50 protein-coding genes (2 of these 50 running past the window's edge) are annotated in these 57,671 nt (G+C 49.3%); 18 read left to right on the forward strand and 32 right to left on the reverse strand.

Annotation, left to right across the window (positions count from 1 at the left end):
• A protein-coding gene (locus CWM47_RS00475; protein WP_170069393.1) for a putative Ig domain-containing protein crosses the window boundary here: on the reverse strand, window positions 1-2,970 show its 5' portion. It extends 1,023 nt beyond the left edge of the window; only the first 2,970 of its 3,993 coding nucleotides appear in the window; it begins with the start codon at window positions 2,968-2,970; its stop codon lies beyond the left edge, outside the window.
• A gap of 1,156 nt (window positions 2,971-4,126) precedes the next feature.
• Between CWM47_RS00475 and CWM47_RS00480 the strand changes: the two genes are divergently transcribed.
• Entirely contained in the window at window positions 4,127-4,756 is a 630-nt protein-coding gene (locus tag CWM47_RS00480) for a LytR/AlgR family response regulator transcription factor (RefSeq protein ID WP_170069394.1), read from the forward strand.
• Between the two features lie 13 nt (window positions 4,757-4,769).
• On the opposite strand, the gene CWM47_RS00485 is transcribed toward CWM47_RS00480, so the two are convergent.
• A complete protein-coding gene (locus CWM47_RS00485) occupies window positions 4,770-5,528 on the reverse strand; it encodes a succinate dehydrogenase/fumarate reductase iron-sulfur subunit (protein ID WP_100985854.1) in 759 nt (252 codons plus the stop codon).
• Window positions 5,529-5,974: 446 nt separating this feature from the next.
• Here CWM47_RS00485 and CWM47_RS00490 point away from each other — a divergent pair, with 446 nt between their 5' ends.
• Together CWM47_RS00490 and CWM47_RS00495 are read left to right on the forward strand one after the other, a co-directional pair.
• Window positions 5,975-7,129, forward strand: coding sequence for a zinc-dependent alcohol dehydrogenase (locus CWM47_RS00490; protein ID WP_100985855.1), 1,155 nt, complete (start codon window positions 5,975-5,977; stop codon window positions 7,127-7,129).
• Window positions 7,130-7,140: 11 nt separating this feature from the next.
• Window positions 7,141-7,653 carry a hypothetical protein gene (locus tag CWM47_RS00495; RefSeq protein WP_100985856.1) on the forward strand — a complete coding sequence of 171 codons (513 nt, stop codon included), beginning with the start codon at window positions 7,141-7,143 and terminating at the stop codon, window positions 7,651-7,653.
• A gap of 127 nt (window positions 7,654-7,780) precedes the next feature.
• Here the strand turns inward: CWM47_RS00495 and CWM47_RS00500 are convergent, their stop codons facing one another.
• Window positions 7,781-8,506 (reverse strand): DUF72 domain-containing protein, encoded by a 726-nt coding sequence (locus tag CWM47_RS00500; protein WP_100985857.1) that lies wholly within the window; start codon window positions 8,504-8,506, stop codon window positions 7,781-7,783.
• A gap of 138 nt (window positions 8,507-8,644) precedes the next feature.
• Between CWM47_RS00500 and CWM47_RS00505 the strand changes: the two genes are divergently transcribed.
• Window positions 8,645-9,133: a response regulator gene (locus CWM47_RS00505; RefSeq protein WP_100985858.1), complete on the forward strand. Its 489-nt coding sequence runs from the start codon at window positions 8,645-8,647 to the stop codon at window positions 9,131-9,133.
• 8 nt (window positions 9,134-9,141) lie between these two features.
• Here CWM47_RS00505 and CWM47_RS00510 read toward each other — a convergent pair whose 3' ends face one another.
• From CWM47_RS00510 to CWM47_RS00520, 3 genes are all read right to left on the reverse strand, one after another.
• Window positions 9,142-9,924: a LytTR family transcriptional regulator DNA-binding domain-containing protein gene (locus tag CWM47_RS00510; RefSeq protein WP_100985859.1), complete on the reverse strand. Its 783-nt coding sequence runs from the start codon at window positions 9,922-9,924 to the stop codon at window positions 9,142-9,144.
• Between the two features lie 63 nt (window positions 9,925-9,987).
• Complete coding sequence (locus CWM47_RS00515; RefSeq protein ID WP_100985860.1) at window positions 9,988-10,401, reverse strand: response regulator; 414 nt, start codon at window positions 10,399-10,401, stop codon at window positions 9,988-9,990.
• A 62-nt stretch (window positions 10,402-10,463) separates the two neighbouring features.
• Complete coding sequence (locus CWM47_RS00520) at window positions 10,464-11,777, reverse strand: sensor histidine kinase (protein WP_100985861.1); 1,314 nt, start codon at window positions 11,775-11,777, stop codon at window positions 10,464-10,466.
• 312 nt (window positions 11,778-12,089) lie between these two features.
• Between CWM47_RS00520 and CWM47_RS00525 the strand changes: the two genes are divergently transcribed.
• Together CWM47_RS00525 and CWM47_RS00530 are read left to right on the forward strand one after the other, a co-directional pair.
• Window positions 12,090-12,695 (forward strand): hypothetical protein, encoded by a 606-nt coding sequence (locus CWM47_RS00525; RefSeq protein WP_100985862.1) that lies wholly within the window; start codon window positions 12,090-12,092, stop codon window positions 12,693-12,695.
• Window positions 12,696-12,736: 41 nt separating this feature from the next.
• Window positions 12,737-15,013, forward strand: a complete 2,277-nt coding sequence (locus tag CWM47_RS00530) for a hypothetical protein (RefSeq protein WP_100985863.1) — start codon at window positions 12,737-12,739, stop codon at window positions 15,011-15,013.
• Between the two features lie 128 nt (window positions 15,014-15,141).
• Here the strand turns inward: CWM47_RS00530 and CWM47_RS00535 are convergent, their stop codons facing one another.
• Complete coding sequence (locus tag CWM47_RS00535) at window positions 15,142-15,771, reverse strand: DUF4142 domain-containing protein (protein ID WP_100985864.1); 630 nt, start codon at window positions 15,769-15,771, stop codon at window positions 15,142-15,144.
• A 33-nt stretch (window positions 15,772-15,804) separates the two neighbouring features.
• Window positions 15,805-16,329: a ferritin-like domain-containing protein gene (locus CWM47_RS00540; RefSeq protein WP_240625656.1), complete on the reverse strand. Its 525-nt coding sequence runs from the start codon at window positions 16,327-16,329 to the stop codon at window positions 15,805-15,807.
• Window positions 16,330-16,564: 235 nt separating this feature from the next.
• Here CWM47_RS00540 and CWM47_RS00545 point away from each other — a divergent pair, with 235 nt between their 5' ends.
• Together CWM47_RS00545 and CWM47_RS00550 are read left to right on the forward strand one after the other, a co-directional pair.
• Window positions 16,565-17,296, forward strand: coding sequence for a hypothetical protein (locus tag CWM47_RS00545; RefSeq protein WP_100985865.1), 732 nt, complete (start codon window positions 16,565-16,567; stop codon window positions 17,294-17,296).
• Between the two features lie 77 nt (window positions 17,297-17,373).
• A complete protein-coding gene (locus CWM47_RS00550; RefSeq protein ID WP_100985866.1) occupies window positions 17,374-17,970 on the forward strand; it encodes a cysteine hydrolase family protein in 597 nt (198 codons plus the stop codon).
• Between the two features lie 101 nt (window positions 17,971-18,071).
• On the opposite strand, the gene CWM47_RS00555 is transcribed toward CWM47_RS00550, so the two are convergent.
• From CWM47_RS00555 to CWM47_RS00575, 5 genes are all read right to left on the reverse strand, one after another.
• Window positions 18,072-18,980, reverse strand: coding sequence for a manganese catalase family protein (locus tag CWM47_RS00555; RefSeq protein WP_100993672.1), 909 nt, complete (start codon window positions 18,978-18,980; stop codon window positions 18,072-18,074).
• 220 nt (window positions 18,981-19,200) lie between these two features.
• Window positions 19,201-19,449, reverse strand: coding sequence for a hypothetical protein (locus CWM47_RS00560; RefSeq protein WP_240625657.1), 249 nt, complete (start codon window positions 19,447-19,449; stop codon window positions 19,201-19,203).
• Window positions 19,450-19,469: 20 nt separating this feature from the next.
• Window positions 19,470-20,231, reverse strand: a complete 762-nt coding sequence (locus CWM47_RS00565) for a cupin domain-containing protein (protein ID WP_100985867.1) — start codon at window positions 20,229-20,231, stop codon at window positions 19,470-19,472.
• A 98-nt stretch (window positions 20,232-20,329) separates the two neighbouring features.
• Complete coding sequence (locus CWM47_RS00570; RefSeq protein WP_100985868.1) at window positions 20,330-24,100, reverse strand: sensor histidine kinase; 3,771 nt, start codon at window positions 24,098-24,100, stop codon at window positions 20,330-20,332.
• Between the two features lie 187 nt (window positions 24,101-24,287).
• On the reverse strand, window positions 24,288-26,555 hold the full coding sequence (locus CWM47_RS00575) for a CHASE3 domain-containing protein (protein ID WP_100985869.1): 2,268 nt from the start codon (window positions 26,553-26,555) through the stop codon (window positions 24,288-24,290).
• A gap of 362 nt (window positions 26,556-26,917) precedes the next feature.
• Between CWM47_RS00575 and CWM47_RS00585 the strand changes: the two genes are divergently transcribed.
• From CWM47_RS00585 to CWM47_RS00605, 5 genes are all read left to right on the forward strand, one after another.
• Window positions 26,918-27,166 (forward strand): hypothetical protein, encoded by a 249-nt coding sequence (locus CWM47_RS00585; protein ID WP_100985871.1) that lies wholly within the window; start codon window positions 26,918-26,920, stop codon window positions 27,164-27,166.
• A gap of 76 nt (window positions 27,167-27,242) precedes the next feature.
• Entirely contained in the window at window positions 27,243-28,391 is a 1,149-nt protein-coding gene (pcaDC, locus tag CWM47_RS00590) for a bifunctional 3-oxoadipate enol-lactonase/4-carboxymuconolactone decarboxylase PcaDC (protein ID WP_100985872.1), read from the forward strand.
• Window positions 28,392-28,439: 48 nt separating this feature from the next.
• Complete coding sequence (locus tag CWM47_RS00595; protein ID WP_100985873.1) at window positions 28,440-29,666, forward strand: 4-hydroxybenzoate 3-monooxygenase; 1,227 nt, start codon at window positions 28,440-28,442, stop codon at window positions 29,664-29,666.
• A gap of 46 nt (window positions 29,667-29,712) precedes the next feature.
• On the forward strand, window positions 29,713-33,756 hold the full coding sequence (porU2, locus tag CWM47_RS00600) for a putative type IX secretion system sortase PorU2 (RefSeq protein ID WP_100985874.1): 4,044 nt from the start codon (window positions 29,713-29,715) through the stop codon (window positions 33,754-33,756).
• 262 nt (window positions 33,757-34,018) lie between these two features.
• Window positions 34,019-35,182, forward strand: a complete 1,164-nt coding sequence (locus CWM47_RS00605; protein ID WP_100985875.1) for a DmpA family aminopeptidase — start codon at window positions 34,019-34,021, stop codon at window positions 35,180-35,182.
• 145 nt (window positions 35,183-35,327) lie between these two features.
• On the opposite strand, the gene CWM47_RS00610 is transcribed toward CWM47_RS00605, so the two are convergent.
• Window positions 35,328-35,990: a thiamine diphosphokinase gene (locus tag CWM47_RS00610; protein WP_100985876.1), complete on the reverse strand. Its 663-nt coding sequence runs from the start codon at window positions 35,988-35,990 to the stop codon at window positions 35,328-35,330.
• A 73-nt stretch (window positions 35,991-36,063) separates the two neighbouring features.
• On the opposite strand from CWM47_RS00610, the gene CWM47_RS00615 reads away from it, so the two are divergent.
• Window positions 36,064-37,230 (forward strand): glycosyltransferase family 87 protein, encoded by a 1,167-nt coding sequence (locus CWM47_RS00615; protein WP_100985877.1) that lies wholly within the window; start codon window positions 36,064-36,066, stop codon window positions 37,228-37,230.
• A gap of 108 nt (window positions 37,231-37,338) precedes the next feature.
• Here the strand turns inward: CWM47_RS00615 and kdsB are convergent, their stop codons facing one another.
• The 12 genes from kdsB to moaC all read right to left on the reverse strand — a co-directional run bounded on the left by kdsB (window position 37,339) and on the right by moaC (window position 46,090).
• On the reverse strand, window positions 37,339-38,094 hold the full coding sequence (gene kdsB / locus CWM47_RS00620; protein ID WP_100985878.1) for a 3-deoxy-manno-octulosonate cytidylyltransferase: 756 nt from the start codon (window positions 38,092-38,094) through the stop codon (window positions 37,339-37,341).
• A gap of 71 nt (window positions 38,095-38,165) precedes the next feature.
• Window positions 38,166-38,861, reverse strand: coding sequence for a phosphatase (locus tag CWM47_RS00625; protein WP_100985879.1), 696 nt, complete (start codon window positions 38,859-38,861; stop codon window positions 38,166-38,168).
• A gap of 90 nt (window positions 38,862-38,951) precedes the next feature.
• A complete protein-coding gene (gene kdsA, locus CWM47_RS00630) occupies window positions 38,952-39,803 on the reverse strand; it encodes a 3-deoxy-8-phosphooctulonate synthase (RefSeq protein ID WP_100985880.1) in 852 nt (283 codons plus the stop codon).
• A gap of 137 nt (window positions 39,804-39,940) precedes the next feature.
• Window positions 39,941-41,038, reverse strand: coding sequence for an iron-containing alcohol dehydrogenase family protein (locus tag CWM47_RS00635; RefSeq protein ID WP_100985881.1), 1,098 nt, complete (start codon window positions 41,036-41,038; stop codon window positions 39,941-39,943).
• Complete coding sequence (locus CWM47_RS00640) at window positions 41,032-41,415, reverse strand: type II toxin-antitoxin system VapC family toxin (RefSeq protein ID WP_100985882.1); 384 nt, start codon at window positions 41,413-41,415, stop codon at window positions 41,032-41,034. The genes CWM47_RS00635 and CWM47_RS00640 overlap by 7 nt, the downstream gene beginning before the upstream one ends.
• Window positions 41,415-41,618 (reverse strand): type II toxin-antitoxin system VapB family antitoxin, encoded by a 204-nt coding sequence (vapB, locus tag CWM47_RS00645; RefSeq protein WP_100985883.1) that lies wholly within the window; start codon window positions 41,616-41,618, stop codon window positions 41,415-41,417. The genes CWM47_RS00640 and vapB overlap by 1 nt, the downstream gene beginning before the upstream one ends.
• A 19-nt stretch (window positions 41,619-41,637) precedes the next feature.
• Entirely contained in the window at window positions 41,638-42,843 is a 1,206-nt protein-coding gene (locus CWM47_RS00650) for a DegT/DnrJ/EryC1/StrS family aminotransferase (RefSeq protein WP_240625658.1), read from the reverse strand.
• 168 nt (window positions 42,844-43,011) lie between these two features.
• Complete coding sequence (locus tag CWM47_RS00655) at window positions 43,012-43,488, reverse strand: nucleoside deaminase (RefSeq protein WP_100985885.1); 477 nt, start codon at window positions 43,486-43,488, stop codon at window positions 43,012-43,014.
• A 23-nt stretch (window positions 43,489-43,511) separates the two neighbouring features.
• Complete coding sequence (locus tag CWM47_RS00660; protein WP_100993673.1) at window positions 43,512-44,306, reverse strand: hypothetical protein; 795 nt, start codon at window positions 44,304-44,306, stop codon at window positions 43,512-43,514.
• Window positions 44,307-44,400: 94 nt separating this feature from the next.
• Window positions 44,401-45,009, reverse strand: a complete 609-nt coding sequence (locus CWM47_RS00665) for a DUF6992 family protein (RefSeq protein ID WP_100985886.1) — start codon at window positions 45,007-45,009, stop codon at window positions 44,401-44,403.
• 42 nt (window positions 45,010-45,051) lie between these two features.
• The gene (locus CWM47_RS00670) at window positions 45,052-45,624 is read right to left on the reverse strand and encodes an NTP transferase domain-containing protein (RefSeq protein ID WP_100985887.1); all 573 of its coding nucleotides are present in this window, start codon (window positions 45,622-45,624) and stop codon (window positions 45,052-45,054) included.
• Window positions 45,617-46,090, reverse strand: coding sequence for a cyclic pyranopterin monophosphate synthase MoaC (gene moaC, locus CWM47_RS00675; RefSeq protein ID WP_100985888.1), 474 nt, complete (start codon window positions 46,088-46,090; stop codon window positions 45,617-45,619). Before moaC ends, CWM47_RS00670 begins: the two co-directional genes overlap by 8 nt.
• A gap of 85 nt (window positions 46,091-46,175) precedes the next feature.
• Between moaC and CWM47_RS00680 the strand changes: the two genes are divergently transcribed.
• The 3 genes from CWM47_RS00680 to CWM47_RS00690 all read left to right on the forward strand — a co-directional run bounded on the left by CWM47_RS00680 (window position 46,176) and on the right by CWM47_RS00690 (window position 49,200).
• Window positions 46,176-47,378 (forward strand): molybdopterin molybdotransferase MoeA, encoded by a 1,203-nt coding sequence (locus CWM47_RS00680; protein WP_100985889.1) that lies wholly within the window; start codon window positions 46,176-46,178, stop codon window positions 47,376-47,378.
• Window positions 47,379-47,497: 119 nt separating this feature from the next.
• Window positions 47,498-48,103, forward strand: coding sequence for a DUF4254 domain-containing protein (locus CWM47_RS00685; RefSeq protein WP_100985890.1), 606 nt, complete (start codon window positions 47,498-47,500; stop codon window positions 48,101-48,103).
• A 35-nt stretch (window positions 48,104-48,138) separates the two neighbouring features.
• On the forward strand, window positions 48,139-49,200 hold the full coding sequence (locus CWM47_RS00690) for a glycosyltransferase family 9 protein (RefSeq protein ID WP_100985891.1): 1,062 nt from the start codon (window positions 48,139-48,141) through the stop codon (window positions 49,198-49,200).
• A 46-nt stretch (window positions 49,201-49,246) separates the two neighbouring features.
• Here CWM47_RS00690 and CWM47_RS00695 read toward each other — a convergent pair whose 3' ends face one another.
• The 5 genes from CWM47_RS00695 to CWM47_RS00715 form a co-directional block, all read right to left on the reverse strand.
• On the reverse strand, window positions 49,247-50,245 hold the full coding sequence (locus CWM47_RS00695; RefSeq protein ID WP_100985892.1) for a glycosyltransferase family 9 protein: 999 nt from the start codon (window positions 50,243-50,245) through the stop codon (window positions 49,247-49,249).
• Between the two features lie 52 nt (window positions 50,246-50,297).
• On the reverse strand, window positions 50,298-51,323 hold the full coding sequence (locus CWM47_RS00700) for a DUF4249 domain-containing protein (RefSeq protein WP_240625659.1): 1,026 nt from the start codon (window positions 51,321-51,323) through the stop codon (window positions 50,298-50,300).
• A gap of 72 nt (window positions 51,324-51,395) precedes the next feature.
• Complete coding sequence (locus tag CWM47_RS00705) at window positions 51,396-52,463, reverse strand: DUF4249 domain-containing protein (protein WP_100985894.1); 1,068 nt, start codon at window positions 52,461-52,463, stop codon at window positions 51,396-51,398.
• A gap of 104 nt (window positions 52,464-52,567) precedes the next feature.
• The gene (locus CWM47_RS00710) at window positions 52,568-54,979 is read right to left on the reverse strand and encodes a TonB-dependent receptor (protein WP_100985895.1); all 2,412 of its coding nucleotides are present in this window, start codon (window positions 54,977-54,979) and stop codon (window positions 52,568-52,570) included.
• A 125-nt stretch (window positions 54,980-55,104) separates the two neighbouring features.
• Window positions 55,105-56,838, reverse strand: coding sequence for a helix-hairpin-helix domain-containing protein (locus CWM47_RS00715; RefSeq protein ID WP_100985896.1), 1,734 nt, complete (start codon window positions 56,836-56,838; stop codon window positions 55,105-55,107).
• A gap of 134 nt (window positions 56,839-56,972) precedes the next feature.
• On the opposite strand from CWM47_RS00715, the gene CWM47_RS00720 reads away from it, so the two are divergent.
• Window positions 56,973-57,275, forward strand: coding sequence for a 2TM domain-containing protein (locus CWM47_RS00720; protein ID WP_100985897.1), 303 nt, complete (start codon window positions 56,973-56,975; stop codon window positions 57,273-57,275).
• 100 nt (window positions 57,276-57,375) lie between these two features.
• On the opposite strand, the gene CWM47_RS00725 is transcribed toward CWM47_RS00720, so the two are convergent.
• Window positions 57,376-57,671, reverse strand: partial view of a thymidylate synthase gene (locus CWM47_RS00725; protein WP_100985898.1) — the final stretch only. The gene runs 496 nt beyond the window's last position; the window shows 296 of its 792 coding nt (coding positions 497-792); its start codon lies beyond the right edge, outside the window; the stop codon is at window positions 57,376-57,378.

A 57,671-nucleotide genomic window follows, 5' to 3' on the forward strand; every position in this document is an offset into this window, starting at 1 on the left:
CACTCCCGTTGTGGGATTTAGCGACAGTCCCTCAGGCAGTGTTCCGCCTGCGACGGAGAAGCTCAGGGGTGAGTTACCACCAGTGGTAATGATGGTATGGGCGTAAGGTGTGCCGACCTGTCCGTTGGGCAGGTTGCTGGTCACCAGACTCAGCGAGCAGACCGTACACGAAGCCGGGGCGCTGTAGGTCACCGAGGCTGAGCCACAAGCTGTAGCGCTGCTAATCACCGAAACTGTTTTGGTCAATCCATCTGAAAGTAGCCCAATCAAGGTGTAGGATACAGGTCCGTTGCCGGTCAGTGAAGCGGTGGTCGTTACTGAACCTACCGAAATGGTCAAGGACTGGTTGCCGGTAGTATTGGTTGCCGATATCGTTCCCGTTACTCTGTAGTTATTATTATTAGCGTTGCAAGTTCCGGGCGTAGCTGTCACCGTTAACAAACAAACGGGGGCACTGCTGGTGGTGATACTTAGAGCGGCCACATCGGAACACGATTTAGCGTCGGTCACCTTGATGGTGAAGCTGGCAGTGGTCGCACTCGTTGGTGTGCCTGAGATAACGCCACTCGTGGGGTTGAGGCTCAGACCCGCGGGCAACGTACCCGTCGAGACGGCATAGGTGTAGGGTGTAGTGCCGCCCGAGGTGACCAGCGTGCGGCTGTAGGCAGTGCCCACTTGCCCGTTGGGCAAGGTGCTCGTCACCAGATTCACCGTACACACCGTACAGCTAGCCGGTGCCGCGTAGGTAATGAAGTCCGTTCCGCAACCCGTCAGGCTGGCCACGACCGTGTGCGAGCCGCTGCCCGAGGTCAGCCCCGTTAGCGAGTAGGCCACCGAGGTAGCCCCCGCGGCAACGGCCACTGTAGTTGATTTGACTCCATCGGTGATGCTCAGCGTACCCGCCACGGCATTGGTGAAGCTCACCGTGCCGCTAATCGAGTACTGGTTGGTGGCCGAGTTACAACTGCCCGGCGTGACCACTACGTTGAGGGCGCAGGGAGCTACTGTACACGAAGCCGGGGCGGTATATACTGCATCGTCGCTGCCGCAACCAGGCAGCGACACGGTTACTGTATGTGAGCCGGTTCCTGACGTAAAGCCCGCCAGCGAGTAGGCAACCGAGGTAGCCGTAGCGGCTATAGCTACCGTTGTCGACCGGGTACCATCGGTGATTGTTGCCGTACCGGCTGATGCATTTGTTAGTGATATGGTACCCGAAATACTGTACTGATTCGTTGCTGGGTTGCAGGTGCCGGGCGTAACGGTTACCACTGGCTTTGCGCAGCAAACCTTTGTGGTAACCGTTACGCAATTACTGGTATCAGCGCAGCTACCACGCGGGGTACTACAGTTACCATCAACCGTAGTAACGACTCGATAATACTTCGTTTGTGTCAATACGGTTGGAGTATACGTACTGGCTGTAGCGTTAGCAATATTGGTAAACCCAGCCGTACAGGAGGCCGTACTTTTTTGCCATTGATACTTAATGGTATTACTTCCCGTTGCGGGAGTGACTGTCGTGAATGGGGTCGGAATGTCGGAACCAGCACAAACCGTTTGATTACCGCCAAGAACGGGAGCCGTCACATTGGCGAAATCGACGTTTACTGTAATCGTGAAATCACCGCAGGTACCTCCAACATTCTTGAGTGTAAACTTTCCGCAGCCAATCGCTACGTTCGTTACGGTGAAGCTAAGGTCACATTCGTTAAACGTGATGCCAGCGTTGCCGGTGCTGGCCGTCCAGGTACCTCCACAAATAGGTGCGTTACATGTACCAATGATGTTCTGTAGAAACACCTTATCGCCTACCTGCACGTTACACATAGTGGTATCAACGGTAAGGGCTGCCGCCGTTGGGCAGGCCTCGCTCGCAATTCGCAGCGTTTTGGGTGTTTGGCCAGGCTCATTGGGGGCTAGTGCGCCCGTATATACCATGTCTGAAGGCCTCACTTTTGCTACGCAGTCACCATCGGGCCCACCGGCAATCAGCAATCGATCCCAGGGCGCGTAATATACGATGCCCCGCGCTCCCTCGATACCGCCTGTTGGCGTGTCGTCTTTCTCCATGATGTAATCCACGAGGGTGAAGTTTTTGTTATACTTCAGAATCCACGTTTCCTTGTTGGTATCATCGGTTCGGTCTTGAACCACTATATACATGTTACCGGCTGGGTCATGCGTAATCCCCCACACCTCGTTCGTGTTGCTAATTCCCGAATCGCCAGTACCTGGTTTTAGGGATACGCCAACGCCGGTAATCAACTGGGCAGTATAAGCCGTATGTGCCGTAAAGCTGGCGTCGGTAGGTTTAAAGCGATAGATGTACGTATTCTTGTTATTATTCAACACGTTAAACCCTGCCGTTACGTAGAACGTACCGTCGGGATCGATCTCTAATCCCCAGTCTTTCATCGTTTCAGAACCGTATGAAAAATCACCGTTCAACACAATGTAGCCTTGTGCTGAGCCATCGCAAAGGGAGTAGCGGTTGATGCGGTTAGAGCCATTGTCATCAATGTAGAGATAGCCGTCTTTAGAAACGACATTAAATCCACCATCATTGATAAAGTTGGCGTTCACTACGGTGCCGTTGCACTTGATCTTGGCAATAGGCCCATCACCCGTCTGGCCAATGTACAGGTTGCCGTTCAAATCCTGCCCCAGACCGTGTGGCGTTTTCAGGACTCCACCCGCCGGGAACCAGGATTTGGTGCCCGACGAATAGATCTCAGTAGCCGAGATCCCAGGATTGAGCCTTAATTTGTGAACGTAGCCTATACCGTTACCATTATTATCCTTTGTAACGTCGTTCAGGTACAGGTAGTCGGTTACGGTACAGGTCTGAGCTTGCAGATTTCCAATTTGAAGAAGTATCAATAAGGAAAAAAAAGCAAGTGTCAGCTTACTGGCCCACAAACCAGGAAAAGATGCGCTAGTCCGATTGGAGCGGTTCACTAAGCTCATCAGTATAGTCAAAAATTTATTTTTCAAAGACAACGCCTTGTGGTCATCAACAAAAGATTCTGGCATAGTTTTTGGGAAAGTCAGGATAGAATGTATTTTTTTTCTCATTCGTCACACACATTTGAGTTAATATAGATTTTCTTGAAGCCCAACAAAGAGTCGGGATATATAACGATGCGGAACAATACCCGACCCTCGATGATCACGTATCAGGCTTTCCGTTGGTGGCCCCTGTAGATTTATGGAACGAATGCACTATGTAGAAGCTAATCCACCCCCGGTTAGCCAGCGGAGATTTGCAGTTCAACTTTGGTAGTTGTTGCTTAGTAGCCGATGTCGGAAGTATACACCAAGACCGCAGATCCAGCTAAATTTTTCACCCTGTGTTTGTAGGTAGTATATGCATGCATAATTTGTTCGTACCGAGTCAAAACCAGAGTAACAAATGTTATGCTAAAGCGAATCGGGCAATGAACTTTGACTACAAACGACGTTTTAAGGTATGTAAACAGCATTTCGTGTCTGCATACCTGGTCAGATTAGGCAGATTGTCTATAGTACCCCCGGTGCCGGAGTGAGTTGACAAAAAGTGAGCCATTAATTGCGAAGCCTGTAAATAAAAGTGAGTCCCGCACGCTTGGGCAGTGAAATTTATAGTGGCTTCATTAGCCGGAAACAGGCATTCTCTCTGTGGGCAGATCAATCTACAAAACAAGGTGACTTATGGGCTCCTTTGTCTTAACATCGAGGCATTCACGTTAAGTAATAACGCTCTTGTGCTGAAGGACAACTGCAATCGAGAATACATATTATAGAGAGCAAAGTCCTTTTATATGCTTGTCGTCCTTCTTGGTTATCACAGCCTACATCGGCAGATGTGCAACTGAAATTATTCTGAATGATGTGCACATCAAATTGTTCGTATCAGCAAATATTTATAGTCAATTAAACATGTATTGTATATATTAATATATACATTTAGGCTGTATATATGCTCTTGATTTGATACTATTGCGCAAGAGCAGGTCCAATACACCTCTAAGTGTACGAAATGGTTTCCTCACAATTGACATCGATTTTAACTATAGAAACTAATTTGGTTGACGCGGTTGATTTACAGAAGACCGTCCAGACCATGGGGTTCCCGTGTCCTCAATTGGCTCATAGTCTCGAGGTGGCGCAGGAAGTAATAGCTCGTCAAAACCCCGACATTATTATTTGCAATCTTTTCCTGGATGGTAAACCCAAAGGGTTGGATTTACTCCACCAGTTTCCGGACTACAGCAAGAAGTTTATTATTATAACCAGTTCTCTGGACAGTTCTTTTTATGAAACGACAAACAGCCTGGGCGTAGGAGGCCATCTGGTAAAGCCTTTTCATGCACTTACCCTCCGATCTACAATTGACCGCATACTAGCTACGGTGGAAAAAACGTCCTATCTGTTTGTTAGAGGGTTAAAAAACGCACAAATCCGGATTAACTTTAACGATATATTGTATCTCTACTCCGAACGCAATTATACATTTATTAAAACATCAGACAATCTACACACCATAAAGCGGTCGCTTATTAAGATGCAACAGGAGTTGGATACTCGTTTTATACGGGTCCACAACAGTTATATCATCAATGAAGACCACATCAAATCCATTGCCACCCAAATGGTCTTGATTGAAAAAGAAATCATACCCTTAGGTCGGGCTTACCGCAAAAATCTTATAGATAAACATAACTTAAAGCGATATTCTGCGAATCAACCCGGCAGGCGGGTAATTGACAAATAATTGTCTTTTCAAATCAGGACTCATTCCCGGGCGAAATAAGCTTCGCACCTAAATACTCCCGGTTTAATCTGGTAATGGCTTCCAGAGGAACAGAAGCCGGACATTCCACGGCGCAAGCGCCCGTAAACGAACAAGCGCCGAAACCCTCAGAATCCATCTGGGCCACCATGCGCTCGGCCCGTTCACGACGTTCAGACTGGCCCTGTGGCAAGAGGGCAAAGCGCGACACCTGAGCCCCCACAAATAGCATTGCCGAGGCATTTTTGCAGGCCGCTACGCAGGCTCCACAGGCAATACAGGCCGCAGCATCCATCGTTGATTCCTGGATTTGCCGGGGCACCAGAATCTCGTTGGCATCTGGCGCTGAACCCGTATTGACGGAGATATAACCGCCCGACTGCACGATTCGGTCGAAAGCAGATCGATCAACCGATAGGTCCTTGATGATCGGAAAAGCCCGCGATCGCCAGGGTTCAACAACAATCGTTTCGCCATCCCGAAAGCTCCGCATGTACAACTGGCAAACAGCGCCACCTGTCTGCGGCCCGTGTGCCCGCCCATTCACAAACATGGAGCAGGAGCCGCAGATACCTTCGCGGCAGTCGTGGTCAAAAATGATGGGCTCCTCGCCTTTTTGGGTCAATTCACCATTAAGTACGTCGAACATTTCCAGAAACGACATATCGGGGTCAATATTCGCCAGGGTGTATTCAACCAGTTTACCGGACGTACTGGCATTTTTCTGCCGCCAGACTTTCAGTTTTACGTTCATACCTTTTCTCCTTTGATAAGCCTGAAAACAATAGCCTTCACCTAGGGCTCATCTAGTCTTATAGAGCTTGTTTGTTGCCAGCCATAACTGACTACACTACCTGCCTGCCCAAAAATTTGCTTATTAAAAAAGACCTGAAATGAGGATATGGACCAGCAAAAAAAAAGCACGTCTACGTCCGGAACGCAGTCTAAATCAGAATGCTCGTTAAAATCGGCAGTCAATGGCCAGTTGATGATAAAACCGTAGCCTCACTTCCTTCCCCGGCAAATGGCTTCTTACTTCAGGCAACAGGTTTGTTTACTACCTGTATCAATCGCCTTTGTACATGGCACTTAACATATGAAGTGGAATGCCCTCATCTGTAGGTACCAGTTCTTCAAATTCAGTTTGGGGAACAACAAACGGAAAGACACGGTAAATTTTTAACTCAACGAGACGAGCCTATGCTAGCCATGAATTACCGAGGACCCCGACGGGTCCGCATCGATCATAAACCCATGCCAACAATCAAGCATCCCGAAGATGCTATTGTGCGGGTTACACGCTCCTGTATCTGTGGGTCAGATCTGCACTTGTATAACGGTAACGTACCCGATACCCGGGTGGGTATGACCTTCGGTCATGAGTTTATCGGGGTGGTCGAAGAAATTGGTCCAGACGTTCACAAGATAAAAGTGGGCGATCAGGTACTGGTTCCCTTTAACATCGCCTGCGGAAAGTGTATATTCTGCCAGCAGGGGTTATACGGCAATTGTCATGAGTCAAATTCACAAGCCTCGGCTGTTGGGGGCATCTTTGGTTATTCGCACACCGCCGGTGGGTATGATGGCGGTCAGGCCGAATTTGTCCGGGTGCCTTATGCCAATTTTGGACCTACGGTTATCCCGCCCGACATGGATCCCGATGATGCTGTTTTGCTAACCGACGTGGTGCCAACGGGCTACCAGGCGGCAGAAATGGGGGGTATTCAACCCGGCGACACGGTGGTGGTTTTCGGCGCGGGCCCGGTGGGCATTATGGCTGCCAGATGCGCCTGGTTATTTGGCGCTGGTCGTGTTATTGTCATCGATCATGTGGATTACCGGCTTGAATTTGTCCGGAACTACGCCCCCTGTGAAGCTTACAATTTTAAAGAAATGGACGATCCGGTGGTTTTTGTAAAGAAAATAACCGACTGGCTGGGCGCGGATGTTTGTATTGACGCTGTGGGAGCCGAAGCAGCAGGCAGTGCCCTGCAAACCATTACCGGACGAAAGTTATTACTACAGGCCGGTTCGGCAACGGCTCTTCACTGGGCGATCAACTCGGTTAAAAAAGGCGGAATCGTTTCCATCGTGGGCGTATACGGCCCCACCGACAACCTGGTTCCAATTGGTAATGTAGTTAATAAAGGTATCACCATTCGGGCAAATCAGGCGTCAGTAAAACGGTTACTGCCACGCCTGATCGATCACATACAAAGTGGTGTCCTTAATCCTAAAGCCATGATTACTCATCGGGTGCCGCTGGAAGAGGTAGCGGAAGCCTACAACATCTTTTCCAACAAGCTGGACAATTGTATTAAACCTGTTCTCATTCCGCCCTCGGCCACCTTTTAAACCCAACGTTTATGGAAACGATAGAAACATTAGCAAAAGACTATGCGCATATTCCGGGTTGGGGTATCGATGCTGATCTTAAAAACGATCCTACCTACCCGATTAAGCACCGCGCCGACGGGCCAGCCGACCAGCGGGGATACACTTGGGAGCGGCCACAACAACAACCTGTCGATATAGAAGTGCTCCACTCCATCGAACGGCCAAATTTGAGTGCGGTCTTTGGCACATCTACTCCACCTTCGGGGCTTAGTGGCCGTATCCGTCGGTTTGCCTTTCGATTCAGTGAATCGGAATACGGACACTGGTTGCCCCTACTGATTGCCGACCGGGTCAACGTTGTGGAAGGGATCATAGATGATTTTAAGCACAGCCGAGTGCCTAATATTTTTGCCGAGAAGGGCATGAAAGCAGATTGGAAATACAACCGGCAGGGGCTACTAAAGCAAGCCTTGATTGGCGTTGTGGTAACGACCGCCGTTGTCGCCCTTTTGTCCGGCAGGAAACGCTCAAAAGAAGCGTAAGCGAGGTTAGATCAATTTTCAGGTAACGAGATTATGTAGTAAATTGAATCAGCCTCAACAGGGATTTTCTTTAATAATCCCTGTTGAGGCTGATTCAATTTAGGAAACGGCTATCGGTTTCGCTTAATCAGAAGTGGTTTTTAAGTAGTTGTTTAAACGTCAGGGCATCTTGCTTCATACGACTATTATTGAAGAACACATACCCGGCATCCTCTTTAGGTAATAGCTCTGCCAGGTCAGCTAATTCATCGGTCTCATATTGATATCGCCACCCCTCTCGGCCGTGAAGCCGAAAGTAACACCGTTCCGGTGTCATTGTTGACTGAACAAATGGGTCCACAACATGCCACAGGTCAAGCTCTTCACACAAATCTTTCACAACCTGTTTATCCCACGAACCACGCGGCTCCCAGCAGCAATTGAACCCGTTGCGGTCAATTTGGCTAAAGAACTGAATCAGATTCGATATATGCTCAGGTGTCTGGGAAAAACTGGCGGGACATTGAAACAGGATCGTTTTGGCACCTAACGTCCGGGCACAGGCGAGGGTGACTTGCCAAGCTTCTTCGACAATCGACGTAGGCTTGAAGTAGCCCGCGTCTACCCGTTCCGATTCTGATAGCGTTCGCTTTAGCCGTTTGTAAGTCGGACTTTTTGCGGGATGGGTAATAAGCTGCCAGGCTTTCAGTACAAACTCAAAATCAGCCGGAACCTCTGATCGCCACTTTTCCAATGTAGCCAGCCTGGGCGGCTGATAAAAAGTAAGCTGGATTTCTACACTTGAAAATAGTTCAGCATATGCCGCTTTAGAGCCATTTAGTCCACACGTACCAATCTGTATGTAGCCGTTCATTGTAGCGTTTATTGATTTACTAGCCCTGTTGCTATCGTGCAGATCTAAGCCGCTTTCTCATGGATTTGTCTACTGATTCTCTAGCTTTTAGTTGCTGAGTATTGTAAATTTGACTGTCAACATGCCTAATCAACGTATATGAAAACTCAATCAGTTTCTAATCCAGCCCTGCGGGACAACTTCAGAAATGCCAGCCTGTTAGTTATTGAGGACAATCCTGATCATGGAAAACTAATTAAGGATTCGATCGCTCAGTGTTTACCCGAAGTGAAAATCGCGCTGGTCTCCTCCGAAGCAGAAGCCCTTTCCTTTTTGAACCAGTGCCTCACCGAAGAATGGAATTATCCAAAGCTAATTTTACTGGATCTGTACTTGCCAGAACCCCAGCATGGCTGGCACTTGCTGAATCAAATTAAAGCGATGCCAGCCGCGATGGGTAAAATTCCGGTCGTACTGCTGAGTCAATCAAACAATCAGGCTGATATTGCCGAAGCCTACCAGCGTGGTTGCTCCTCATATCTGGTTAAACCCCGACTGGCCGCCGACTGGCTTCGCTATTTTCAAAGCCTGCGTACCTACTGGTGGGAAACCGTTACCCTACCCAAGGTTGAGATTTCTCTGTTTTAGTCAACTGGCTAAGCGGCTAATTGAACAACCATCAACCAGTAATCCAGTAGCTGGTCGAGTGTTTGAACCAATAACGATGGGTCGTTCGGGACGACCACCACAGAATTGGCGTCGAGCAGATACGCCTGCATCATGTTTTCTCCCGGTGGTATCATATAAATTACCGGAATGGCCCGCAACCGGGTATGCGCCTTGAGTCGTTGCAGAGTCAAAATACTATCGGCCCGATCGAGTCGTGAATCAATCAGAATTAGTGCGGGCCAGTCGGCAGGAGAACTAAGCAGTAGCGCGGAGGCTAGTTCTGCTCCAGCACCGGTGGACTGCAACATATAAGGCACATCCAGTTTATGGAGGCATTGCCGGGTTAACAACAACATATCACCGCACATGATCACCTGTACCCGCAGCGGTGCAACAACTTCCTGCGCCAAATCAGGTGGACTGGCTACCGACGATTCCATAAAATCAACGGTGGCTTCAGTGGTTTGTAATAACTGAGCCACTGCTCTCCATCGCCGTCGGCTCACCGGCAGTTCGGTGCCATCCACCAACCGGACCAATCCGGCCATTTTGGGCCGGGGAGGCTGGTGAACACTGGCAACACAAGCCGGATTAATAAGAGCTGTTTTATGAATGCGGATAAACGTTGGTAGCCGTTCTTCAAAATAAACTAAGGGTTTAGCCAGTAAGCGTCGTTCGCCATTTCGAAATTTGAGCCAGGCATAGTTATCGGCCCCAATGAAATAGGCCAGTAAAGATGGCTGTTCGAGAAGTTGGTGAATGAGTAGCACGATCGTTTTGGTTTTACTTTAGATGAGCAGCAGATGAAAATTCCGGTCAGTTTTCCAGCTGCATCAAGGAACTATGCCGCTCCTTGTATCGACCCAGTAGGCACAGACCTGTTTGAATAGCTTCTTCATCGCATCGATATTCATGGGTTTTGCCAGACAGGAATTTGCTCCGGCCTGGTAACACGCCTGAATTTCGCCTTCTGCGGTTTCACTGGTTATCATCACCACCGGAATCGGTTTCCAGTCTTGTCTGGCCTTGAGTTGTTGTAAGGTCTGTTGCCCACTCATTTCCGGCATATGCAGATCGAGCAATAATAAAGATGGCCGTTCCGGATTCGTTTGCAGGCTATTCAGCAGTGTCTCACCGCTTGAAAACAATAAAACTGCATACTCAGGCAGGAATTCAACAAACACGTACTGAACCAGATGCAGGTAATCTGCTTCGTTATCGGTTACGTAAATTAATGGCTTATTCATGCAAACTTATCGGTTTTACCAGGTGCAAAACAGGTTGAATCCAGTAGGTAGAGTTTGATTTTTTAACCCGCTGCCTGTGCATGGTTATACAACATTGGCAACCGGATACGGAATAAGGTGCCCCTGCCGGTAATACTTTCGATCTCCAGATTAGCACTCAACAGTTCGCATAATCGCTTCACTATCTGCAACCCAATTCCTTCGCCCTGTTTTGTCTTATGGCTCAGCTCACTCAGTTGTTCAATCGGCGGAATGATTGGCACATTGGTCGGCAAAACACTTACCGGCTCTGCTGCATCGACAGATAATACACTGGTTGCTTCGACGGTTGGCTTGAGTTGATCACCGAAAACACCGGCTAATGTGGCGGGCAAACCCGGTCCTGAATCCTGAACACTCACGATCCAGCGGACTTCATTCTCCAGTGCCCACGAAATCGAAATGAATCCGTCCGATGTGTATTTCAAGGCGTTCAGCAGTAGATTCTGTATAATTCGCTGTAGTTTAACGGGATCGGTTTCAACAAGCAGGGAAGCTGGCCCTTCGGCCCGAAGTATTAGTTTTCGCTCGGCTGCAAGTGTCTGCCCACCCCGGATCATATCATGCAGGAAGGGCGCAACGTCTATCTGCTCGATCTGTAGTTTTTCTTCACCCGCTTCCAATCGGGAGAGGTCCATCAAATTCGTCAGCATCACCTCCACGTTGGCCAGATTACGGTTTAGCATATCCAGATACTGCACCCGCTGGTCTTCAGATAACCCCTCCAGCTTCAGCATATAAGCCGCTCCATTAATAATGCCCAATCCCCCTTGCAGGTCGTGGGCCGATGCACGCAGCATCGTACTCCGCTCCTGAGACAGGGTGGTCATTTTCTCCACAACCTGCTGAAGAGTAGCCGACCGCTGAACGGCTTCCAGCCGTTGCAGTTCATCATACTTAACAACGCTTCCCTCCATAGCTTCCTGCATGATGAGGGAAATCTGCTGGGTAACATTCAGTAAGAGTTGAGCATCTGTCTGAGGGAAAAGGCTCTGAAAACGCCTAAGCTCGCTGTACAGAATTTGGGTTAAGTGGGCAACTTCCCGCATGGTATCGATCAACGACAGCGATTTTTGCCAGCGATGCAGACCATGCGCCTGGGCTGTCAGCGCAGGATCAACCTGGGGGGCTTTTCCCAGCAGTCGTGCTTCCAGAATATCTAAAATCAGCGGAAGCAAATTATTAAATTCTTCACGGCTCAATGAAAAGGCTTTGGTTAATGTGGTATCCTCAAGGCAAGCCGTTCGCCAGTTGTTCAGGATGGTTTCCCGTTGCGCAAATAAATAGGCGACAATGGCCATTAAGGGTTGAGGGCTGTCAGAAGAAGAAGGTGCCATACTATAAATTGATGTATAAACGACCGATGGCGAAGAGGGCGAAAAACGCCCTGCCTTATAAACATCCTACAGGCCCTTAATCACCTTATTCTATCAACTGTTGTGAGGTAGTGGTTCCGGCCAGGCCAATTAGCATGGGCAAAGACCAACCTGTACCGTTCCCTTACTTCCGTTCTCTCAGTGGCGATACATCGTGTATGGGTGGGTTAAGATTACCTGAAGCATACTCCAGCAGTAATCAGATTATTAGCCGTAAAAACGAACTATTGATTACACGGAGTGATCAAGGCGCTTTTTAACACGTAAACGCATATGAAACTCAAAGCTGTTGTTGGGCAGATTCAACACGAAAGTAAACTCATACAGGGCGAGGCCAGCAGGGATATAATCTATGAAAGTCATCATACCTATCCCGACGAATCGGCGGCTGGGAAAGCCTTTACCAATTCGATAGCCAAGCTGCTCAATGTGAACAAATGGACGGATTTGTCCAGCCTTTCCGCCGATTTCGCGTTGTATGATCCAATTGGCAGGTCCAAACCCAATGGACCCGCCGAGATCGGGGATTTCATACAGATCAAATTACCCGGTCCGATGCCGGAAAACTGGGTTCGGGTCATTCATGGGCAGTCAAGAGATACACTAGCCGAGTTTACCGTTCAGCCCTGCCCGGACCCAATGGCCAATAAACCCGATCAGATCGAGCATTTTTTTGCGGAGCAGGCCCGCAGTACTTTCCGGGTCGAGGTATCCGGTTGTACAATCAGCGCGTATGAAATTGGCCGGCATGAATCCATCAATAATCAACAACCCCAGGCCGGTGAGCGTGGGGTTATCAACACGATCATCGCCGAAGCGGGTTGGCTTTTCTACCAGAAAATTCAGTGGAAACTCCTGACCGATTATCTGGTAGAATAGCCAAAGCTCATTTATCTACAGGCGATTTCACGTAACGACCTATGGAAACCAAATCGTACAACAGTCCGACTTACTGGCAATCTTTTACCAAAACAGACGAGACGTCCCAGTGGGTAGCGGGCCTTGATGAACAACTGAAACACGCCACGCATCGCACGAAGCTCCCCCTGCAACTCAAAAAAGGTCAGCTTACCGTTTGTCTGACAGATACGTCGTTCTGGCTCATTTACTCGTTCGATACAGCCGGTCATCTGGCAATCCGCACCTGCTTCGACCCCCAGTCGATCAAGGGCTATACAGTAGGCAAATCGACTAAGAACAAAGTAAACTATCAGGTTGAAGGAGCACTAGGTCAGTTTACCGTTACCATCGAACTCCCGGAGGGTGAGACTCCCCTACTTCGCTATACGACCACATTGGTAGCCGGGCAGCCATTCACCATTCAGGCATTTCCCCGGGATGTATATGTGTTGGATAAAGACTATAAGCCTACCACCACGCAGGGTATGGTATATGTTACCCAGAGTGGGCCAACCTCTGGCCTGGCTTATCTGTCTGTAACGAAACCACGGGAAGGCTCTCTACTCTATTTTCAAAATCTGACGGCTCTCAATGATTTCTGTCAGACGACCCAAACCGATCCGTCGGGTACAGTAAGTGTCAAATGGCCGGAGATAGGATTTGCCTTACCCACAACTGAAAAACCCCTACCCGCCGGAAAAGAAATTACGCTTTCAGACGCCTTTCTTTTTATTAGCGACCTAATTCCCGAAAGCGAATTTGACGCTGCGGATCAGTTTCTGAAGGCAATGGCCGGTATCTATCCCCTGTTGCCCAAGCCGGAGATTCAGTATTATCACTGGCCCAAAGCCGCCGAACAAACGATCGAAGCCCTGGCTGAATCGGCCAACTGCGGACGCATGATCCAGAAAAAATACTACCTCAATGCTTATGTGGACGCAGTAAAAAAACCACCCGAAAGCATGGTGCAACTGGCCATTCTGGTGCCGCTCTGGGAATACCAACGCTGGGCAGAGCAAGCGGTGCCACTGGTCGAGAGCCTGCAGCAGAACTTACCTTCGTTTTACAATGCGAAACAGCAAACATTCATGCGCTGGTTGCCCGCCGGGACGTTTGCCGAGGATAAGGAAAGCCGTAGCGAGGAACAGGACCCCCTTAAAATAGACTCCTGGTATCTGTTGCATACGCTGATGAATCTGGGCCGTCTGGCCGATCAGGGCAATATGCAGGCCAAAGATTTGCTGTTTAACTCACTGGAATTTGTCATAAAAGCAGCGCACCACTTTGCTTATGACTGGCCAGTATTCTATAATATACGAACGCTGGAGGTTGTCAAGGCTGAAACCGATAGCGGAAAAGGGGGTGAACTGGATGTGGCCGGGTTGTACACCCACGTGATGATTCAGGCCTATGAGTTTACGAAGGAGCAACGGTATCTGGACGAAGCCATAGTCTCCGCAGAACGGCTCCGGGGCAAAGGTTTCGAACTCCTGTACCAGAGTAATATCACGATTATGAGTGCGCTGACATTAGCCAAACTCTGGAAAATTACGGAAAACCGGTTGTACTTCGATCTCAGTCGGCTTGGGGTTGCCAATGTCATTGCCCGGCTGTGGATCTGGGATTGCCGGTTCGGTTTTGGCCAGCAGCGAAACACCTTTATGGGCGTTGCCCCCCTGCGCGATGCTCCCTATCTGGCCGCCTATGAAGAAGGTGAGATTGTAGCCACCATGATCAATTACATCAAGGAAGTAGGACGGGATGTTCCTGACTCGATCCGGATGTTCTTTTCAGAATACACAAAATATCTTCTGCACCGGGGCCGCTATTATTTCCCGTCGGAACTAGCCGCTGATTCTGTTTGCCAATCGCCCAAAGAAGGGCGCATTCTGGTAGACCTGCCCATTCCTCTTGAAGATATGCCAACGGGCTGGAAACAGGCTGGCGCCGTTGGACAGGAGGTTTACGGCGGGGCACTAGCGTATATCCTGGCCACCTACACGTATAAGCGGTTTGAAAACGTACCCGTGATCATTTACTGTAATTATCCCATTTATCAGTCGGAATACCAGCTTACAGGAAAAAACAGCGGTTATGTCATTTTGCGGCTGAGCGGTACGGCCGACTATACCTGCTGCATACGTCTTCTGGCGAAGGGTCGGCAACTACCCAGTGTGCAGCTTCTGGACGAAGATGATACCACCAGCGAACCATTGAACCCCATAGAAACGGATAAACACTATCAGGAATATAAGGTCAGGGGCAACCTCCGACTACGGGTGGAGTGGACGAACTAACAACTGGTTAACCAGCCTGACGGGAAGTTCACTCATGATCATGAGTAAAAAAAGTCGTTTTCCTATACCAATACGGGTGGTAACATGATATGTTACCACCCGTATTGGTATAGGAAAACGACTTAGGCTTACAGCTTGGCCATAATTTGCTTCGCTACGGTTAAATGGGTTTTTACCAGTGGGTGAGCAGCTCTGGCAACACCTTTCAAACTTGCGTCAGATGCTGTTGACTCCACTGTCGACATAACCGTATCAAGTTTTTCATGGCCTTTCACGCCACTTTCGCTTACATACAGTCTATCAAACTCCGCTCCTGACATCCCCTGCATTTTTGTTACCATTGCCTGGGTGTCCGTATCGGGGGCCGAGGGCAGCGTGATACCTTTTGCCGAAGCAATTTCTGTTAGTTTAGCCGACAACCCAGTTTGCTCATCAACTTCGGCCTGTGCCAGTTGGCGAACTTCCTCGTTAGTAGCTTTTTGCACAGCCACTTTACTCACTTCCAGCTGCATCATACCGCCCTTAGCTACCTGCATCATCAAGCGTTGATCGGCATCGGAAAGCTTGGCTGCACTTGCCGTAACGGCCCCTACAGCCGCTGCCCCTTTTTTGTTCTGACGATCGAATTCTGCTTTACTTTCTTTGCCCACCTTTGTAGCTGCACCAGCAGACATGTTGCCATTATTTTGCTGGGCCAGAGAAGCGCCCGATACCCAGATGGCCAGTAGGAAACCCAATGAAATTGACTGAATTTTCATAACGTATTGCGTTGTTGATTTGATAAAATTTTATTACTGCTGAACCGCTTTTTGATTGACCGAGCTCATAGCAATGTAGGTCAGTTTCTCATCGGCCGCTTTCTCTTCTTTCAAGGTAGTTTCCAGCAAATTGGCAACCTCCATCAGGCCCGTTTGCAGGGCCAGCGTTCGGGCCGTGCCGTAACTGGCAATTTCGTAATGCTCCATTTTCTGGGCAGCACCAATAATAGCGGCATCGGCCAGAGGACCGTCCTCCAGTTGATCCAGCAAGTCCTGTGCTTCGTCAATAAGCCCTTGCATAGCCAGACAAACTTCACCATCCGGGTCAATTCCTATCTGGCGGGCAATCTGTTCCAGGCGGGTTACCTGACTTTCTGATTCGCGTTGATGGACCTGCAAGGCCTGACGAAGTTGATCGCTCTGAACCCGCTGAACGAGTTGGGGCATCGCTTCCAGAGCCTGCTTTTCGGCCGAGTACATATCCTGAATCGTGTGCTCAAAAAATTCATCCATTGTTTCCATACGTCGATTGTCAAGCTCATTTGTTCGCATTGACATAGGAAGAACCTTGAATTTATAATTATAGCTTTCAATAAAACGCCTGATGTGAGGAAGTGGCCCTTTACTAAATGGGTCTACACACGGGACCGTTCCCTCACAGGAACGAAGCCTGCAATGTCCATTAAGAAAGGATAGATGTTGTCTCTCTAAAATTCTATCATCTGCTACAATTTCATGACGTACACATATACCCGACTTATAATGAAACGGGATAGAAAATCGATTCCCGGTAATGTTGATTAATCGCCAGTTGAAAACCCTTTTGTTTCTTGTTGGACTAGCCTGCTGGAGCCTCAGTGTCTCCGCCCAGCAAACCATTTTTAGTGTTCCCTCGTCCGACATAACACCAACTGGAAAGATACTGGCTCAACAGCAGGTTGACATCAGTAACGAAGAGTTACGTTCGTCGACTACAGTCGATTATGGACTGGGGCACGATTGGGAAATCGGATTTAATCTGTATAATCTGGATTACCTTCCGCAACAACGCACCTGGCAGCGGAACGATACTACCACCCAGATGCCCTATGCACCCTTGCTCCTTTTAAATGCGCAGAAAACAATTAAGCTAACCGAAAGCCTTCACCTGGGAATAGGCGGTCAAACCGGTTTAAATCTGTTCCCTACCGAGCACAGTTCATGGATGGGCTGGGGCTATGTGAATCTGGGAGGCAGCTTTTTCAATGAGCATTATCAGACAGTAATCGGTGCTTATGCGGGTAACCATCGCTATCTGGCCGATGGGGCAACGATGGGAATGCATCTGGGCATCGATGCGGGCATCTGGTATGAGAAACTGCACGTGCTGGGCGACTGGGCAACGGGCACGCATGAATATGGCCAGTTGGTGCTCGGCCTCGAAGTATATTTGCAGAAACATCTGCCGCTGGCCCTTGCGTGGCGCCGATCCAATAGCGATGGCAGCCAGGGGGTGGTTATTCAATTGACCTATACCCCAAAATAGTTTTTAGAAACCGCTCGATTGAACGCCAGTCTTCATGCTATACTGGGCTGGTGAATTCACGTTACCAGTACGTACCAATGGAAAAAGAGAGTTCTGATTTACATGGAAATGCGCCTGACACCTGCCCGGTCGCCGTCCTGATTATTGATATGATCAACGACCTGGAATTTCCCGAAGGTCCACAACTTCTTGAGCCAACTCTGAAGGCCGCCGACTGTATTGCCCATTTAAAGAGTCAGGCAAAACGCCTGCACATCCCGGTCATTTATGCTAATGATAATTTCGGGCACTGGCGTTCAGATATATCCTTTCTGGTTAAGCACTGTCTGCAAACGAACGTGCGGGGAAAATCGGTTATGCAGCTGCTGAAGCCCGACCACACAGATTATGTCGTTTTAAAACCCAAACATTCAGCTTTTTTCGAGACGACATTATCGCTCCTACTCACTTATTTAGGAACCAAACGCCTGATTCTGACAGGGCTTATCACAGACGTTTGTGTGCAGTTTACAGCTCAGGACGCCTACCTCCGGGACTTCCAGTTATCTATTCCATCAGACTGTGTAGTAGCCCCTTCTACGGAGCGAACCCAATCGAGTTTAGATTATATGCAGCGTATATTACAGGCTGACATAACGCCCACAACAGACCTCGATCTGCAACGCTTTTTGTAATCAAATCAGGTATACAAACGTCTTATAATGCAGTCTGTCGTAGCATAAAAAGCACCGTTGATGTGGTTTTTATGCTACGACAGACGCTACATTTTGCAAGCTTAATACTCGTATTTAATACCCATTTTTTTGGCCATATCGGCAAACACCTGAGGGTCAAAATCATCGGCGCCCGGCGCATTGAGCTGGGGTTCCTCTTCCAGATCAGGAACAGGATAGCCGGGAATGGCCCCCTCGATCACAACACACTCCTGACCGTCGTCGGGGTGCGGTCCGTTCCAGATCAGCCCCGCCTGCTTATAATCTTCCTGGCTGAAGGTATACAACTGCAAATGCAGTTTTTGATCCATAAACTTCCTCGCTTCGGGAAAAGCATTGTTGCTCAGGTCTGGTATCGGCAACAGCTTGGTGACTTCCACGCCCGTTAATTTTTCCAGGGCTTTGGCATAGGCCACAATATGAAGTCCGCCACGTACCAGCAGATAACCCACCATCGTGCGGGCCGTTGGGTCCGTCACCATTTCGTAGGCACGCATTTTGTTACCCCGAGCACCACACTCCAGGAAGAAATTATGGAGCAGATCAAGCTTCAGATTACCGCTGCTGAAGACATTCTGGCCGTTCCAGAAATTACCCATCGAATCAACGGGCAAAGACCCTTGCCCGCTGGCAATATAGTGATAGGTATTGCGGGCGTTGGCAGCATCGGCAAGTGGCCCCGAAACTGGGTCATGTCCCCGCTTTGTTACACCTGTCAGCAACAGATTGATAGCATAGGAAACCACCTCGATATGGCCATATTCTTCACCGGCGATACTGGCGATCACATCATAAAAGGGACGTATTTTCTTGCGGCCCCGAAAGTTGAACGATTGAAAGGTGTAGTTCATCAGCGTAGACATCTCGCCGAATTTGCCCCCTAGCAGTTCCTGAATGGCGGCTGCATCGTTGGCCGATGGGTTTTTGGGTATTGGCAACTCAATAGGAAGCCGGTCCATCTTTAAAATCATAACCTTGGGGTTTAGTTCGGAAACCTGAAACACTTGTTCAAGGGTCGAACCCCCGCCCACTTCCTATAGTTGAAAATGAGCCATCACCTGAAAGGAAACGGTCCTTTTCTACCTGATTTTTAAGTGATCACAAAAATTTACCTATCAATAAGGGGCCAGTCCACGTTGGCGAACCACGATCACGACCATACAAATCAGGAAAAAACCAATAGCTATGCCCTTAACAAGCCCGCCCGCTATCGTTCAGAGCCGGAGCCAGTAAGGCCCGGCCATTCCTGAACACCACAGCGCGTTCGAGCAGAATAACGGTTCCTAAGAATGATCCAAGCATCAGTGCCCCGTGCTGCCCGGCCGTTTCAAAGATGGAGGTGCCCCAACCCAACCGCACCAGACCCGTCAGGATAGCCAGCACCAGCGACAGCCTGGTGAAGGGCAACAGAATGGGAACAAACGGGGGTGATTTGAACATCAGTCTTAGTAGTGTGGTGACTAGAACTGAATAGACACATACGTACAGTTCTCCCGGACGCCAGGTTGAATACGGTGTGATACTTCCGATTCCACAAAGATGAGATCCCCCACCTGAGCTTCTGTCGACACACCCTCTATTTGCGCCTGAGCCGGATGGTCCAGGATTAGCATAATCTCAGCCGCCCGGTGGGTGTGAGGAGCACTCACCCCTGAAGCGGGGTCGACTGTCGTGACCTGAATTGCCATGCGGTTGCTCATCACGCTGGAACAGGTCACTGTCTGTTGGTTACGCCGGGGTTGGTCGGCAGTAGAGGCTGCCTCTTGCCAGTCGACCCAGAACGAATCACCCACCAGCCGGTATAAATCCAGGTCCGGCATCTCGTTGGAGGTGTATCGCATCTGGAAATAGGTGAGTGTCCGATCAGCCTTATTGACTACCTCAAAGTCATCGCCCGGCATAATCAGAACAACGTTGCCAGGCCCCAGTATTTTGCGTTTACCCCCAACGGTCAACGTTAGTTCACCTGTTTTAATGATCAATACAGCCTCTTCATCGAACTGCTGGGTGGGCTGTGCAGGCTGATTGGCCTGTATGGTTATGGCCTGAACAATTAAGTGGGAAAAATCCCGGGTAGCCCCTTCCAGTAGGGTTTGCTCCCCGTAACCCGTCTGGTTGGCAACCGATAATTGATTTATGGAATAGACGGCTGATTTGATAGTCTGTGAAAAAGCAGGAAAGGGAGCCAGAACGACTACCCAGAAAAGGAGGAAGAGTCTCATCGAAAAACCATCTATAGTCCTAAATTACGACTAAAATTAATCGTTTCCCGAAGCATTCCTGTCTTTTTGGAAAAGGTAGGCAAACGTTCAATAATCGACTATTGAATTAACGTATCCGGCACCAGGTTCGTGGCCACCGGTTCCGGGGAGCTAATGGGCAAGCTTACCGTGAAGGTGGTGCCCTTTCGTTCCTGACTCTCCACCTCCAGAACTCCACCATGACACTCCACAAACTGGCGAGCAATAACCAGACCCAGGCCCGTGCCCTGGATACCAGCCGTATTACTGGCCCTATAAAATGCCTGAAACAAAGAGGCCTGTTCACAAGCCGGGATGCCCATGCCCTGATCAATAACCTGTAAAACCAGACGGTCGGCCCGAAAGTCGATACGCAGAGTAGGTGATGCCGTAACCGAAAACTTAAAGGCGTTCGACAGCAGATTGGTTAACACATGGCCCATCAGTTTGGCATCCAGATCAATCCGTCGGGGTGTTCCCTCAACAAACAACTGAACGCTGCGTTGATCAGAACGGCCACTAAAGTGCATCTCAATCAGACTCTCACACAGGGCAACGATATCCTCCGACCTAGGTGCATAGGTCACTTTACCCGCTTCGATCTGACCGATGGTCAACACGTCGGTGAGCAGTGAACCAAACTGCTCGATCTGTTTTTCGATAACGCCCAGATGCTTTTGCATAGAGGCTTTAGCACTGGCAGCGGGCACATTCAGGTACAGTTTAATTAACTCAACGCTCGACTGAATGGTGGTCAGGGGGGTACGAAACTCATGGGAAGCCGTGGAGACAAACTGCGACTTGAGCTGGTTCAATTCCTGTTCGCGCAGCATCGTTTGCTGGAGAACGAACTCCCTCTCTTTCTGACTGGTCACGTCATTGGCAATGCCAATGTGGCGCACAACTTTCCCCTCTTCATCGCGAATAATAAAGGTGCGAGCTAACAGCCAGCGCAATGGTTCATTTTTATACTTCACCCTGTAGTATATCTGTCCTTCTGCACCGGCCTTATACTCCTCAAAAAAGGCAAAAACAGCGGGCTTATCTTCCGGTAAAACAAACTCTATAAACGAGTTAGATTCATCTTTTAATTGTTGAACCGTTTTATACCAGACCCGCTCGCAGGCCGGGTTTATATACATGAGACTGAAGGGATCGGCCGAATGAATCCAGAACACCTCATCCACGTTTTCGGCAATTTCCCGAAACCGTTGTTCACTCTCCTGAAGTTGTTGCTGTGCCGCCTGCTGCTCCACTTTAGCCTGGAGTAACTGCACATGAAGTGCCTGCTCTTTCAGTTCCTGTTTCTGCTGGCGAACTTCGATTGTTTGCACCCGAATCTGATTTTGTAACGCGACCTGCTTTGCCTGTATGCTCTTTACGCGCAACCGATACAGCGTGTATAAGCTACCCAGCAACAGCAGAACCACCAAACTCATGAACCAGCGTGTTTGCCAAAAAGGCGGGATAATATGCAGATTTACATACGTGCCGGTCTTATTCCAGACACCATCGTTATTTGAGGCTTTCACCCGGAATACATAATCGCCAGGGTCCAGATTAGTATAGGTCGCCGTTCGAGTGGTCCCCGCAGAAATCCAGCGCTGATCGAAACCTTCCAGTTTATACGCATATTGATTTTTCTCCGACACCGTGTAATTCAGGGCCGCAAACCCGAATGATAGAACCGATTGCCCATAGGAAAGCGTAATGTCGCGTGTGTCACTTATTGGCTTAGCCAGTACCGACTCTGCATCCTGCACGCGAACCGACTTATTGAACAACTGAAAGTCGGTGATGTAAACAGGCGGGATAAAGGGATTGTCTCGAAGTTTATCAGGATAAAAGCTGTTAAGTCCGCTTAGACCACTAAAAAACAGTTGCCCGTCGGGGCTTTTGTAACAGGCGGTTCGGTTATAGGAACTCTCCTGCAGGCCATCACTGGCATCAAAATTACGAATAGTATGTGTCTTAAGATCAAAGACGCTCAGGCCCTTATTGGTACTCAGCCACAGTCGCCCCCGATTATCTTCCAGAATACCCTTGATCACTTCGTTGGCCAGACCATTTTCCTGACGGTAAGCGGTAAACGTTTGCGTACGGGCGTTAAAGCGGTTCAGGCCCCCATTAGTACCGATCCACAGTTGGCCGGTAGTACTTTCAAACAGCCAGTTGATCTGGTTGTTGCTTAGACTTTTGGGGTTGTGACTATCCTGAACATAGTGGGTAAACGTGTTGTGAGCCGGGTGAAATACATTGATTCCCCCCCCGTCGGTACCTATCCAGATGTTGCCCGTTCGGTCTTCCCACAGGGTTGTGATCGTGTGGTAATTGAGATGACCTTCCTGCCCAGGCCGGGATGAGTACCTGGTCACAAGGCCCGTTTTTTTGTCGTAGCGAATCAATCCCGCTTCGAAAGTGCCAAGCCACATAACTCCATTCCGGGCCTCTAAAATGGCACTGATGCTCAACGGGCTAAAATTCCCCTTCGACTCAAAGGTTCCCTTTGCCCGGTTAAACAGCGTTAAGCCGCCTTTATAATTACCCGTCCAGATGCGCTTATCCCGATCTTCATAAATGGAAAGCACGAAATTTCGGCTCATCGAAGCCGCGAATCGGCTTGTATCCTGATAAGCTTTAAAAACAGACTGTCCTTTTTTGAGCACATTAATACCTCCCCCATCGGTACCCAGCCATAAATCGCCCTGATTATCTTGCAGAACGGCTAGTATATTATTATTAGTCAGCTTGTTAATATTGGTTCGGGTGCGCTGATACAGTTTAAATTTCAGTGGGGTCGCATCCAGTTTATTGACCCCACCCGAATAAGTGCCAACCCACATGGTACCGATAGGGTCGCGGTACATTGTATAGATGGAACCGTTATTGAGCCCACCATTCGTATCGACCTTGTAGGTGTAATAAGAAAAGCTGCCATCAGCGTGTAACAGATTGATACCTCCGTTCTGCGTGCCAATCCAGAGGGTGTGTTCATTGTCTTCGGCAAGGGACATTACATCGTTATGGCTCAATTGAGCAGGCCGCTCCGTTGATTGCTTGAAGTGCGTAAAAGACCCATTCACCCGGTCGAGCTGATTTAATCCCCCCCCCTCAGTGCCAATCCAGAACCTGCCCCGGGAATCCTCAAAGCAGGTAGTTACCCGATCATGACTAAGTGAGTGGGGATTGGCCGGATCGTGCCGGTAATGCGTGAATATATTGGTTGATGGGTCCAGCCGGTTTAAACCACCGCCATCGGTGCTTGCCCAGATAAAGCCGCTTCTGTCAATCATGACGGAGCTTACCATATTATTGCTTAAGCTGCCAGTCTTCCCTGCCTGGTGACTAAAATGGGTAAAGGTTTTTTGCCGGGGATCAAACCGATCCAGCCCCCCGCCAGCCGTACCCACCCAGAGGTAGCCTTCTGCATCCTGAACAACGGCCATTACCTTGTCGTGAGCCAGGCTATTTTGTTGTCCGGGATTGTGTTTGTAATTGGTAAATGTTTCTGTATTGGCATCAAACAAACTAAGTCCGCCATCATCAGTACCCACCCACAGTTGACCTTGCTTATCCTCAAACAGGGCATGAATGTAATTGTGGCTCAGACTGGATGATTTTCGGGGATCATTCCGGTAGAGGGTATAATTGTAGCCATCGTACTTATTAAGCCCATCCTGCGTGCCAAACCACATAAAGCCTTTGCGGTCCTGTAGTATGCAGGTGACGTTATTCTGAGAAAGGCCCTGGTTTGTGGTCAGGTAAGTAAACTGGCCCTGTTGCTGCTGAGCTCTTGTTGGTAGAGCAAGCCAGAAAGCAACACACAGGAAGCAAAGGAAACGAGATAACATTGTCGTTCTGTTGGGTATCGCGTACAGCGAAAGATGCTTTATTTTGTAAATTTAATAACATATTATATACATTAAACATATTTCATAAATTTAAAAGCATATATCATATAATAATAAGTGTATTTTATACTATCCAGCAGCACGACGATTTTTATGAATGCTGAGCTTCTCTATAATTTACTTCAAATTATGGGAGTAACTGCCTTTGCGAAGGAAGATTTACTATAACACTTGTTCCCAGATTCAATTCACTGCTCAGGCTGATTTTCCCACCCATTAGGTCAACGTAGCGACGAACTATATGTAACCCCAGCCCTGTACCCTCTATATTCGTCGCATTTGAGGCCCGAAAAAAACGTTCGAACATTCGTTGCTGATCGGCTACGGTCATGCCTATCCCCTGATCCTGAACCGTTATTGTCAATTCATTGTCACCATACTCGGCGCGTAGACTCACTACCGAACCCGGACCGGAATACTTGACCGCGTTTGAGAGCAGATTGATCATAATTTTTTGCAGGAGCGATGCATCAAGCCAGAGCAGATCCGGGCACGACAGGTCAGTCTGTATCGTTTGCTGCGGCTTGAGCGCATCCTGCATGTATGTAACGGTTTCACCTAGCAACTTAGACATATCTACGTGAACCAGGTTAACACTGATCTGCCCCTCCTCAAGTTTGCCCAGCGACAAAAACTCTTCCAGAATGGCATTCAGATGCTTGACGGCCACTCTGATGCGATGCGTATGTTTTTGACGTTTCTCCTGTTGTTCGGAGTGCGAATATTTCTCAATTAGTTCGGCTGAGGTTAGCACGGCGGTGAGTGGTGTTCGAAACTCATGCGAAGCCATCGCCACAAAACGGACTTTTAGTTCGCTCAGCTCGCGCTCAACGGCCAGGGCCTGAATCAGTTCATTTTTCGATTCTTCCAGTTTACCCAGTGTGATCATCAGTGCCTGCGTGCGGTCGACAACTTTCTTTTCCAATTCAGCATTGTAGCGGACGTTTTCTTCGGCCTGCCGTTGTTGCGTTACATCCATAGATGTCGACACGGTGCCATTGTCAAGGCGGGAAATAACCGAAAAAATCACCCGGCCATCGTCAAGTGTCGAGTCCATTCGGAAAGGTTCGCCCGTTTCAACTACGTTAGCCATCCAGCCAATTCGTTGATCACCAACACCTGCAAAATTCAGAGAGCGAACCGTTTGGTTCTGTAGATCAGGCACGTCTGCAGGTAACCAGCTCCTGACCTCGTCATTAGAATAAGTGTACTGGAAATCAATAATGCGTCCTGTTTCGTCGCGAATAGGCTCGTGGGTTGCCACACCAATATGCACCGACTCACTGATACGCACGAGCATATTTGTCTGTTGCAGACTTTCGGCTTCGGCTTGTTTACGGTCGGTAATATCTAAAAAAGAAATCAGGACATTCTGCTCCGGCAATGGAGACGACACTATTTCATACCAGGCATTCAGGCCATCGCCGATAAAGTACGTTTCGAACCGCTGAACCTCGCCGGTGCGAGCAGTTTGCAGGTAACTCGTCATCGTGTTCGTACCAGCCAGAGAGGGAAACTCAGTCAGAAGGGTTGTTCCCACTAATTTGTCGACTGGTCGGCCATTAATTTTCGACGCGGCCTGATTGGCTAGCTGGATTCGTAAATCCACGATTTGACTGTCCTGATCAACTATTGGTGCACAGCTCAACAAGCCATTCAGAGAGCCATTAAGAATACCTTCCAGATACGCTTGCTGGTGTCGCTGCTGGTTGAGCACCTCCGTCAATTGCTGTGTCACTTTTCGTACCTGCACTTCCCGCAGTCGACTCTGCCGGAGAATCAGGCCAAGCACCAGGGTTGTCACTAACATGAGCAGACCAACGGCAAGAAGTGTTAAAAGCCAGTTCTCGCCACGCTGAATGGACTCATTTAAACGGACAAGCCGGGTTTGCAGCAACTGTTGCTCCACCCTTACCAGTTGGGTTAGCTGTGCTCTAACTTTATCCATTACGGGCTTTCCCTGCTCCACTTCTTCCTGAGAAGCCAGGACTCCCTGCCCTTTTTTACGCTGGTCGATTTCCTGCTGGCTGATGGCCAGACGCTGCTCGATCAGCACCCCTACTGAGGCCAGTCGTCTCTGCTGAGCCAGGTTATCCTGAACTAGCCGCTGTAAATACCGGAGTTGGCCCGGCAACTGCTTTCGTGCCCGTTCATAAGGCTCAAGGGATTTTGGCTGTCTGCTTAGCAAATAACCCCGCGTACCGGTTTCGGCATCAACCGCTAGGGTTCTTAATACTTCCAGGCCCGTAATTACTTCACGGGTGTGCAAAACCCAGTCATTAGCCAGTTCCTGCCGCTCGTGGCTTTTCCAAAGCGTATAACTGATCAACGAAAAGCTGGTCAGCAGGAGCAGAAACGCCAGGAGTAGCAGGTTAGTCGCTTGCTTTAGATTCATGAGAAAGAAGCAAAAACTCAGTCTTCTAATAGATATACGTATAATAAATGGACGTACTTACAACAACCAGTGGGACTTTCCCCATTTCTCTGTCGGCTATATAGGCTGTAATATACAAATGCTCACGCTAAAACGGCAAGATCAAGACCAGCTTTGCATGCGGATAAATATAATGGTTGTGATCAGGCCAAATTTGCTGATAAAACTCTAAGTACTTTTTCTGCAATCAGCTAATTTTCAACAAAATATGAACATTTTTATTTTGTACTGGTTTCCCCTTTAACGATCAGTTCTCACTGAGTTTCTTCTCCGCCCCTGTCTACTAAGCTGTCGGTCCAGGCACTTTAAATACGACTACGCATATGATACAGTCTCACGAAGTGACAATTGAAAATTTTACAGTTCCCTACAAGGCCCGGAAAGATACCGAATGGACGGATGATCCAGCAAATCCAACGAATCATCTTACCGGATTCATTGGAAAAGGCGAAACCATTTGGTTGAATCCCGATCAGTCAGGCCTGGGTCCTGCCTGGCAACAAGCCCGTTTAGCTGACAAAACCCTGTGCTATATTCATTTTCATGATTTCAACCTTGTAAGCGCTCTTTAAAGGTTGTAGAACAGCGACCGTTTGAGACTGCACTGAAATCCGGAAAATAGGCTAGATTCGCCAAACCTATTAGCGCATGCCTACGATTGTTGCCAACTCAATCCCGATCAATTACCAGCTCGATGGAGACACCAGTAAGCCGGTTCTAGTACTTTCTCATTCGCTGGGTACGGACCTAAGCATGTGGGATGCCGTGTTGCCACTCCTGCTGCCACACGTTCAGGTACTCCGATACGATACGCGTGGACACGGTCAATCGTCGGTCACATCGGAACCCTACTCGATTGATTTACTTGGTGCCGATGTCATCGCGCTGCTCGACGCCCTACGCCTTCAGGAGGTTTGTTTCTGTGGTTTATCAATGGGTGGCCTCATTGGTCAATGGCTGGCGATTTACCACCCTGAACGAATCAAAAGCCTGATACTGAGCAATACAGCCGCAAAAATAGGAACCCTGGAGAATTGGAGCCAACGCATCGACGCTGTTCATCGCGATGGTCTGGCTCCACTTTGGCCGGGTGTAGAAGAGCGATGGTTTACAAAATCGTTTTCCGACAAAACCACTATCGACCAGGTGAAAACGGTCTTTACAAGTAGCTCTGCCGAAGGATACGCCAACGCCTGTGCGGCCGTTCGGGATGCCGATTTCAGGGAGCAGCTTTCCGAAATCGCCTTGCCAACACTCGTCATTGCGGGTACCTACGACCCGGCCACACCCCTGGCAGACGGGGCCTTTCTGGCCGATACTATTCCGGGTGCCTTACTGGTCGAATTACCCACCGCCCACCTGGCCAGCGTAGAAGCGCCGGAAGCGTTTGTATCCGCCGTTTTACGGTTGTTGACACAGCCCGAAGCTACTCGATACGAAGCGGGTATGGTTGTTCGTCGGGCTGTTCTGGGCAATGCGCATGTGGATCGGGCCGAAGCTGGCAAAACGAATTTTGATTCAGACTTTCAGCAATACATTACCGAATCGGCCTGGGGTTCGATCTGGACAAGACCCGGCTTAACTCAGCGCGAACGCAGCCTGATAACCATTGCGATATTGGCCGCCTTGGGCCACGAAGAGGAATTAGCCATGCACATCCGGGCTACCCGAAACACCGGCGCTACGCCTGACGACATCAAAGAAGTGCTGATGCATACGGCTGTCTATGCGGGTGTTCCAGCCGCCAATACCGCCATCCGAATTGCCAAGCAGGTTTTTTCAGCAGAAAATCCTTAAAAAAATCATACGCCAGCATTACACCCCACCTAAACTTAAAAACACACCATGAATCAGACGCATACGCAGGTAGGAATTATTGGCGCGGGTCCGGCGGGCCTGTTGCTTGCTCAACTGCTGCACTTGCAGGGCATTGACTCGGTTGTGCTGGAAAATCGCAGCCGGGAGCGCGTCGAAAGCAGACAGCGGGCTGGACTGCTGGAACAAACGACAGTCGATCTACTACGTCAGGCCGGAGCTTCGGCTCGGCTCGACCAGTTGGGTTTAGTGCACGAGGGAGTTTTGCTGAATTATAACGGCAAACGCCACCGGATAGCCCTGAAAGAGCTAACGGGCGGCTCCTGCGTCACTATTTATAGCCAAACCGAAATCGTCAAAGACCTCATCAACACCCGACTTGCGGCTGGGGGGATGCTTCTGTTTGAGGCTGAGGCCACAAAACTGGAAGGACTTGATACCGACCGGCCAACGATCCACTACACGCATGAAGGCGAATCGCATACACTGACCTGCGACTTTGTGGCAGGGTGCGATGGATTTCATGGCATTTCGCGTGCTTCGGTACCGCCGGAGTTGTTGACGATTTATGATAAAACCTATCCCTATTGCTGGTTGGGCATCATTGCCAGGGTTCCGCCCTCAACCCATGAGTTGATTTATGCTTACCATGAGAATGGATTCGCCCTGCACAGTATGCGCTCACCCGAGTTGAGCCGTTTATACGTGCAATGTGCCCTGACAGATACCCTCGAAGACTGGCCTGATGAACGCATTTGGAACGAACTGAAAATCCGATTGGGAACCCCCGGCTGGACGTTGCAGGAAGGGCCAATTTTGGAAAAGAGCATAACGCCCATGCGCAGTTTTGTTTCTGAACCCATGCAGTTCGATCGTCTGTATCTGGCGGGCGATGCCGCTCATATCGTGCCGCCAACAGGTGGGAAAGGCTTGAACATGGCTGTTTCAGACACGAAGAATCTATTTGAGGCACTCTGGTTGTGGTATAAGGAACAGAATACCCGTTTGCTGGAAGGCTATACGGCGGCCTGTTCGCGTCGGGTATGGCGGGTGCAGGATTTTTCGAACTACATGACCGAACTGTTGCACAAACAGCCGGATAAAGCAGCCTTCGACCAGCAACTCCAGAAGTCCAAATTTGATCTTCTCACCAACTCAGAAGCAGCATCGCGGGTTATTGCGGAGAACTACGTTGGTCTGGCATCCAAACGGGCCAGCGAAGCCGTGGAGTTTCCAATAATACCCCCTACTGTTTGATACTTACCAGCCCTATGGTGCGTCTAAGAGACACAATATTGTCCTTATGCGCCACGTCATTACCCGTCTGTCTGCTGTTTTTCTTAGTCTTGTTTCTTTGCCTGTCACAGGTCAATCGACCCGCGATAGTCTCGATCCAACGCGCTGGCTGGTTTATTCGCAGACCTATTATAAAATTCCGGTTGCGGAGGATGGCATTTATCGGGTTACCACGAATGAGTTACAAAAGGCAGGCGTTCCAACTAACCAGATTGACCCCACAACATTACAGCTATTTCACAGGGGCGTTGAACAGGCCATTTATGTAGAAGGCGAAACGGATACGCATTTCGACACAGGCGATTTTCTGGAATTTTACGGGCGAAAGAATGATGGTATTCCCGACTCCGCCCTCTATCGTCCGGCCAGCGCACAACCGCATGCCTATTATAGCCTCTTTACCGATACAACCGCCTATTTCCTCACATGGCGGCTCGATGGTAAACCCGGCAGACGAATGGTTGCCTACACCGATACGACAAGCGCGGGCCTGACGCCCGAACCTTATCATTTGGCCGAAGATCTGCGTGTATTTACTGAAAATTATCCCGGCTGGGCAACTGGCATACCCCCTAAAATTGAGTACAGTTACTACGAAGCGGGCGAAGGGTATACGGGCGTAGTCCAGCAAAAAGACAAACTCTATCACACGCTCTTTTCACTCGCAAATCCCATAAAAACAGGTCCAACTCCCCGGATAGACCTTTTAATCGTTGGCCGTAATTACACCAACCACCGGGTAGATTGCCTCATTGGGTCAACAATCAACACCCAGCGCGTACTCGATTCAGTTCGTTTTTCGACTTACAATAACGCGCATATTCAACAACTTGCGAGTTGGGCAGACGTTGGTCCCGATGGGAACCTGTTTGTCTCGACAGTATCCCGCACTGAAGATTTCAGCGTCGATACATATTCCGTATCGTATATACGACTTCGGTATCCGCAGGCATTTGTACTTAACGACCAATTCCCGACCGTATTCAGGCTTGAGCCAAATCGGGTCGGACGTTCCCTAATCGACGTTGCCAATGTGCCATCCGGCACTCGTTTCTGGGATATTTCGGAATCAGATTCTCCCCGGCTACTTAGTGCCATAATGCCCCAGACTGCTTCGGCCCGGCTGATTATCCGGGGCACAACGGTAGCCAAAACAATCTTCAGCACGAGTCAGCCTAAAACGGTGCCAGCCCTGTTGCCTGTGACCTTCACGAACTGGAGTGTTCGAAAACCAACCTACCTGCTCATAAGCCACGAAGCCCTGATGCAGCCAGTTGAGAACCAAATTACAGGTGCGAAAACAAACGCGGTACAAGACTATGCCGCCTACCGGGCATCCGCACAAGGGGGCGGTTTTGATACACTTACCGTCACGATGCAGCAATTAATCGACCAGTATAACTATGGCGAACGGAGTCCGCTGGCTATCCGTCGATTTGTGGCGAAAATGTACCGGCAGAGCAAGGGATCGCTTCAGTATTTACTGCTCATTGGCCGCGCCCGAAGCACCCCCGGCATTCGACGTGTCCCAAATCAGGCCAGTCTCGATATGGTGATGACGGCGGGTTATCCCGGCTCAGATATGCTGTTTACGGCCGATCTGGATGGAGACACTACCGATGTTCAGGCCATTCCGACGGGGCGCATCAATGCCGGAACGCCTTTGGACGTGCTCAACTACCTGAATAAAGTAACCGACTATGAGCGCCGAACCGATGACCTGTTTTGGCGAAAAAATCTGCTCCACCTAAGCGGAGGCCAAACACCGGGCGAACAGGATTTATTTCGTCGACTGGTCGATAGTTACCGCGATCAGGCCACCACGCAATCATTGGGCGCTCATGTGACGACGATCTCGAAAGAAACCAACAGTCCGGTTGAGCAACGAAGCGTGGTGAAACCCGTGAACGAAGGAGTAGGTTTGATCACTTTTTTCGGTCATTCGGGGTTGGACGTTACCGATCTGGACATTGGTTTCTGCTCTAACGACGCGCTTGGCTACCAAAATAAAGGCAAGTATCCGCTCCTGCTTGTTAACGGCTGCGCTATTGGCAACTTCTTCTTTGGCCGCCCAACCCTCGCCACCGACTGGGTGCTGACCCCAAATCGTGGAGCCATTGCCGCTATTGCCCAAAGCAACCTTGGTTACCCCGATGTGATGCACCGCTACACGACGGCCTTTTATTCCTTACTGGCCGATAGCATCCAACTCAACAAATCAATTGGACAACTCCAAGAGGAAACCATACGACGCGTGTTGGCTCAATCGACAGATGGGCGTGACCTGGCGAATTGCCAGCAAATGGTTTTACAGGGCGACCCGGCAATTCGACTATTTCCAAACAAAACACCCGATTATGGATTGACGACCAATGGCCTGACCATACAGGGTGCGGATCATCAGTCGCTAACGAATTTGAGTGATTCGGTATATGTCCGGGCTATCGTCCAGAATGCCGGTCAATACCGGTCAGGCTCTGTGCCCGTTCGAGTGCGACGATGGGTTAATGGGCGCGAATCAGGGGTTTTTAATGGGCTGATGCAGCATTCGGTCGCTTACCGGGACACCTTGATAGTGACGATTCCAAACGAGCGAAATGCCGAAGGGCAAAACCTTTTTGAGATAACAATTAATCCAACTGACTCTCCCTTTGCCCGTGCTGAGACTAACCACACAAACAATCAGGCAACTGTCGAGCTAACTATTTCGAGTACGAAACCCCTTCTGATTTATCCGGCTCCGAATAGCCAGATTAACACCCAAACTGTTCAACTAACGGCGCAATACGTTGCCGAAGGCCAACACCTTTTCGATCTGGAAATAGACACAACCGCCCGCTTTGACAGTCCATTCCATAGCTCGAAACGGCTCTCGGCAACCAGCCAAATTAGTTTTCCAATAACACTACCAAATCAACCCAATACGACCTATTACTGGCGTGTGCGTCTGGCTAGCCCAACACTAGGCGACTCAACCACATGGTCGATAAGCTCGTTTGTTTATGCACCGAATAGCCAGCCTACAGGCTTGCCCGAAGGACAGCTTTGGCTAAACGATCCCTTACCCACTGATATACAACAAGGTGATGTTGTTACTATACAAACCCGGTTTACCAGCCTTAGCCCCTACCCGTTCACGGATTCGCTGGTTGTTCGGCAAACAATTTATGCGGCTGGCCTATCGAGTCCACAACAAAAAATATGGTCTGTTAAAGCACCCTTTGGGGCCGATACACTGCACTTCACAACCGAAATCAATACCGAGAAATTTCCGGGCATCAACCGTGTTCTCCTAACGGTTAACCCACGCATTCAACCTGAATACTCATTTCTAAACAACACGCTCGACCTCCCGCTGGTGGTTCAACCCGACAAATTTGCTCCCATTCTTGATGTAGCCATTGACGGTGCCCGTATTGCCGACGGTTCCGTGGTATCAGCCCAACCCATTATCGATATTCTGGTTGCCGACGACAACCGCTCGCTCATCCGTCGCGATACCACGGGGCTGGCTTTATACCTACAACGCCCTGGCACGAATGTACCGTTCACTCACTTACCCTGGCACGGGTCGATCAGTCAGCCGACCAGCGCTGACAACGTGTTTCGAATCCGGTATTCATTTCCAGAATTAGCCGAAGGGATTTACCATTTGTTGGTTACCGCCCGCGATCTGGTGGGGAATGCTGCAGTACCGTACCAAATCAGCTTTCGGGTCTTGAACGACAGGAAGTTGACCGACTTGCGTGTGTACCCAAACCCTTTTCGAGACCAGACACGGTTCGCCTTTCACCTCACCGGCGATCAACCCCCGGTCGACGCATCACTAACGTTTACCAATCTCGGCGGGCAACCGGTTCGACATATCAACAAGCCTCCCCGAATTGGACTGAACGAGTGGTTATGGGATGGGCGCGACGATGCGGGCAATCAACTCCCGGCGGGCATCTATCTGTATAATTTATCGCTACATAGCGGAGATGGTCTTGACTGGTCAATACCTGACAGCCCAAACGGGAAATTAAGTGGTCGTATTCTTCTGAATCGCTAATGCGAACACAGCCCATTTTCGAGCAAACGTGAGTTGATCGTTGACGTACCGTACCGTTAGCTATTACCTTACTAATCAAACCTATAAATTAGCACAGGCATAACAAGGCTAAGTCTTTTGTATATTTATGCTTAGCCGTATTTCAAAAAGTCCATTTGTCAGCAACAAACAACTCCTTTGTGGACAATAAAACGAAGATATTAGCCATAACCAGCATTCATCGCTAACTCTTCGGGACAAGGTACAATTTCACTCCAGAAACATGAAAACCTCCATCCTTATCAGCTTGCTTTTACTGATTTATGCATCCATCAATGCACAAAAGCCGAGGGCCAGAGATATTGGTATTCCGTTTGACGGTAATACCGGAAAATTCAACGCTATAACAGATGTCCATGGAGTTACTGTAGGCTATAGTACTATCATTTCCGGACAGGGTAAAAACGTGTTGGGAAAAGGCCCCGTTCGCACCGGGGTTACGGCCATTCTGCCTCGTGGAAAAACGAACAACCCTGTTTACGCAAACTGGTATACATTGAACGGGAATGGCGAAATGACCGGTACAACCTGGATAACGGAATCCGGTTTTCTGGAAACACCCATCATGATTACCAATACAAACAGCGTTGGCGTTGTGCGGGATGCGGTGTTGAAATGGTTTGTTGAGAAACACTGGTATAAAGAGAATTTCTGGTACACCTACCCCGTTGTTGCCGAAACTTACGACGGTTTTTTAAATGATATTTACGGCTTTCACGTCAAAGAAAGCAATGCCTATGAAGCGCTGGAAAGTGCCAAAACGGGCGCGATTCAGGAGGGTAATGTTGGGGGTGGCACCGGCATGATGTGTCTGGGATTTAAAGGGGGCACCGGCACTTCATCAAGAATAGTCAAGATCAAAGATTCGACCTACACCGTGGGTGTATTGGTTCAATCGAACTTTGGGGCCAAGAAGAATCTGACCATTGCCGGGGTTCCGGTTGGCGTAGAACTAAAAGACACGTTGAACTACGAGTTAAAAGCTCCGCCCCTCCACTATAAACAGGCGGGCGACGGCTCAATTATCGTCGTTGTGGCAACAGATGCGCCTTTGCTACCACATCAGTTAAAACGGATAGCGGCAAGGGTTCCTATCGGCGTAGGGAAAGTTGGTGGTCGGGGAGAAAACGGCTCCGGCGATATTTTCATCGCGTTTTCTACGGCAAACTCATCGGCGTTTCAGCGAACAAACTTTGCCAAAGTTGACCAGCTACCCAATGACCTGATCAATCCGTTATTCGAAGCTACGGTTCAGGCGGTTGAAGAAGCAATCATCAACGCTATGGTAGCCGCCGAAACGATAGAGGGGATAAACGGAAACAAAGCCTATGCACTACCGCACAAGGCGGTTATGAATGTGTTGAAAAAGTACAACCGGGCAAAGTGAGTTTTTGCGTTTGCTGGCGCAGGTATTTACCCGTGCCTACTCATATAGCCAGCATTCGCTGGCATGCGTTTGCTGGATACCGATGCGTCAGTAAATACTGACTTCATAAACAGGCACGAGTTAATACTCGCGCCAGACTACTATCCTAATCCCAGCACTCCATAATCAGCAAATCACCCGTTTTGGCGTCAATGCGCACAAAACCGTCCTCGGCCGCTTCGTTACTACTACTGGTAAAGTAACCCAACGTCAGGGTCGCATCCTGAAGATTGTATTTTAGCCCTTCAGAACTAAAACCGGTTACAGTCCCAACGGGAATCAGCGAGATGGGTATTCCGGCTTCGTACCACTTCTCGAACCGGCCGACCAGCGGGAAGATTTTCGAGTGATCATCGAGCATGACAATCCGAATCTGGTCTTTGTATCGAACGATATTCGTCATATTCGTCAGGCTGTGATCGGCCCGCCGACCGGTGGCCCAAACAATATTGACGGCTGGATAACCTTGCTCAATGAGGTACTCGATGCCTTTGTCGAGATCGGTTTTGTCCTGGTCGGGCGTGTGAACAATCTCCAGTGGATATTGCTGTGCCCGAATGCTATCGAGGTCCAGGTTTCGGTCGAAGTCACCGAGCAGCACATCGACTTTGATTCCTAAATCGAGCACCCGCCAAATGGCACTATCGAGTACCACCACGGTAGGGCTCCACTCTAAAAGCTGTCCCAGCAGTTCGGCGTTACAGGCTTCACCGTTGGCAATAAGCAGAGCAGGTTCCTGTTTTTCACGGACAATATGATGTGATGACATAATAGGCCAAAGATAAATCGTCAAGTCGGATGATTCCTGATTAATTTTGTCTGATTAACGACTCGTCAACACATTGCAACGCGCGCTCCGTTTTCTAACCTTACCCCGTTTGCTGGGTTTATTTGTCTTTCTTTTCTGCCTGGTGGCCGTTCAGAATTATCTGCTTGGATTTGGTAATTACAACAACTACCTGATGTTTGCCAAGCCGTTCCATAACCTGCTCATCAACAAGAGTATCTACGGACTGCATCCTAACCTGTACGACGACAATTATAAATACAGCCCGACATTCGCCTGGCTGATGGGGCCGTTTTATTACATGCCGAATCTGCTGGGCATGATTCTCTGGAATCTCCTCAACACGGTCGTCCTGTTGGCCGGTGTCTGGTTTTATTTATCCGACGAGAAAGACCCTGCCAAACAACGGCGCGTAGCGTTGCTCATCATCATTCTGGAGGCCCTCATTACCGCCCAAAATCTGCAAAGTAACAACCTTATTGTAGGTGCTATGCTGCTGGGACTATATCACTTACGGAACGAACGAGTCTGGCAGGCGGCTTTCTTTTTTGTGCTTTGCCTGTTTATTAAATTCTATGGCGTAGCGGCTGCTGGATTTTTTCTATTCTACCCTAAAAAGCCACAGTTCATTCTAGCAATGGTTGTCTGGACAGCCCTGTTTGCGATGGCTCCACTCACCATGATCCCGCTCGACAACCTATTGGCGGAATATAAAGAATGGTTCAATGTAATTGTTGTCAGCAAGTTAGGCTTGCAGGTGTCGGTTATGGGTATTGCCCAGGCGTGGTTTGGCATGGCAAAAACAGACAGTAATTACCGAATCATTGAAGCCATTGGCGCAACGCTGTTTCTGCTGCCTTTTCTTCGGTTTGGCCTTTGGAAAGACAGGCTGTTTCAACGGCGAATGGTGGCCTATTTCCTGCTGTTCATGATTGTATTCAACAAAATGGCCGAATCACCGACTTACGTAATGGCTGTTACGGGCGTGGCACTGTGGTGGGTTACGCTGGAAAACCCCTCCCGACTTGACCAGATTTTATTAGGATTGGTGATTGTGTTCACCTCGCTGTCTCCTACCGACATTTTCCCGCAAGTAGTGCAGAAACAATTTTTCCAGCCCTACAACATCAAAGCCCTGCCGTGTTTGCTGGTTTGGGCGCGGGTGCAGTATCAAATCTGGACGCAACCGGGCTCTGTGAGTGAGGTTCAGACGTTTGCGTGACGCGAATTCTGGCGCGGGCATTCGCCCGTGCCTGTTAATTTAGCGAGTATATACTCGCATTTATGCAGAGGCACGGGCGAATGCCCGCGCCAGAACGCACCACTCCCGCTACAACCCGCTTTTCACTATCTTCTCAATATCTTCCGGGCTATCCACACTTTGCGTCTGAAATTCTGTAGCGACAAGTTTGATACGATACCCAGCCTCTATCCAACGCAGTTGCTCCAGCGATTCGGCCCGTTCGAGGGGGGAGGGGGGTAATTGAGTGAGTTTTTCGAGTACATCGACGCGGTAGGCGTATAAACCAACGTGGCGGTGATAAGCGTGTTGCTCATGCCAACGATCGGGTTCAACGCCCCACAAATACGGAACCGCCGACCGACTAAAATACAAGGCTTCGTTTTGCTCATTGATCACAATCTTGGCTTCTTTTGGATCATGTAGCATGGCCGCCGAATCGACCGTTGCCATCTGGGTAGCCAGTTCGACACTACCGTCCAGAATGGCCGCAAGTTCGTCAATCTGAGCTGGGTCGATAAAGGGTTCGTCTCCCTGAATATTCAGCACATAATCCATTGAATTTCCATCAATGATTCCGTCGGCAACTAGCCGATCATACGCTTCCCAGCAACGGTCGGTACCGCTGGGGTGATCAGAGCGCGTCATGACAGCTTCGAAGCCAATCCGACGAACGGCTTCAGCAATCCGTTCATCGTCGGTGGCAACAACCACTTTCGACAACGATGTTGCTTTGCTGGCCTGCTCCAACACCCGTTGAATCATGGACTTGCCACCGATGTCGGCCAGGGGTTTTCCGGGAAAACGTGTTGAGCCGTAGCGGGCAGGAATTATTCCGATAATCATGTATTGAGAAGTTATGTCACAGAGTTACACTGAGGTAACACAGAGATACTCAGAGGATTTCTGTGCTCTAGTTATTTGGGCTCTGGCCCGTTTGGCCCTACCGTCCAGTAACTCGGTTCGATAGCCTGGCGCTGTTGGTAATATTGGTCATAAATAGGTTTGTAGCGCAGTCGTTCGACCATAACGGTGTCGAACTGACCCAGTAAACCCAGCATCAGTTCGCAGCCTTCGCGCACGGCAAACTGTCCGCTTTGGCTGCCCGTCACATAGTCGACCAGGCCATTTTGCACCACGTAATTCGTGAAAAGCGGGTTGGCATTTCGACGGATCATAATGCGTACACCAACAATTTCTGCAACGGAAAGATCAAGCGCATCATCGAAGAAAAAGGCTACTTCCTTCGGTTCCAGATTATGCTTCTCCAGAAGGTGAGCCAGAACATCTACTTTATGTTTCGCCTGCGAATAACAGGCGTGGAAATGTTCACGTCCCACCAGTGTATCAGCTAACCCATTCGTTACGCCGGTAATGACTGCAGCAACGGGCAGTTGCCCGCCATGATGAAGCCAGAAGCCAAACCGAAGAAGATTTGTCCCCATCGAATCGACTTCGCTAAACGAACTACTCCCCGCTTCGGTTTTGACACCGTCGTTGAAAACGCCGTCCCAGTCGAACACAATGGCCCGAACAGCTTTGAGCTTTTCAGTCAGTACATCGGCAGGGGTAACAAATTGGCCGCCAAGGGCGGTGAAGGTCTTTTCGATCATTTTATTGTAATGAATAATGGTCAATGAATAATGTATAATAAATGCGGGCAGCTCCCATTATACATCATTCATTGACCATTATTCATTCATTTAAGCCAATTCCGGCAACGTATTGCGGTATTTTACCTCAACGGCATGAAGTTCGATTAGGGGTTTCATAAACTCTTCCAGGTAGCGAATATCCAGTTGGCTGGCGGCATCGCAAAGAGCCTCTGATGGGCAGGTATGGGTTTCAACAAACAACCCGTCGACACCGGCAGCCACACCGGCACGTGCCAACACAGGCAGGTACTCACGCGCACCACCTTTGGCATCGGCCGATGGGATACCATACTTGCGAATGGCATGCGTCACGTCGAACACAACCGGGTAATTGGTGCGGGCCATGTGGTAGAAAGCACGGGGGTCAACCACTAAATCGTTGTAGCCAAAGGTGAAACCGCGCTCGGTCAGGATGATCTGTTCATTGCCCGAATCTTCAATTTTCTTGACCGGGTGTTTCATGTTTTCCGGTGCCAGAAACTGTCCGTGCTTCACGTTCACAACTTTACCCGTTTGGGCAGCCGCTACAACCAGCATCGTCTGCATACAGAGGTAAGCCGGAATTTGCAGTACATCCACCACTTCGGCAGCGGGGGCACACTGGTCAGGATAATGCACGTCGGTAAGCAGGGGAAAACCGAACTGCTCTTTTACCTTTGCCAGAATTTTAAGGCCTTTGTCGAGACCTGGACCATTGTAGTAATTCAGGCTGGAACGGTTGTCCTTCTGGAACGACGACTTATAAATAATTTTGATGCCGAGCCGTTCCTGGATTTCGCGGAGCTGCTCAGCCACCGTCATCATAATTTTTTCATCTTCAATGACACAAGGACCGCTGATGAGGAACAACTCATCCGAACCGCATTCGATATCGCCAACGCGAACATTTTTTTGAGACATAATTATTTAGGTTAAAAGGGTTATGACACAGAGATTCACGGAGATTAAAGGAGATACACAGAGATAAAAAAGAGACAAAAAATCTCTGTGTATCTCCTTTAATCTCCGTGAATCTCTGTGTCATAACCTTTAAAAATTTACAGCCGCCGGAACAGATCCTTGAGCAAGTCGATGGTAATAACTTCCTGCCAGTTATCGCCGATAGCATGTAGCCACATGTGCGGCAGATTATACGAAACATGAGCCATTTGCGTGATGGTGTCATCGCTCCAGTCGTTCGATAAGCCCTGCGGCAGATCAATCTGGTGATAGGCCACCATCTCTTTAAACTCGGCAACACCCTGCGGGTAATAATCAGCGAGGTGATTCATGATCAGGCAATTGGCATAACAATGCCGGGTTCCCAGAATCTTCGACAGGCCATAGCTGAGTGCATGGCACACACCGACTTCGGAGTAGGTAAGGCTTAGGCCGCCCATCATCGACGCCACCATCAGTTTATCGTCATTCTCGGGTGTCTGCCCTGAGTTTTCGCCCAGATATACCTCCCGGCAGAGCTTCATGGATTGTTCGGCATAGGCGTGTGAATAGGCATTATTCAGTCGGCCATTTTCCGATTCGATGCAGTGGATATAGGTATCCATGCCCGTATAAAACCACCAGTTGCGGGGCACACTGGCAATCAGCTCGGGGTCAAGAACGATCTGGTTGAATACCGTCCACTCGCATTTCAGGCCCAACTTTTTGACTGGTCCCGTTAGTACCGCCGTCATCGAAACCTCGGCACCCGTACCCGAAATGGTCGGTACACCAACGTGGTAAACGCCCGGTTTTTTAATGAGGTTCAAGCCCTGATACAGTGTCGAAGACCCTTCGTTCGTCAGCATCAGCGACAACGCTTTGGCAATGTCCATAATGCTGCCGCCCCCAATACCAACAACACCCGAAGGAAGACCTTTTTTGGCCAAAATCTCATCACGGAGTTGGTCGATCTGGTCGGTTGTTGGCTCGTGCTCTTCAACGCTGATGTAGAACGTTAAATCTTCGGCATGGGACGGAACCTGTCCTTCGAGCGGTTTACCTTTGAAATAATTGTCGACAAGGAAGACGAAATAGCCTTCGTTCTCGACGCGTTGTGGCGCCAGAATTTCGTCGAGTTGCGAAAAGCTCCCCCGTCCGAAAACTGTCTTCTCAACACCCTTGAAGTTCTTATGCGTGGTTTGTGTAGCTACCATGTTATCGTTAAGCCATACTGGCTGAAAAATGAATCTCTTGTGGCGACAGCTAAATTTTCAGCTAACGCTTGTGCAATGATAAGACGATCAAACGGATCACGGTGGTGATTCGGTAATCGCTGTAGTTCTACCAAATGATTAAATTCGATTGGAAGCACCCAAAATTGATTGCGTTCCAGAAAATCAAACAATTCGAGTATTGATGTATTGAGTTCCAGTTTCCCTAAACTCACTTTGATAGTTATTTCCCACAAGCTTGCAATACTTATAAAACAAGCATTTGCAGGACTCTTAATCGTCTCTCTAAGGTTGTTAGACAGTGCTTCATCACCGCTATAAAACCAGAGTAATGTGTGCGTATCAAGTAGTAGGCGCATCACATGTATTCCTTAAAATCGTCCAGGGGCGCATCGAAATCATCAGACAGCCTTACCTTCCCTTTCGCATAGCCAAACTCTCGTTCTGCAGGTGCTGTCGTGGCTTGCTTTTTGGTTCGCAGAAAGGCAACGAAGTCTTCAACCTCACGACGTAACTCGGGCGGTAAGGCTACAATTTCGGAAAGTAAGGCTGTCGTTGACATAAGACCAATTTTTAAAAATCTATGCTTCTACCAAAGTTGCTTTCCGAATGGCTGCTTCGATGTTGGTTGCCAATGCGGCTACTTCCTCCGATGTCCAGCTTGCCCGGATACCAAATGAAATCAGTCGGCCAATCGTCGCCTGTGCGTTTGGAATGTCGAGGTTGTTATAGTCCTGTGGTGCACCGAATTTTTCGATGGCCAGTGGGGCCGCTGTCCGCATTTGTTTGATATGATCCCACTGGTTAATGAAGTGGTACATATTCGTGAACCAGTAGTTGAAACCACCCACGCCAGCCGCATTCATTTCGGCGACAACACGCTGCGCCGTTTCGGTATCGGGCATCAGCAGGTTCAGAAACGTTGCCGAATCGCCATCGACATCGGGAATGCGGGCAAACCCAACACCCGGTACCTGCCCTAAGGCATCCATAAGCTGGGTTTTGTGGGCGTTGTTGCTCTTAATAATTTCAGGAACACGTCGTGTTTGAACAAGCCCAACAGCCGCATGAAGTTCGCTGATGCGGTAGTTGAAACCCAGAACAGGGTGTTGTTCCATACCCCGGTTGCTGCCAATATGGTCATGCCCGTGGTCAGAATAAGAATCGGCATGTTTGTAGGCAACCTCATCGTTTGTCACCATGATACCGCCTTCGCCCGCTGTTGCGATCTTGAAAAAGTCGAACGAATAGGCGCCGGTTTTACCCCAAAGCCCCGTCGAAACGCCTTTATAGCTTGCGCCCATAGCCTGCCCGGCGTCTTCAACCAGCACTAGATTATGCTCATTGACAACTGCCATGATTGCGTCCATATCGGCCATCTGACCACACATATGCACCAGTGCAATAGCTTTCGTTTTTGGCGTAATAGCCTTACGAATACCGTCGGCACTAATACAAAGCGTCTCATCGATATCGGCGAAAACGGGTAACGCACCCACCATCAACACGGCTTCGACTGTTGCGATATAGGTGAAGGGCGGTACGATCACTTCATCACCCGCACCAATGCCGGCTGCTGCCAACGCGCATAAAACAGCCGTTGACCCGCTCGACACGGCATGAGCAAAATTGGCACCAACTAACTTGGCAACCTCAGCCTCAAACTCGCGGGCTTTGTAAATATTGTTGCGTTGCGCTTCGTGATTATACCGAAACAGGATACCGGTCTCAAGCACATCATTGATTTCCGCGCGCTCAGCAGCTCCAAAAAATTCCATTCCTGGCATGACGTAATCCGTTTAGAGGGTCGCTTCATGTTTTTTCAATAAGCGACTATTTAATTTCCACAAAAGTACGGTTTTTGTTTTGTAGAGACGCAATACTTTGCGTCTCCTTGCCCGGACGGATTTGGCTGACGCACAGGAGACGCAAAGGATTACGTCTCTACAAAGGCATTAATATGGAATTCGTTTTTCCAAGGCTACCCATTCCTGAAAAACCGCTTCGGCTTCGTCGCGTAGCAGTTGGTGCATGGGAATATGCCGCTCTTCGCGGGGTTTGTCTAGTTCTTCGTAAATAAACTGATCGTCGAAACCAGCCCTGGCGGCATCGGAATGAAAAGCTGCATAGACAATACGGCTGGGACGTGCCCAGTAAATAGCCCCCAAACACATGGGGCACGGCTCGCAGGAGGCATAAAGCGTACAACCATCCAGTTGAAACGTGCCCAGATTTTGGCAGGCATCCCGAATCGCCACCACTTCGGCATGGGCAGTTGGGTCATTGGTTGAGGTAACCATGTTGAACCCTTTACCTACAATTTCGCCATCGCGAACAATGACGCAGCCAAACGGCCCGCCCTGATCGGTTGTCATACCTTCGCGAGCCAATTGAATGGCTTCGCGCAAAAAATAATCATCCTGATTTGTCATTTTTTACTTATGGAAAGCAATTACTATTGAATAGTGCTTAGATACTGTGTAACGGCGAGTTGCGCGTTTCTATTTTTGTTTAACACGACTGGAGCTAGTTCGTCGCGCAATTCCTCGTATAAATTTATGGCTTCATTAAGGCTCACGAGAAGAGAGGCCCGGTCTGGTGTCGCTACGGTCTGTTGCAATCGAATCAAATCTGACTGATTAAACGTAGACTCTGCCCGACGAACTCCCCTTGGCAAGCCCTGCTGTTTAAGATGTAGCATAGGCCCAAGTACCACATTCCGCACAAAAGCCAGAAAGTCAGTTGCTTCCAGAAACTCCCCCCGACCAATTTTGAGAGCCGCATAATGCATCCAGACCCAGAAGCGATCTTCGGTCCACTGAAAATCAAAGGGCGGATATTCTGCCGTTGATTGCCGGATGATGGATGTTAGCAGTTGATCCCGTTCCCAAAGAACAACCGGATTTTCGACACGGTGGTAAAACTCAACGGGCGTCAGAAACTTGATATCGACATGCAGTAAAGGCGACTCATACAACGCAATCAATAAGCGAGGTTCGCCAACGTGATCGCCCCGAAACGATGCCAGCAACGAACCAAAATTCGAGGCATAGGCTCGCATCTGGTCCACATTAGGCGCAAGTTGCCGAGCCAAAACCAGCACAAGATCAAGGTCGGAGTATTGATCAATTTCGCCCGATGCCCACGAGCCACCTGCCGCCAAACCAATGGCTTCGGTATCGAGCCGACAGATCGATATGGCATTGTCAATGAAGGATTGAAAAGGTTGCTGAGATTGTAAAGTGTACATGCTCAATTGTATGAGACTGCCTGTGTGCAGGGCCGCCTTCGCGGCTGGCCAATTACCGGACAACGACCTTGAATTTTGATTGGTTCGAGCAAGTTTATCGAATAGGCAACACAACGCCCAGACCGTTCGGCGAAGCGGAAAGCAGTAGACGCTCCTGTTTATCGCCCCGTTTTTTGAAAATGAAGTAATTAACCAGATCGAAGGCTAATAAAAATCCACCCTGAGCCATAATGGATGTACCATAACCGCGTAGTTGGTCGGCCTTATCGGGATGTGTTTCGGCGCGTTCGCGCAAATAGCCTCCGCCAATTATATAGGCCACATCTAACCCGGCATTAACCAGCAGAAGCTGCTTCATGTTTTCGTGTTGTCGAACGGCATCGGCCAGTGTTTCGGCCTCAGGGTCCTTTTTGCGCGAACCCAGTAGACCAACCCCGGCGATCCCCAAATTTACCAGATTCCAGTAGACGTTCATCTTATGAAAATACCTGGTTTCACCCGTCGTTTGTCCGGCGGCCACCGCCCCAACGGCAATATTGACCAGTGCGAAGCTTCCAAGGGTAAGGCCCAATGTTTTCTGGTGCCGGATGCGTTGCTCGCTGAAGTCGCGTAACTCGGGTGTTGGTGTAACGCGCTGAGCCATTGCGACACCACCGATCAGGAGAGAACCAAGCGTAAAAGCAAGTTGTCGGACTGGATTCATAGACTGAGGTTTTGAGTATGAACCCAGATGTAAGGCCGATGTTTACAAACCCAGAGCCGCTTTTGCCGCCGGGTCATTGACGTTAGCCAATTCGCTTGAATCCGGTACATTCAGCAACTGAATATCGTTTTGGCGCAGAATCTGTCGCGGAGAAAACGCCCCTTTGAGGAAAGCCTGATGCAAAATCGGTCCGAAAGCTGGCTCATAAATACCCAGTAGCGGCTCAGGCAACTGCCCATCCGAATCATAAAAAACAGTTGCCATTTTCGCGAGATTTCGCCCTTCCACAAGCGCAGTAAGAGACTGTGCGGATAACAAGGGCATATCGCAGGCCACCACCAGCCAGGCCGCTGATGGGTCGAATTGAAAAGCCGACAAGATACCGTTAAGCGGCCCTGGCAACACAAAGGCGTCAATAATGACTGGCTGATCTGGCGTCGTTATGTCAATGGCCTGTTCGGCATTCACCGACCAGAAAACGGCATCGCAATACGGTATAAGCAGATCGGTCAGGTGTTCGCGCTGGGGCTTTCTGTGATAAATCATCGTTGATTTATCACGGCCCATGCGCGTGCTTCGTCCTCCTGTCAGAATAAGCCCATTTAGTTTATTCACGATGAAAGTCCCGTTTACCACCCGTTTTTTCCATCAGCTTGGTTTCCTTGATAATAATGTCGTGCGAAAAGGCTTTACACATGTCATAGATGGTCAAAGCGGCCACCGACGCACCCACCAGCGCTTCCATCTCGACGCCCGTTTTTCCTTCTGTCGATACCAGGCAACTAACAATGGCGTCATCCCCTTCGGTTGTGATGGTGATCTGGCAGTTATCCAATCCCAGCGAATGGCAAAGCGGAATCAGGTCATCAGTCCGTTTAGCCGCCATTGTTCCGGCAATGATAGCCGTTTGAAAGACCGGGCCTTTTTTGGTGGCAATATCGGCACCGCTCAGGTGCTGCATAATATCGGGCCCAAGCGTTACAACAGACTGTGCACGGGCTGTCCGTCGGGTCACGGTCTTGGCTCCCACATCGACCATTGCCGGGTTGCCTTCTGCGTTGAGATGGGTAAACGAGTTCATAAAGATTTATAAATTAAGAGTCCCGATTTACGATTTCATCGCCAATAAATTGTAAATCGTAGGGCATAAATCAATAATTTCTATCATGCTTTCCGTTGCCGACGCTTTCGCTATTACTCAACAACACCGTTTACAACTTCCTGCAGAAACGGTTTCACTGGCCGATGCCTCCGGCCGGGTTCTGCGGGAAGCGGTTTCTGCCGACCGCAATTTCCCGCCCTTCAACCGCGTGGCGATGGACGGAATCGCTATTCGTTTTACCGACTATACAGCCGGACAACGAACGTTTCGACTAGCGGGTGTTCAACGCGCCGGGGAGCCTCAACAGACATTAGATAAGGCGAACGAGTGTCTGGAAATAATGACCGGAGCCATGTTGCCCCTGGGCGTCGATACGGTTATACGATACGAGGATGTGACCATTGATGATTGTCAGGCCACCCTGACCATTGACACAGTGCAAAAGAATCAGCATGTTCACCCTCAAGCCATTGATCGGCGGGCAGGCGATGAACTCCTTTCCATCGGTATGCGTCTGGGACCACCCGAACTGGCGGTAGCGGCTTCGGTCGGACAAACGACGTTGACCGTAACAGCTCTTCCCCGTGTGGCACTCATCTCAACCGGCGATGAACTGGTCGACATTGGCGACACACCCCTGCCCTATCAGATTCGACGATCCAATACGTATTTGTTACAGGCTGGATTAGCCTCGCTGGGCATTGCCGCTACATTGCATCATATTGTCGACAACGAGGCTATTCTGGAGGAACAACTGGCAACCCTGCTGACCCAGAATGACATCCTTATTTTAAGCGGTGGTGTTTCGGCAGGGAAGGCTGACTTTGTGCCCTCGGTTATGGCCAGGCTGGGCGTGCAGAAACAATTCCACAAAATCGAGCAACGTCCGGGCAAACCGCTCTGGTTCGGAACAACGCCAGACAAAGCCGTTTTCGGTTTACCCGGCAATCCGGTTTCAACAGTGTTGTGCGCTTATCGGTATGTCATGCCGTATCTGCGGACGTCGCTGGGTTTAGCGCCTGCGCCTATTCGCTATGCGCGGTTAGCCGCCCCATTCGTATTTGCTCCGGCAGTCACGTTTTTCCTGCCTGTGCGGTTAACTTCCGAACCCGATGGACGTACACTGGCCCATGCTTTACCCGGCTCAGGCTCAGCCGACTTTGCTAATCTATTAGCGGCCGATGCCTTCATGGAACTCCCCGCCAACCGCTCAGAATTTGGCGTAGACGAAGCGTTTCAGGTGTGGATGACACGGTCTGACCGCTAAGTGACCAGACAGTCAATTGTTCCTGAACAGGGCTATCGGACGTGAGCCCGTTCGATAGCCCTGTTCCGTGTCCGACATTCCCGGCGAAAACGCCTATCTTTGCGGTTGATTAATCGCTTATGAACGCCACTTTCGCTAACGATCTGTTCCGCCAGAGTATTCAGGATTACCACCTGACCGACGACGTCGATACACCCGTCAACAATCCGTATTCGACCAACGACATTGCTTTTTTGTTGTACCAGAAAAACTGGATCGATACGGTTCAATGGCACCTCGAAGACATTATCCGCAGCCCAACCATTCGGCCAGATGAGCTGGTAGGCGTTAAACGGCGGATTGACCTGTCGAATCAGGATCGGACAGATACGGTTGAGCAAATGGATGGCTGGTTTTACGAACAGTATCGAGGCATTGTCCCAAAGCCGGGTGCACGACTGAATTCAGAAACACCAGCCTGGCTACTTGACAGGATGTCGATCCTACAACTCAAGATTTACCACTTTCGCGAACAGGTAGAACGCCCATCGGTAACGGACGAACACCGGCAAAAGGCCCAGCAAAAACTAGCCGTTTTACTCGAACAGGAAACCGATCTGGCGCAATGTTTCGATGAACTGCTGGAGGACATCCGCAACGGCAATCGCTATATGAAAGTGTATCGACAAATGAAAATGTACAATGACCCTACCCTAAACCCGGTGCTTTATAGTGAAGCAAAGTAGGTGTTTTGGTTGTTTCCCACCCCTTTAGAAAGTGTATGAAGCAATTGCTTCTTCTTCGGTTTTCGGCTATGGGCGATGTAGCCCTGCTGGCACCGGTTGTACAAGCGTTCACTCAACGGTATCCTGATGCGCAAATTACGCTGGTAACCAGGGCTAAATTTGCCGTTTTTTTTGAGCAGTTTCCAAATATTCGCGTTGTTGGTGCTGACTTCGACGGACGGCACAATGGCCTCAATGGCTTACTACAGTTAGTTAAGGAACTGCGGCAGATTGCCTCTTTCGACGTTGTGATTGATGCCCATCAGAACTTGCGATCAAGCGTTTTAAAAAGCCTTTTCCGTTTGGCTGGCGTACCGTCGTTTACGATTGACAAGGGTCGTGCTGAGAAGAGAGCCTTGACCCGAAAGACTAACAAGGTCCGTCGGCAATTAACCCATAGTGTAGATCGCTACGCACAGGTATTCAAAGCGGCCGGGTTGCCTGTTCAGCCAACTAAGCCTTTCCAGTTTCCTCCATTCACAGCCAGTGAAGATGAGCTTCAGGACTTTCTGAATAGGAAATCCATTGAGCAAAATTCGCCCTGGCTCGGTATTGCTCCCTTTGCGCAGCATACCCAAAAGATGTGGCCCTTCGAGCGATTTACTCCCCTGTTAGATCAACTGTATACGGGTACACAACGCACAATTTTTCTGTTCGGGGGCGGGGCCGACGAAATTGTTCAACTCGAAGCTTTGCGTCAACGGTTTCCTCAGGCAATTTTAGTTGCCGGGAAGCTTTCGCTGGCCGCTGAGCTGTTGCTTATTAGCCGGTTGAATGGAATGCTTTGTATGGATTCTGGAAATATGCATCTGGCGGCCCTGAGCGGTGTACCGGTATTGTCTATCTGGGGCGCCACTCACCCCGATGCGGGCTTTGGTCCCTGGGGACAAGGCGAGGAGGCTGTCCTTCAAATTTCGACGGATAAGCTAACCTGTCGTCCCTGTTCTGTATTTGGCAATAAACCCTGTTGGCGGGGTGATTTAGCCTGTTTAACTGACATTTCGGTAGAGGTCGTGGCAGAAAGGGTAAAACAAATGCTGACAAAGAAAGTAGCCTGAATGCCTATTCCTGGTTGTGCCGGATTGAGTACTCTTCAACATTCGCTTACTCAAAGTTCTTTTTTTTTGTTCGCAGTTCTTTCACCTCAAAGTCGAAGGATAGATTGTTCATACACTTGAAGTGTTTCAAGGGACAATGGTCTGAACCAGTGGCCGAACAGGGACGGCAACCCAAGCCTGGTGCTTCGAGCCGAACGTGCGGTGTTATATAAGGGTAGAACCCGAATTGAGGAGTCGTACTGCCCCAAATAGAGTAAATTTTCTTCCTGAACGCAGCAGCAATATGCATCAATCCTGTATCGTGACTGAATACCACACGGGCTCGTTGTAACAGGGACGCCGATTGATTCAGATTATAATGTCCACAGGCGTTATAAATCAGCTTTTCGCCCAAAGCCCGCACAATTTCGTCGCCAGCTTTGCGGTCTTTCTTATCACCGACCAAAACAATTGGATAATTAATTTTTCGGCACAGCTCAATCATGCGTGCCGTGGGCAGCCGCCGGGTCATGTGTTGACCACCTATGGCATAGGCGACAAAATCGTTCTGATGTGTAGTTGGCAACCAGGCAAATTCAACCTCATCTTTATAGGGAATGAAATAATCCAGCCCTTGCCCGTCGTTTTCCACCCCCAGGGGCTGCACAGTGGCGAGATACCGATCTACAACGTGCTGTTCACTTAGTGCATTGATTTTCCATCCGATATATAGCCACTGGCGAAACGACTGTTTTTCGACACTATAGGAACGAGAACCCATAGACGCTTTAATCAGGCCGGTAACGAAGGTGTTTTGCAAATCAATCACGTAATCGAAATGCTCGGCACGAAGTTGCCGGATCAAGTTATATAAATTATCATCGAAGTAATGACCCCTGGTGATATAAGGGTTATAAGAAATAATCGACTTATAATCGCGTTTGGTACAAAAATGAAGCTCAGCGTTTGGCAGTTGCTGCTTCAGACAACGCACAACAGGCGATGACAGAACGACGTCGCCAATGGATGCGAATTGCAGAATCAGTACTTTTACCGGAGAGACCATGCTGTAATCATTTTTACAAATCTATTTTATTTAAACGACCTCACCAAACCAATTAATAAGTCCAGAAACGAGGTTTGTTCGGTGTGCGATACAGGCTGTTATCGCACACAATACAGGCGGGTCTGGTTGGATAGGGAATTACCGTTGGAAAATCTGCTTTTGGCGCTCCTTTACCGGCACTCTGGTCGACTATTAAATAACCGGCAGACAGTCCAGCAATGCCAAAATAACCATATACAGGCTCTTTTGGGTTGGTTATGCATTTCACATTTCCCTGAATGGAGGAAGGAGCCACATCGAATAGGCCACCCGTATTGCTTGTCAATTGCTGCACACTTTTCCAGAACAAATATGCTTTTCGGCTCAACGCCTGTTGTTCGATTTCTATATAATATCGGCCTAAAGAATTAAAGGGCACGTCGGTGATAAATTGGCGACTGATCGCTCTCCCGTTAATATTGACATCGGAGTTCAGATTGACGCAGGTGTAACAACGGGTAACATCCCAACAGTCTGTGCAGCAGGAGATACCGGTGTAGATACTTCGATTGGCAACAAACGTTTTCTGGCAGGCATCTACCACTTCGTAGTGCGTCCAGCTCCATTTGTAATAATTACCCAGCGTATCGGGGTCTTTCGTATCCAGATAAACAGACCAGTTCTGACTTTGGGCGGTGGCTACCGTAGCTGGCGTGTAGTTGGATTCGTAATATAGTTTCTGGATGGGGGGAACGGCAGGCATAATTTCTGCCTCCGACTCATACCTCGTTCCGGCTTTTGTCTGAATCGTGAGTTTATACAATCGGCCGGGCACCCCGCGAATTCCATCGATACTACTCTGGTAAATACCCCCCGGCGATTGCTCTTTGAGCGTTTCTTTATTGCCCAGGTTATCTGAAATAACGACCGTTGCCCCGGCTTCCAATAAACTCAAACTTTTAAATGAATAATCGGCCGTTCGCGAAAGCTTGATGGTATAGGGGCCGGGTTGGTCCGTAATCTGACCATCGACAACCAGCAGGGATACCGTAGTGATCGCATCGGGCTGGTAGGCATTTATGCATGAATTGAGACTCAAAATCAGAGTTAACAGACAGGAACTCCAGGTAATTGTACGATAACAGGTATTCGGTTTAACTTTAATCATTCGTTAAAACTGCCACCAGCGTGGCTTATTAGGGGTACGGTAGATACTATTTTCGCAAACGACGCAAGCCGAAGGCTGTGGCACAATAATGGGCGGGTCCAGGTCAGGAACACCTTCTCCCGTACTTCGGTCAACATTTATATATTGTTCGGATAAACCCGTAGCACCAAAATAGCCATAGACCATCTCGGCTGGATTACTCACACAATGCACATTTCCCCGAACGGTTTGGGGAGCCGTATCAAACAAACCACCCGTATTACTGGTCAACTGCCGAACGCTCTTCCAGAAATCATACGCTCCTTTGCTAAGAGCCTGTTGCTGTACTTCGAGATAATAGGCGCTTTTAGATTTATAAGGCACGCGCATAATGAACTGACGGCTAATGGCTTGCCCGTTAATATTAGCATCGGAATTCACACTGATGCAGTCATAACAACGGGTAATGTCCCAGCAATTTGAGCAGCAGCCTAAGCCAGTAAGCGTACCATTTGCCAATTCCCGCTTTGAGCAAACTTCCGTAAACTCATAGTGTGTCCAGGCCCATCGGTAATAGTTACCTGTCGTTTCAGGATCTTTTGCATCCAGATAGACATCCCAGCCCTGATTCTGTGCCGAATTTGCCCCACCTGTTTCTTTCGTGTATTCGTAATAAAGCTTAAGAATCGGCGGGGCAGCAGAAAGAACCTCGGCGTCTGACTCATAGGTTTTCCCATCTTTGGTCTTGATGCTAACTTTATAGCTTCGCCCCACCACGCCCTGTAAGCTGGTGGTCTGGTACGTTCCCCCCAACGATTGCTCTTTCAGGGTTTCCTTATTACCCAGATTATCCGAAATAACCACGGTTGCACCCGTTTCCAGTAAGTTCAAACTCTTAAATGAATAGTCGGCGGTGCGCGTAAGTTTGACCGTATAGGGGCCAGCAGCATCTGTAACCTGCCCTTCAATAATTAACGAAGGTGGAATACTAACGGCGTCGGGCTGAAAGTCTGTAACGCACGAAACCACGAGGAACGCGATTAGTAACCCAATAGAGTTGCCCAGGCGGAGAAGTTCATTTCCTTTTTTCATAGATTGAGTTAGCTATCCGTTTCACAAACCTGATGAACATATACACGCTGATAGACAACAAGCAGCACCTCTCTGTCAAGCTAAATGCTTACTGAAGTCACTTATCAGAATTTGAAATTATAGGTGAGTGAAGGGAATGCCGTTCCGAAAATTGACAGTTTGTACGCATCTGATGCCGAGGCCGGACTCAGCTTATAAAAGATCGAATACGCATTTTTATGCGCGTAGACATTATAAATCGAGAAGACCCAGCTACTCTGGTTTTTCTTGTTCTTGAGCGGATTCTGCTCAAACGTCATCGAAAAATCGAGCCGGTGATAATCCGGTACGCGCTGCTGATTCCGATCCAGATAAATGGGTACGAGTACCCCCGCCACACGGGCAATTGCCGACGGCTGGGTTGTTGGACGACCCGTGCTATACGTAAAATTCAGCGACATACTAAACCAGTTCGTTGGGCGGTGCGTAGCTAACACGTTCAATGTGTGCGGCTTATCGTAGTTGGCTGGATATGGATTTCCGTTGTTCACCTGCTCGCTCACATAGGGGCTGTTCATTGTCAGAAAGGTGCGGGCATAAGTATAGCTCATGAAACCGGTCCAGCGACCCTTGTTTTTACGGAGTAACCCCTCAAATCCATACGCCTGTCCACGGCCCTGCACGATCTGCGTTTCAACAGCCTGAGCCAGTTGCAGTTCGGCCCCGTCGCGGTAGTCGATGGCATTGGTCAGGAATTTATAATAGATTTCGCCCGATGCTTCGATGGCGTTGTCGGCAGTATTCCGGAAATAGCCCAACGACCATTGATCGGCAATAACGGGTTTGGTGTATTGGTCGCTCAGGTGCCAGCGCGACGTGGGCAAAGCCGCTGTTGTGTTCGTCACCTGCTGAATGTACTGGCGCAGTCGGCTATAACCCGCCTTGATGGCCCGCCCCTCGCCCACCGACCAGCGTACCGCCAGCCGGGGTTCCAGTCCACCCGCCGAGTGATAAATGTTACCGGCTCCGTAGGTTTGCGTGGAAGAAACGGTCTCATCCTCACGAGGACCGTTTTCCTGATAGGTTCGAACGGTCGCCGGTCCCCGGTTGAGCAAGGCCGAGTAACGCAGGCCTGCAATGATCGAAACATCTGTATTTACTTTCCATTCGTCCTGAATATAGGCCGCAACTTCATAGGCTTTTTCGCGGGCAAGGTCAACCGGCAGCACGTTGGAGAACGGCCCCGGAATACGGGTGTTGGGCTGAATCAGGTAGTCGATGGCACTCACCCCAACCTGCCACTGGTGGGTTTCGTTCGGCGTATACGTAAGGTCTGATTTGATCTGGCGGTGCAGCACCCCCGACTCAAGCCGGAATGCGTTGGAGGAATCATCTGATGATAAATTCGCTTTGTACCGACTCAGAATAACCGATGTAGCCAGATTTACTTGCTTGCTGATGAAGTAGTTCCAGTTCAGTACCGTGTTCATTGTCTGGTAGTTGAACCTGGTTGAGGAGGCATTAATTTCCTGCCCCGACAGCGAATCGGAAGCAAGTTTAAAGATGTCGGTACTTATATAACCGGTTAGGGTGATGGTATTTTTCTCGTTAGGCTGATACTTGAGTTTACCCGTCAGATCATAGAAATTGGCTTGTGTACCTTTCAGATTTGGCGGGGCCAGCTTAAACAGAAAATCGTTAAATGAAGCCCGTCCGGCCAGCAGAAACGAGAGTTTATTTTTAATGATTGGCCCTTCAATACCTAACCGACTCGATATGATGCCAATCCCACCGTTGACACTCCACTTCTGCGCATCTGGTTCTTTTATTTTCACATCCAGCACCGATGCCGCCCGACCCCCAAAAGAGGCCGCTACGCCCCCGCGATTCAGAGTTACATCACGCACCACATCGGGATTAAATACAGAGAAAAAGCCCATTAAATGGCTCGAATTGAAGACCGGAGCCCCATCGAACAAGATCAGGTTCTGGTCGGCGCTGCCCCCGCGAACGTTGAAGCCCGGCGCACCCTCGCCTACTGTCGTAACACCCGGCAAAAGGAGCAAACTCCGCACAATATCGACCTCACCCATAAGGGGAGGAATCCGGCGGATACTGCGAATGGTAAGCTGCGAAACCCCAATTTCGACTTTACGAACGTTCCGATCCGGCGTTTCACTAGTAACGACCACCTCTTCAAGATCTTTGGCATCGTCTTCCATCGTTATCTCGCGGAAGCTTGTTTTTTCCAGAACGATCGTATCCTGTTTGGTGCGATAACCTACGTGCGAGAATCGCAGTATATACTTGCCAACGGGAAGTTGTACCGTATAAAACCCATCCTTTGCCGTTACATATCCTTTCGATACATCCAAAACAACAATATTGACTCCCTGAATTGGTTTGCCTGTTTTCGCATCCCGCACATAGCCCGTTGCCGAAAAGGTAGCCGAGTTCGTTTTTGGGCTTGTTCTTTGCTGGGCTATTACCCCGGTAAACACAAAAAAGGACAACAACAGTAAAGGTAAAAAACGCATAGAAACGGATTTAGGAAGCACAGAATGGGGTAACGTCTGAATTTATAAAGTGTTAGGACGCCCAATTTACCCTTTTTGAAACTTTCCTTAATCAATTATTAATTTTCTATGAGTAATACCCCATTCTACATACGTATCTTCTCCCGTCGCTGTTGCAGATAAGTGGTCATTTCGTTAAGCGTCAGCGCATTGAATGTCATGGCTTTTGTTAAGCCGCCTTTCCGCCCGATGGCCACCCCATAATGCATATCCAGTAGCCCGACAAGGTCATGAGCGTCGGGGTTTATGCTGAGCATAACGCCCTGTTGCATAGCGTACTCGATCCAGTGCCAGTCGATGTCAAGCCGGTATGGGCTGGCGTTGATTTCGATAATGACATTGTGCTCGGCACAGGCATCGATTATGGCGCGATGGTCAATTGGGTAGCCTTCGCGGGCGAGAAGTAACCGACCTGTTGGATGGCCAAGAATCGTCGTATACGGATTTTCGATAGCCTTTAGCAAACGAGTTGTCGCTTTTTCCAACGACATGGTCAGGGTTTGGTGAACCGACGCCACCACATAATCGAAGGTGGCAAGTGTCTCGTTATCGTAGTCCAGCGAGCCATCGCCCAGGATATCGGATTCGATACCTTTAAAAATGCGGAAATCAGTGCTGAAACCCCTGTTAAGCGCATCTATTTCAAGCTGTTGCTGGCGAACGCGCTCGGCATCGAGCCCACCGGCATAGGAAGCCGTTTTGGAGTGGTCGGCAATACCGAAATAGGCTAAACCCAGTTCACGACAGTAAGCGGCCATATCGGCTACCGATTGTTTCCCATCCGACCATGTACTGTGGTTATGAAGCGTGCCACGCAGATCATCCCAGGTAACGAGTTCTTCATTTTGGTGGCGGCTCGCCCAGCGAAAGGCAAAGTCATCTTCGCGCATTTCGGGCACGATATAAGGCAAACCGGCCCGTTCGTAAATAGCCGCTTCAACCTCTGCCACATCTGCCGAATCGACAATTTCGGCCAATACGCTGGAATACGCAACTTGCAACAGGGGCACGCCCCCCGTTCCGGCTTGTTTCAGGTGGGTTTCTGTTGCGGTTTGGATGAAAAGTTGTCGATTGATTTGTTCTGCCGGGTAAAACAGCAATTCGATTTGAACGTCGAAACCCGCCAATTGGCCCCGCCACGCAAAGGGTGATGACTCAGCCTCATTTTGCGCAAGATTCGGTAGTTTTTTCAGCGTCAGCATGGCTGATACCGGGTCGTTCGTCTGGATGAGCAGTTGAATCAAATCAACTTCCTGTGCTTTCCGGCGCACCTGCCCGCTAACTTCGACCCGCTCAAAATGCGTTGCCAGTTCGTCGTGCAGCAAATTGGCAATCATGGCGGCTTTGTCCATCCGAACTTTGCCTTGCTGCTCCTGCAAAAACTCCAGAGCCGCCAGAATTTTCTCCTGTGTACTGGCGCCAAACCCTTTGATTTTGGCGATCTGGCCGTTCTCGCCAGCCAGCTGAAGATCACGGAGGTTCGTAATGCCCAGCTCCTGCCAGAGTGTACGAACCTTCTTCACTCCCAGCCCTTTAATACGGAACATATCCAGCACCCCTTCGGGCGTTTGGGCCAGTAGTTCGTCAAGGTCTGAAAGGTGCCCCGTTTCGGCTATTTCGCGTATTTTCTGCGCGATTGATTTACCGACACCCTGTAGTTTCACCAGCTCATCGACGGGTAGATTGGGAAGGTCGGCAGTGGATTTATCCAGGTTAAACGCAGCTGTCTGGAAGGTCCGTGTTTTGAAGGCATCACGGTCGTGGAGTTCCATCAACCGGCCAGTCAGTTCAAGCAGGTCAACGATTTCAGAATTGGTCATGATATTGGGGGAATTCACTCCGCAAGTTAGGCAATTGGTCAGATTTTAGGGAAGCACGGTGTTGGGGTGCATCATCTTTGTTAGAGCGGAACGCAAACCGGTTTCGTCAACCCTCAACTAATCAGATCAGGCACATGGAAACGATAGAAAACACCCCTCAGCGCGACCCATATCTTTGGAAACAAGCAAAAGCCCGTGTCGGTTTTCGCATTCATCTCCAGGCTTATCTGATTATTAACGGTGGCCTATGGCTGATCTGGGCCTTTAGCAATTTTGTTATTAATGCTACCACAGCGCACGCAGGTACCCTTTTCCCGTGGCCAATTTTCCCTATGTTAGGTTGGGGTATCGGATTAGCAACGCACTATTTCACCATTTTCCGAAACAATGAAAGGGATATGATCGAGAAGGAGTATCAGAAACTGGCGAGACAATAGAACGCTGATTTTTAAGATCGTTATGCCGTTTTATGATTAAAAGCAGTAACGCTATATCATAAAACGGCATAACGATCTTAAAAATCAGCGTTCTATCCTTTTACACTGCTACTGGGGCCTTAATAGCGGGGTGAGGATTGTAATTTTCTAGAGTAAAATCTTCGTAAGTGAAGTCAAAAACCGACGTTACGTCTGGATTCAGGCGCATGGTTGGCAAGGGCCGAAAATCACGGGCGAGCTGGGTTTCAACCTGCTCCAGATGGTTGATGTAAAGGTGTGTATCTCCACCAGTCCAAATAAACTCGTGAGCCTCCAAATTGCACTCCTGCGCAATCATCATCGTCAACAAAGCGTAGCTGGCAATGTTGAAAGGAACGCCCAAAAACACATCGGCAC

Origin of the sequence: Spirosoma pollinicola (assembly GCF_002831565.1) — a bacterium.
Taxonomy (GTDB): domain Bacteria; phylum Bacteroidota; class Bacteroidia; order Cytophagales; family Spirosomataceae; genus Spirosoma; species Spirosoma pollinicola.

Bases quoted from the DNA above. Each gene is read 5' to 3' on its own strand.
- CWM47_RS00680 (WP_100985889.1), top strand. From the start codon at position 46,176: ATGCTTTCCGTTGCCGACGCTTTCGCTATTACTCAACAACACCGTTTA.
- CWM47_RS00695 (WP_100985892.1), bottom strand. From the start codon at position 50,245: ATGGTCTCTCCGGTAAAAGTACTGATTCTGCAATTCGCATCCATTGGC.
- CWM47_RS00535 (WP_100985864.1), bottom strand. From the start codon at position 15,771: ATGAAAATTCAGTCAATTTCATTGGGTTTCCTACTGGCCATCTGGGTA.
- CWM47_RS00715 (WP_100985896.1), bottom strand. From the start codon at position 56,838: ATGACCAATTCTGAAATCGTTGACCTGCTTGAACTGACTGGCCGGTTG.
- CWM47_RS00660 (WP_100993673.1), bottom strand. From the start codon at position 44,306: ATGTACACTTTACAATCTCAGCAACCTTTTCAATCCTTCATTGACAAT.
- CWM47_RS00625 (WP_100985879.1), bottom strand. From the start codon at position 38,861: ATGATCGAAAAGACCTTCACCGCCCTTGGCGGCCAATTTGTTACCCCT.
- CWM47_RS00640 (WP_100985882.1), bottom strand. From the start codon at position 41,415: ATGCGCCTACTACTTGATACGCACACATTACTCTGGTTTTATAGCGGT.
- CWM47_RS00485 (WP_100985854.1), bottom strand. From the start codon at position 5,528: ATGAACGTAAAACTGAAAGTCTGGCGGCAGAAAAATGCCAGTACGTCC.
- moaC (WP_100985888.1), bottom strand. From the start codon at position 46,090: ATGAACTCGTTTACCCATCTCAACGCAGAAGGCAACCCGGCAATGGTC.
- CWM47_RS00710 (WP_100985895.1), bottom strand. From the start codon at position 54,979: ATGCGTTTTTTACCTTTACTGTTGTTGTCCTTTTTTGTGTTTACCGGG.
- CWM47_RS00570 (WP_100985868.1), bottom strand. From the start codon at position 24,100: ATGTTATCTCGTTTCCTTTGCTTCCTGTGTGTTGCTTTCTGGCTTGCT.
- CWM47_RS00595 (WP_100985873.1), top strand. From the start codon at position 28,440: ATGAATCAGACGCATACGCAGGTAGGAATTATTGGCGCGGGTCCGGCG.
- CWM47_RS00690 (WP_100985891.1), top strand. From the start codon at position 48,139: ATGAAGCAATTGCTTCTTCTTCGGTTTTCGGCTATGGGCGATGTAGCC.
- CWM47_RS00650 (WP_240625658.1), bottom strand. From the start codon at position 42,843: ATGCCAGGAATGGAATTTTTTGGAGCTGCTGAGCGCGCGGAAATCAAT.
- CWM47_RS00505 (WP_100985858.1), top strand. From the start codon at position 8,645: ATGAAAACTCAATCAGTTTCTAATCCAGCCCTGCGGGACAACTTCAGA.
- CWM47_RS00525 (WP_100985862.1), top strand. From the start codon at position 12,090: ATGAAACTCAAAGCTGTTGTTGGGCAGATTCAACACGAAAGTAAACTC.
- pcaDC (WP_100985872.1), top strand. From the start codon at position 27,243: ATGCCTACGATTGTTGCCAACTCAATCCCGATCAATTACCAGCTCGAT.
- kdsA (WP_100985880.1), bottom strand. From the start codon at position 39,803: ATGTCTCAAAAAAATGTTCGCGTTGGCGATATCGAATGCGGTTCGGAT.
- CWM47_RS00635 (WP_100985881.1), bottom strand. From the start codon at position 41,038: ATGGTAGCTACACAAACCACGCATAAGAACTTCAAGGGTGTTGAGAAG.
- porU2 (WP_100985874.1), top strand. From the start codon at position 29,713: ATGCGCCACGTCATTACCCGTCTGTCTGCTGTTTTTCTTAGTCTTGTT.
- CWM47_RS00720 (WP_100985897.1), top strand. From the start codon at position 56,973: ATGGAAACGATAGAAAACACCCCTCAGCGCGACCCATATCTTTGGAAA.
- CWM47_RS00515 (WP_100985860.1), bottom strand. From the start codon at position 10,401: ATGAATAAGCCATTAATTTACGTAACCGATAACGAAGCAGATTACCTG.
- CWM47_RS00585 (WP_100985871.1), top strand. From the start codon at position 26,918: ATGATACAGTCTCACGAAGTGACAATTGAAAATTTTACAGTTCCCTAC.
- CWM47_RS00555 (WP_100993672.1), bottom strand. From the start codon at position 18,980: ATGATTTTAAAGATGGACCGGCTTCCTATTGAGTTGCCAATACCCAAA.
- CWM47_RS00545 (WP_100985865.1), top strand. From the start codon at position 16,565: ATGTTGATTAATCGCCAGTTGAAAACCCTTTTGTTTCTTGTTGGACTA.
- CWM47_RS00495 (WP_100985856.1), top strand. From the start codon at position 7,141: ATGGAAACGATAGAAACATTAGCAAAAGACTATGCGCATATTCCGGGT.
- CWM47_RS00550 (WP_100985866.1), top strand. From the start codon at position 17,374: ATGGAAAAAGAGAGTTCTGATTTACATGGAAATGCGCCTGACACCTGC.
- CWM47_RS00665 (WP_100985886.1), bottom strand. From the start codon at position 45,009: ATGAATCCAGTCCGACAACTTGCTTTTACGCTTGGTTCTCTCCTGATC.
- CWM47_RS00655 (WP_100985885.1), bottom strand. From the start codon at position 43,488: ATGACAAATCAGGATGATTATTTTTTGCGCGAAGCCATTCAATTGGCT.
- kdsB (WP_100985878.1), bottom strand. From the start codon at position 38,094: ATGATTATCGGAATAATTCCTGCCCGCTACGGCTCAACACGTTTTCCC.
- CWM47_RS00705 (WP_100985894.1), bottom strand. From the start codon at position 52,463: ATGAAAAAAGGAAATGAACTTCTCCGCCTGGGCAACTCTATTGGGTTA.
- CWM47_RS00500 (WP_100985857.1), bottom strand. From the start codon at position 8,506: ATGAACGGCTACATACAGATTGGTACGTGTGGACTAAATGGCTCTAAA.
- vapB (WP_100985883.1), bottom strand. From the start codon at position 41,618: ATGTCAACGACAGCCTTACTTTCCGAAATTGTAGCCTTACCGCCCGAG.
- CWM47_RS00560 (WP_240625657.1), bottom strand. From the start codon at position 19,449: ATGTTCAAATCACCCCCGTTTGTTCCCATTCTGTTGCCCTTCACCAGG.
- CWM47_RS00610 (WP_100985876.1), bottom strand. From the start codon at position 35,990: ATGTCATCACATCATATTGTCCGTGAAAAACAGGAACCTGCTCTGCTT.
- CWM47_RS00575 (WP_100985869.1), bottom strand. From the start codon at position 26,555: ATGAATCTAAAGCAAGCGACTAACCTGCTACTCCTGGCGTTTCTGCTC.
- CWM47_RS00565 (WP_100985867.1), bottom strand. From the start codon at position 20,231: ATGAGACTCTTCCTCCTTTTCTGGGTAGTCGTTCTGGCTCCCTTTCCT.
- CWM47_RS00490 (WP_100985855.1), top strand. From the start codon at position 5,975: ATGCTAGCCATGAATTACCGAGGACCCCGACGGGTCCGCATCGATCAT.
- CWM47_RS00530 (WP_100985863.1), top strand. From the start codon at position 12,737: ATGGAAACCAAATCGTACAACAGTCCGACTTACTGGCAATCTTTTACC.
- CWM47_RS00540 (WP_240625656.1), bottom strand. From the start codon at position 16,329: ATGTCAATGCGAACAAATGAGCTTGACAATCGACGTATGGAAACAATG.
- CWM47_RS00605 (WP_100985875.1), top strand. From the start codon at position 34,019: ATGAAAACCTCCATCCTTATCAGCTTGCTTTTACTGATTTATGCATCC.
- CWM47_RS00685 (WP_100985890.1), top strand. From the start codon at position 47,498: ATGAACGCCACTTTCGCTAACGATCTGTTCCGCCAGAGTATTCAGGAT.
- CWM47_RS00520 (WP_100985861.1), bottom strand. From the start codon at position 11,777: ATGGCACCTTCTTCTTCTGACAGCCCTCAACCCTTAATGGCCATTGTC.